Here is a 57,671-nt window from a genome sequence, read left to right as displayed (position 1 = left end):
CCGAAGAAATGATGGCCTTTGCCGAGAAGATTCGCCCGGCGCATATCTGCCTGGTACCGGAAACCCGCCAGGAGCTGACCACTGAAGGTGGCCTGGACGTGGCGGGCCAGGAGGCACGGATCAAGGCGGCGGTGGAGCGCCTGGCGCGTACCGGTGCCGAAGTGTCGCTGTTCATCGATGCCGACGAGCGGCAGATCGAGGCCTCGCGCCGAGTGGGGGCGCCAGCCATCGAGCTGCACACCGGGCGTTATGCCGACGCCCAGACCCCGACCGAAGTGGCCGAAGAGCTCAAGCGTATTGTCGATGGCGTGGCGTTTGGCGTGGGCCAGGGGCTGATCGTCAATGCCGGCCACGGGCTGCATTACCACAATGTCGAGGCGGTGGCGGCGATCAAGGGTATCAATGAACTCAACATCGGCCATGCGCTGGTGGCGCACGCCCTGTTCGTTGGGTTCAAGGCCGCGGTCGCCGAGATGAAGGCGCTGATCGTGGCCGCTTCGCGCTGAGCCCCGGGTAGCCTGTAAAGGCCTCTTCGCCGGCAAGCCGGCTAAGAGGCCAGCTCGGCCAGCCGATCATTCGGCAGGAAACACCAAGGTAAAGCGGGTAGGCCCCAAGGGGCTGCTGCTGACCTCGACCCGCCCGCCATGCAGCTGCATGATCGACTTCACGATCGCCAGCCCCAACCCTGTTCCGCCTTCCAGCCGCGAGCGCCCCGAGCCAACCCGGTAAAACCGCTCGAACAGGCGCGGCAGGTGTGCTGCGGCAATGCCAGGCCCCTGGTTTTCCACCGCCAGCCGAACTTCCTTAGCCAGCCGCTCGATGCGGATTGCCACGGGCGTGCCATCGGGGCAGTGACGAATGGCATTGCTCAACAGGTTCGACAATGCCCGTTGAAACATCAGCCGATCGGTCATCGCCGTGCCCCAGCCCTGCACGCGCAATTCAACCTCTTTCAGCTCGGCGCTGAAGGCGAACAGTTCGACTACCCGCGCTGTTTCGTCGGCCAGGGCCATGGGCTTGAGCGCGACCTGGGCCTGGGGCTGGCTGACCTGGGCGAGAAACAGCATGTCGTTGATGATGCGGTTGAGCCGGGTCAGTTCTTCGACGCTGTCTTCCAGCACTTCGCGGTAATTGGCGTTGTCCCGTTCCCGCGCCAGGGTCACTTGCGCCTTGCCCATCAGGTTGCCTATCGGGGTGCGCAGTTCATGGGCCAGGTCGTCGGAAAACTGCGACAGCTGGCTCACGCCCTGGTCGAGACGGTCGAGCATCACGTTGATGCTGCCGGCCAGTTCTGCCAGTTCCAGCGGCAGACCGCTGGCAGGCAGGCGATGCTGTAGGTCCTGGGCCGACACTTGCCCGGCAATCTGCCGAAAGTGCCGCAACGGCTTCAGGCCACGCTGCATGAGCCACCAGGCACCCGCGCCGATCAGCAACAGCAACAGCGGCAGCACGAACAAGGTGGAGTGCAGGTAGGCTTGCAGCAGGGCGTTATCGTCGGCACGGTTGAGCGTCATCATCACCTTGACCGGGGTGTCGTCGCGCAGGCGCATCAGGCGGGTTGCGCTGAGCAGCTGGTTGCCGTTGCTGTCGTGCCAGGTGTGGAAGGCCAGGCGGGTGCCGGTACGCAGCTCGCCCATGCGCGATTCCAGAGCCGGGCCGAGGCTCAGCAGGTGCGGGTGGCGCCCCTCGATGGCCAGCACGCTGAGGCTGAGGTTGTCATGCCCCATCACCAAATCGAGCAGCGGATGGGCGCGCGTGCCCAGGTCTTGGTTGCGCAGGTCGACGCGCAAATTGTGCTCGACCTGCAGCATCTTGCGCGTCAGGTCCTTGCGCGCGCGGCTGTCCAGCTCGTGATCCAGGGCGAACACCGCCAGGCAGGCCAGCAGCAATACCAGCGCGGCGCCCATCAGCGTCACGCCCAGGCCCAGGCGCAATGACAGGCTGGCGTTGTTCAAAAGCGCGCCTCGAGCACGTAGCCGACACTCCGCAGGGTATGGATCAGCTTGTTGTCGAACGGGTCGTCGATCTTCGCTCGCAGGCGGCGGATGGAAACCTCGACCACGTTGGTGTCGCAATCGAAGTTCATGTCCCACACCAACGAGATGATCTGGGTGCGCGAAAGCACCTCGCCGGTCTGGCGCATCAGCAGGTGCAGCAGGGCGAACTCCTTGGCGGTCAGGTCGATACGCTGCCCGGCGCGGTAGGCGCGGTGGCGGCCGGGGTCCAGCTCCAGGTCGGCGACGCGCAGGGTGCTGGGCTGCAGTTGCTGGTCGTTGCGCCGTAGCAGGCTGCGAATACGCGCCAGCAGTTCGGGGAACTCGAAGGGTTTGAGCAGGTAATCGTCAGCGCCGAGGTCGAGGCCCTTGACCCGGTCTGCCAAGCGACCGTGGGCCGTCAGCATCATGATCCGTGTGGCCGATTCGGCACGCAGCCGCTGCAACACGGTCCAGCCATCGAGTTCGGGCAGGTTGACGTCGAGGATGACCAGGTCGTAAGGCTGCTGGCGGGCCAGGTGCAGGCCGTCAGTGCCGGTGTGGGCGCAGTCGACCACGTAGCCGTTTTCGCGCAGGCCCTGTTGCAGATAGTCGGCAGTACGCAGTTCGTCCTCGATGATCAGTAAGCGCATGGGAGGCTCGATTGGATGAAAGGGGGGCGATTCTCGACCCTGTAGTGACATCAGGGTCAAGGCGCAGGATGTTACGGCATGCTTAGGGAAACGCGGCGCAGATAACGGATTTGTAATGCGGGTGTTATCTGCCTGTCTGTTTCGGCCTGCTCGCCGACAAGCCAGCGCCTACACGTGCTGCACAGGGCTTGAGGTCGACGCGATGGGGTGGGAACTGGCTTGCCCGCGGAGCAGGCACTGGAAGCCACATTGCAAGACTGTAATCTCAGCCTCACCTTGCCGTTAGCTCCCCCTCGCTACGATGGCCCCTGTCTGATCGGTTATCACGAGGCAACCACGATGAACCTGACCAAGTACCTACTGTTGGCCATCCTTGCCCTGGGCAGTGCGAGTGTCTACGCCGAAGGCGGTGCGGAGCGCTCCATGCAGTTCTGGCAAGCGTTTCGCGAGGACCAGCAGCGCTTGCAGGGTGACAAGCAGCAGGCTGTTGTCGAACGCGAGCGCAAGGAGCAAGAGCAGGCCCGCGAACTGGCCAAGGACTGAGGCAATGGCACCCGCGACGTGAAAGCTCCCCGCCGCAGGGTATTCAGGCGCCAACCAGGCGCCTTTTTTATTTACGCGCCAGCAGGGTAGCGCGGCGAGGGGCTGGTAGCCCTTCGATGGTCTTGCCGTGGTCGCTCGGGTCGAGGAAGTCGCTGAGGGATTGATAGCGCATCCACTCGGTGCTGCGCTGTTCCTCGACACTGGTCACGCTGACATCGACGCAGCGCACATCGTTGAAGCCGGCCCGGCGCAGCCACCGCTCCAGGGCCGGTACCGACGGCAGGAACCAGACGTTGCGCATCTGTGCGTAGCGGTCCTCCGGTACCAGCACCTGGTTTTCGTCGCCCTCGATCACCAAGGTTTCCAGCACCAGCTCTCCGCCCTTGACCAGGCAATCCTTGAGCGCCAGCAGGTGCTCGATGGGCGAGCGACGGTGGTAGAACACACCCATCGAGAACACTGTGTCGAAGCCTTCGAGGTTGGCCGGCAGGTCTTCCAGGGCGAACGGCAGGTGCCAGGCGGGCAACTCCGGCAGGTATTGCTGGACGGCCTGGAACTGGCAGAAGAACAACCAGTTGGGGTCGACACCAATGACCATGTCGGCGCCGGCACCGAGCATGCGCCACTGGTAGTAGCCATTGCCGCAGCCCACGTCGAGCACGCGCTTGCCCTTGAGGTCCAGGTGCGGGCCGACCCGGGACCATTTCCAGTCGGAACGCCATTCGGTATCCACATGCACGCCGAACAGGTCGAACGGCCCCTTGCGCCAGGGCGACAGCCCCATCAGCGCCTGGCGCATCTGCGCGCGGGTCGCGTCGTCGCACTCGCAGTCCAGGCGCAGCCCATTGACCAGGTCGATTTCACTTGGCTGCAAGGTGGGCAAGGCATCGAGTGCACCGCGCCAGCGGTCGAGGTCACCGTGGCCCTTCTCCAGCTTGGCTTCCAGTTGTGCTTGCAGGCCTTGCGACCAGGAAGCCAGGGGCGTGCCCGCCAGGCGGCGGACGAGGGGGGACAGATCGATCATGGCAGGGCTATCAACGAGGCGAAGTTAAGGCATTGGAACCAGGGCACGACTTTCGAGAAACCGGCGGCGCGCAGACGTTGTCGATGGGCTTCGAGGGTGTCGGGGCGCATCACGTTCTCAATGGCGCTGCGTTTCTGGGCGATTTCCAGTTCGCTGTAGCCATTGGCGCGCTTGAAGTCCAGGTGCAGTTCATTGAGCAGGTGCTGCTCTTGCTCATCGGCGAAGCGCAGCTTCTCCGAAAGGATCAGCGCGCCGCCAGGCAGCAGCGCCTGGCGGATGCGGCCCAGCAACTCCAGGCGCTGGTCGGGGGCGATGAATTGCAGGGTGAAGTTCATCGCCACCACCGAGGCAGGTTCGAACGGCAGGGCCAGGATATCGGCCTCCAGCACTTGCACCGGCAGCAGCTCCTGAAACATCGAGTCCTGGGCGGTGAGGTACTGGCGGCAGCGTTCGACCATGGCGGCGGAGTTGTCCACCGCAATCACCCGGCAGCCGTCGCTGCGCACGTGGCGGCGCAGGGACTGGGTGACGGCACCCAGCGATGCGCCCAGGTCGTACAGGGCGGTGTGCGGTTGGGCGAAGCGCGCGGCCAGCACGCCGAGGTTCTCGACAATGGTCGGGTAGCCCGGCACCGAGCGCTTGATCATGTCCGGGAACACCCGCACCACGTCTTCGTTGAAGACGAAATCGGGCACTTGCTCCAGGGGCTGTGCGAAAAGGCGGTCGGGTTGTTTGCTCACGGCGGGCTCGATACAGGGTGAAACGGAGGCGCATTTTAGCCAAAGGCCGCGATTCTTGCTATGGCAGCGCTTCATAGGTAGCGCCTCTGTGGCGTTTGCAGTGAACTTTCCCACAATATCAAGCTATCTCGGCTAATGTGTTTGCTTCAATAAATTCCGAGACTGGCAGGGACTTCAAATGGGAAGTTTTTAATCACTGTCGTGAGGAACTAATGAATATTGAAGCTCAGGTGGAACAAACTGCCATAGAGGAAATGGATCTGGTTGCCAAAGTGAAAAAGTTACCAGAGCGCTATTTCCAGTTTCTTGAAAGCAGGGCGGGTGCCGGTCAGCAAGTCGGTAGTCTGCTGACAGCGGAAAACCTCAAGGTCATAAAGCGATATGCCAATATCGTGAACCAGTTGCCGTATTCGCTGGAACAGGTCAGCGAGGAAGCGGATTACGACGCGCTGGGGTTGGATGCCACATTGGTGTATGCCCTCTACGAAGCTTTGCACAAGCATGTGAAAAAGTGGGATAAGCTGGAGCGCAGCATCAAGCAACTAGGGCCTGAAATCGAGCTGTTTGCTGAGAGCCTGGTAGAGCGTGGCCATGCCTTATTGGAAAATCTCGAACGCAGTGAAGTCTTCCTGGCCTTGCAGGGCCGCAAAGATGAGCAGGGCGACGATCCCTATACACTTGAACTTAGCCGCGACGAGCAAGCACAGATCGTCAGTATCGTGACGCCCAGCATCAGTGGCCTGGTCAGGGAAATCGAAGCTACCCAGCGCAGGATTGACGACGTCGACAAACTTGCCCACTCGTTCAATGTTGAGATCAAGCGTGAACTCAAGCCGCGCATGGGACGGCTGTTGAAACACTTCTCCGAGAAGATTTCTGATGCCGTCGTGACGGAAAAGCGCAAGCAGATCGACTTGTGGGATCAACAGATCGATCAACTGCAAGGCGAATATGACGCAAATGTGGGCTATGCCTTCACCGGCCTGGTGCTGGGGCCAATCGGGCTGGTCATCACCGGTGGTGTGTTTGGCAGCAAGGCGGAAAAAATCCGGGCTGAAAAAAACGAACTGATCGGTAAGCGTGAGGAGCTGGCCTACCTCGTAGGCAAGATCGTGCCTGCACTGAAGGACTGCGAGCGAGTCTCGACCCTTGTCAGGGATTTGCATTTCAGATGCACGGACCTGTCATCAGCGACCAGGCGCCTGGCAGACGTCTGGTTGTTCCTGGCTTCCTATGCCAACAATTCGGTGGACGAAGCCAAAGAGCTGAACTCTATCCAACAGCTTGATACGTTTGTTCATGATTTTTCCGAAGTTATAAAGCCATGGACCAAGATAGGCAATATTTGCCATAAATTATCTGATCTGTTCGAAGAATTGATTGAAGAGTATGGAGAGGTTTGACATGGATGTTACAAATGTTCGCGCGGTGACCCCGGATTTTATAAAGATGCAACAGCTGCAGGATGAGATATTCCAGCTGATCGACACCTGGGATATGAAAGTGCTCGCTGGTGTTCGCGAGCAACTGGGTCAGCTTCGTACATTGATGCTGACGGTCGAGCGCGCTTTCAACGAAGCTCTGATTGGCGCGATCGTATTATTGGAGGACCGCGACTTTATCCCGCACCAGCAAGCTGCAGATTCCCATTACAGGCTATCCAGCGTGCTGAGTCGCTTGTCTCAGCTCTATACGGAATTGACCAGGCAAAACCAGCGGCTGGAACTGTTCCCGCTGTCGTCGTTCGAGGAGGCACTGCCGGAGTTGCGAAGCCGAGCCGCCAGCAAGCAGCAACAGGCAATGGTATTCAGCCAGCGGCTGACGCAGCTTCGGCAACAGAAGGCAGATATTGTGCAGGCCATCGAAGTATTCGATCGACCTTCCATCGCCAATGTGCTGAAAGGCCTGATACCAAGCGAAGAGGAAATCGACCAGATAATGGGTTTGGTGTCGGACCCCAGGATCGACGCTGGGCTGGTAAAACTGGTGACGCAGAAACTCGGCAAACATGCGGATGCGTTGCAAGGGGCAAAGACCTTCAGCGACCTGAGCGCAGCCCGTGTCAGGCTCGACACCAAAATCGAAGAAGCGCTTGCTGATCAGCAGCAGGCGCAGCACATGTTGCAAGCTGCTCAGATGGAACTGGACGCCACGACAGCGTTGTGCACCATCGGGCCGCGGCGCAATGCGTGGCTGGCGGAAATGCGCAAAGTCGAGCAGGAATGCCATGTTCAAACGTCGAAGCTCAGTGCGACCATGAACCTGGAGGTTGCCAAGGTTGCGCTGCAAGAGCTCTGTGCGTACTTGAAATCGATTCAGATGGCGTACGATCACAGTTGATTTTTCAGCGGACAATGACCTTGCAATCGAAGCTCTGTACCGGGGCGACATCGGCAGCCCAAGGCTGCTGGTAGACCAATACCAGTTGGGCCTCTCCGGCACGGTTGGCCTGGTAGCGCCAGGTGGAGACGCCGGCGCTGCCGACCACATCCTCTTCTTCAGGGGCGCTGTACACTTCCGGGCCGAGGCTGCGCAGCACGTTGGCGGCAGGGTTTTCGATGCGCCAGCGATAGCCGGTGGATGGGTTGCTGGGCAGGGTCAGGGTCAGGGTCTGGCCCACCTGCAGGCGTGTCGGGCATTCGCTTTCGGCGCCCAGTTCGATGGGTTGCGTGGGTTGTTGGGCACAGGCGCAAAGCAGGGCGAAGCTCATGGGAACGAGCAGACGAGGGGCGGTCATGTTGGCTCCGGAGGTTGGCGATGGCCCGAGGATAACCTAACCGGGCGGTTTTTGTGTTGCCTGTACCACCGCACTTCTTGTCTTGTCGTAACGCATTACAGGTGCAGTCCATTACCCATTGCCGCGAAGGAAACAATGCCTGCTGTTGTGCCGGATGGACGAGTCCTAAATTCGCGCTTGGGATTGACCCACACTATTGTGAGAAGCGAAGTTATGAACGCAGCAATTGATTATGAAAAACTTCAGGCTGAAGCCTCAACTTTGCCAATTGCCCTTGTCGAGGCGATGGCAACACAAGATGGGCCTCAAGCAGGCGGCCTGACCCTTACGCGTGAGCATATAATTACCATTAATGAATATGTGAACTTCGTTCTCAGTCTTCCACAAACACGTGACAACCTTGTGCGCTGGTTGGGTTATACGAAGATCGATGAGCCCGAGTTGACACCTGAAAGCTGGGAGACGTTGTTCGTGCGTTTGCGCAAGCATGCGCGCGACTGGATTCCACTGTCGGACAGCAGCAAGAAGCTCTCCAGTGAATTGGCCAGCACGGCCAATTCAATCAATGCCAGCGGACAAGTCATTGTCGACGAGTGCCGGCGTGTCAGGGCACTGGGTAACAATGTGCAGAATTGGCAACAGGTTGCCCTGTCCACGCCGATACCGTTGACACGTGAGGACCGGGCTGTGGTCTCGCTGATCGCAGAATATATGGACGTGCTGAGGGACTGCGTGAAAGCCTATGCTGAGCGCGTGGAGCAAGTGAAGGCTAAGACGACGGCTTGGCGGGACGTGATAAAGCTCGAACTGATTCCAGCGGTGGCGGGCAAGGGCGAAGCGATAGGCAGAAAAGGACAAGACGGCGAACTTGAACGTTTGCGAAAAGAACTGAGTTACCTGGATGACGAAATCGCTGGACTGAAAAAGGAATATGACCAGTACATCAAAGGCGTGATGGGCAGCGCGGCGGCAGGCCCTCTGGGGCTTCTTGTCGGTGGCGCTATTTATGGTTCGAAAGCAGAGAAAGTTCGCAAGCGGCGTAGGGAGGCCGAGGATAAGCGTCGGCTAATTGCCAAACAATTGCAGGCCAGGGAAAGACTTGAAGGGGCGCTCGCAACGCTTGGCCAGTTTGTGGACGATCTGGACTTCAGGCTGGCCAGTGTGTTGACCGCTGCCGCTCACTTGCAGACCGCCTGGGAGACCGTGGATACCTATGTCGGTGCTTCCATGAAAAGGCTGGACAGTGCATACGACAGTAAAAAACTAGCCTTATTCATTATTCACTTTGCTCAATTCCTGGGGCAGTGGAGCAAGATTGAAGGCACTGCATTGCAGCTCACCGCAGTATTTGATGAGGCGGCTGCCGCCAAGGCAAGGGTTAATTAATATGAATAGTAACGTGTCCTACATCACTGAAGTTCCGGTCGTTGAGCTGGACGCCATGGTCGTGGCGGCGAACGCGTTTCTTGGCGTCTGGCAGAAAAGGCAGCTGGCCTTTCGAACGCTGCTCCACGATCTGGTAAAGCGCCACGTGGATGCATTGGATAACTATAAAAAGGTACTCAAGGCCAGGGCCCTGCGTTCTGTCGCCAGTCTTGAGCAGTCGCCATTCGAGCTGATGATCGAGGCGCTGGCTGAAGATGCCGATCCAGAGATACTGGAACTCGCCAGGGAACAAGCTGATGACCTTAAACGAGAGCTGGCCAGTCTGATTGTTGAGCTGGACAAGGGCAGCAAGGCCTTTGCGTCTGTTCCTGAACTTGATGAGCGCAATGACAAGGCGCGCTTGGGCAGCCAACGAGCAAGTCTCGAAAACCGGTGCGCTCAGCAGACAGCGCAGCGCGAGGCCGACAAGGAGAAGCTGGACAAGATCAATGCAGCCGTGGCGGCGCTGGAAAGCAGGGAGTTGCAACTGGACCTCAGCAACTTGCTGCCATCTGCGGAACAGTTAAGTCAGCTCGCTGTCCCGGGGGGAAAAGCTAAGCTTGCCCTTGATGCAGCCATGCAAGCCATGCAAGACCTGGAAAAGCTAGACGGCCTGATTCAGGAAGGTATGCGCTATGCGGAATTGAAGCAGCAGCACCGCGACCTGGCTCGAGCGTTGCTCGAGCAGGAGAAGGCGTTGACTTCAATGCAGCGGGAGATGGCTGAAATCGATACTCAGCTGGAGGCGCTGGCCCAGGTGCCTGTACTGATGCAGCATCGCAGCGCGTGGCTTTCAGATGCGCAAAAATTGCGGCTTGTGCTGCAGGGTTTTTTAACGCGATTGCAGCGTATGCCTTTGCACAATGTGCCTGATATCAAGGCTGTCGCCCAAGTGTTCAACCAGTTGCTGTCGGTCAAGCAGCGCACGCTCGAGCACGTTGACCGGATAATCTGAAACCATGAGTTGGCCACTCTGGCCCGCCAGGGTGGCTGTATGTATCAAGGGGTAGGCATATGCATATACAGCCCTTACCAATGGCTGAGTCGATAGACTTGGAAAACCATGAAAAATGCGGAATGTTGGTCAAGTGCCTGCATGACATTGGACTGCATACTACGGATGCTTCAGCGCTGCCGTTTGCTCATGAAACGGTGTCACGGCTGGACCGTTACCTGGCGGTCGCTTTAGCACTACCAAGGACGCTGGAACAAACCACCAAATACCTGGATTATGGATTCTCGCCTGAGCCTGAATTGCACCCGTCACGGATGCTTGAGTTATTCATTATGCTCAGGTTGCATTCGATGGGCTGGCCAACCTTGCGAACCAAGTGCAAAGCCCTTGCCGGCGCTCTGGTTGTTCAGGCCGAGACTATTCGGGCCCATGGCATTGAAGTTGAAAGACTGGCCAGGACGATGCGTGGGCTTGGAGATGCTTCGCTGACATGGGAAGCCTTGAGTCAATTGCCACCGCTTGGCTTGAGCAAGGAGGACAAGCTGATCCTGACCTCAATGGCGTCGATGCTGGAGCAATTCCGCCTCGAGATCAGCCGTTTCGAGACGGCAACTGAGGCCGTTTACACAGGCTTTGAACGGTTTCGCGACGACGCCAGATTGAAGCTTATTCCCGTCGTGCAGGAAAAGGCCCGGGCGGTGCAGCGTCAATCCAGGCCGCGCTCCAAAATTGGATACGTTACAGACCATCCGCTCGGCGTCGCCAGTTATCAGGATGTCAAGCAATTGCTGGTGCAAATAGAGCAGCTGGACCAGGCCCTTTCCACCACCGTGGTGTCTTCGGGGAAGATGCATTCAGTCTGGCAAGCGATCGGTACTTATCTGGAGAGTTCGGCTAACCGTCTGAGAACTATCGACACTCAGCAGAGGCTGGCAATGTTCATGTTGTACTTCAAGTTGTTCATGTCGCAATGGGAAGGTATCCAGCGGCATGCAAACGCTACATTGACTGCATTTCGCTGACGAAGCCTGGCGGGCCTCCCGGCCCGCCAGCCGCCTCAGGCAAACAGCACTTTCGCCACATCGGCAAAGCGCTTGGCAAAATGCACGGTCAGGCCTTCGCGCAAGTAGTCTGGCAGCTCTTCGAAGTCTCCCCGGTTAGGCTCCGGCAAGATCAGCTCGAAAATCTTCTGCCGCCGCGCCGCGATCACTTTCTCGCGCACACCACCAATTGGTAGCACCTGCCCGGTCAGCGTCAGCTCGCCGGTCATTGCCACGCCTTTCTTTGGCGCCTGGTCACGGGCTAGCGACAGCAGGGCGCTGGCCATGGTTATGCCGGCGCTGGGACCATCCTTGGGGGTAGCCCCTTCGGGGACGTGCAGGTGGATGAACGCTTCGTTGAAGAAACCCGGGTCACCGCCGAACTGCTTGAGGTTGGAGCTGATGTAGCTGTAGGCGATTTCGGCAGACTCCTTCATCACGTCACCCAGTTTACCGGTGAGCTTGAAGCCGCGGTTGAGGGTGTGGATACGGGTGGCTTCGATCGGCAGCGTGGCGCCGCCCATGCTGGTCCAGGCCAGGCCGGTGATCACGCCTTTGCCGGCCAGCACCTGTTCGCTGCGGAATACCGGCATACCAAGCGCGGCTTCCAGGTCCTTGGTGCCGATCTTCAGCTTGGCCTCGGGGTTTTCCAGCAGCTTGACCACCGCCTTGCGCACCAGCTTGCCCAGTTGCTTTTCCAGCTGGCGTACACCAGCTTCGCGGGCATAGCCTTCGATGACCGCGCGCAAGGCGCTGTCGCTGATGGCGAGGCTGGTCTTGGCCACGCCCGCCTTGTCCAGTTGCTTGGGCCACAGGTGGCGCTTGGCAATCGCCAGCTTCTCCTCGGTGATATAGCCGGACAGGCGAATCACCTCCATGCGGTCGAGCAACGGCCCCGGAATCGAGTCGAGGGTGTTGGCGGTGCACACGAACAGCACCTTGGACAGGTCCAGGCGCAGGTCGAGGTAGTGATCGAGGAAGTCGACGTTCTGCTCCGGGTCGAGGGTTTCCAGCAGTGCCGACGCCGGGTCGCCCTGGTAGCTCTGGCCCATCTTGTCGATTTCATCGAGCATGATCACCGGGTTCATCACTTCGACGTCTTTCAGCGCCTGCACCAGCTTGCCAGGCTGTGCACCGATATAGGTGCGGCGATGGCCCTTGATCTCGGCTTCGTCGCGCATACCGCCCACGCTGAAGCGGTAGAATGGCCGGCCGAGCGATTCGGCGATGGACTTGCCGATACTGGTCTTGCCCACCCCGGGCGGGCCCACCAGCAGCACGATCGAGCCGCTGATCTCGCCTTTCCAGGCACCTACGGCAAGGAATTCGAGGATGCGTTCCTTGATGTCGTCGAGGCCGGCGTGGTGCTGGTCAAGGACTTTGCGCGCGTGCTTGAGGTCGAGCTTGTCGTTGCCGTATACGCCCCAGGGCAAGGCGGTTGCCCAGTCCAGATAATTGCGGGTGACGGCGTATTCGGGCGAGCCGGTTTCGAGGATGGCCAGCTTGCCCATTTCTTCATCGATGCGCCGGCGAGCCTGGTCCGGCAAGGTCTTGCCTTCCAGGCGCTGTTCGAACTGCTCGAGGTCGGCGCTACGGTCGTCCTTGGTCAGGCCCAGCTCCTGCTGAATGACCTTGAGTTGCTCCTTGAGGAAGAACTCGCGCTGGTGCTCGCCGATCTGGCGGTTGACCTCGGCCGAGATCTCGTTCTGCAGGCGCGCGACCTCGACTTCCTTGCGCAGCATCGGCAAGACCTTTTCCATGCGTTTGAGCATCGGCACGCAGTCGAGCACTTCCTGCAGCTGGCTGCCGGTGGCCGAGGTGAGCGCGGCGGCGAAGTCGGTAAGCGGCGATGGGTCGTTGGGGCTGAAGCGGTTGAGGTAGTTCTTCAGCTCTTCGCTGTACAGCGGGTTGAGCGGCAGCAGCTCCTTGATCGCATTGATCAGTGCCATGCCGTAGGCCTTGACCTCGTCGGTCGGCTCGGCCGGCTGGCGTGGGTATTCGACCTCGACCAGGTAGGGTGGCCGGTGGTGCTTGAGCCAGGTGCGGATGCGGACCCGGCTCAAGCCCTGGGCGACGAACTGCAGCTTGCCGTTCTCGCGGCTGGCATGGTGCACCTTCACCAGCGTGCCGTACTGCGGCAGGGCCGAGGTATCGAAGTGGCGGTGGTCTTCTGGCGGGGTGTCCATGAAGAACAGGGCCAGGCAATGGTCTGGCGACTTGGCCACCAGGTCGAGGGTTTCTGCCCAGGGTTCTTCATTGACGATGACCGGCAATACCTGGGCCGGGAAGAACGGGCGATTGTGGATCGGGATCACGTAGACCTTGTCCGGCAGCTGCTGGCCGGGCAGGGCGAGGGCGTGGCCGGTTTCGGCCTGGTGAGTGGTGTGTTCGACTTCGCTGTGTTCGTCGGGATGTTCCGGGAAATCCTGCTGGTCGCTCATGGGGCACCTGCGTGAATGACTATGGTGCTTAGATGGGGCGGGAAAGATGGGGTTTCAAGCTTCAAGCGTCACGCTTGCCGAGGCAAGAAAAAAGCGGGACCGTACAGGCCCCGCTTTCGTTCGTCGCTTGCCGCCTTGAAGCTTAGTCGGCGAGTTTGTAAGCGATGATGTAATCGCCCATGCGGGTGCCCAGCGAGCCATGCCCGCCGGCAGTCACCAGCACGTACTGCTTGCCATCCTTGCCGGTGTAGGTCATCGGCGTGGCCTGGCCACCCGCTGGCAGGCGGGCTTTCCACAGTTCCTTGCCGTTGTTCAGGTCATAGGCGCGCAGGTACTGGTCGAGGGTACCGCTGAGGAAGCCGACGCCACCGGCGGTGACGATCGAGCCGCCCATGCTCGGCACGCCAACCGGCAGGCCGATCGGTACCGGAGTGCTGTCGCGAGTGGTGCCGTTCTTGTGCTTCCACACCACCTTGTTGGTGAACAGGTCGATCGCGGCGACATAGCCCCAGGCCGGGGCCTGGCACGGTACGCCCAGCGGCGACATGAACGGGTGCATGATCACCGCGTAGGGAGCACCGGTGTTCGGCTGCACGCCGCTGGTCTCGCTTTCGCGCTTGCTGCCGGCGGCCACTTGCTCACGCGGGACCATCTTCGACACGAAGGCCATGTAGTTGGGCGAGGTGAACAGCAGCTGGCGTACCGGGTCGACCGACACGCTGCCCCAGTTGAAGACGCCGACGTTACCGGGATAGACCAGCGACCCTTGCTCGGACGGCGGGGTGTACTGGCCCTCGTAACGCAGCTCGCGGAACTGGATGCGGCACAGCATCTGGTCGAACGGCGTGGCGCCCCACATCGCCTGCTCGGTCAGCTCAGGGCCGAGCAGGTTGAGGTCGGAGCGGGCCTGGGTGGGCGAGGTGTGGTCGCCCTTGACCGCGCCTTGCGGGGTGGGGATTTCGCGGATCGGCACGATCGGCGTGCCGTCGCGACGGTCGAGCACGTACAGGCTGCCTTGCTTGGTCGGCACGATGATTGCCGGTTTCACGCCGTCATCGGTCTTCAGGTGAACCAGGGTCGGCTGGCTGCCGACGTCCATGTCCCACAGGTCGTGATGGGTGAACTGGTAGTTCCAGCGGGCCTTGCCGGTGGCCAGGTCCAGGGCGACCACGCCGGCGCTGTACTTCTCGGCGCCCGGGGTGCGGTTGGCGCCCCACTGGTCCGGGGTCTGGTTGCCCAGCGGCAGGTAGATCATGCCGAGGTCTTCGTCGACGCTGGCAATCGACCACATGTTCGCCGAATTGCGGCTGTACAGCTTGCCGGGGGCCAGCGGCTGGGTGTCGTCCGGGTTGTTGCTGTCCCAGTTCCACACCAGGTGGCCATCGTGTACGTCATAGGCGCGGATCACGCCGGATGGCTCGTTGGTCGACTCGTTGTCGGTGACGTGGCCACCGATGATCACCAGGTCGCGGGTGACTGCGGCCGGTGAAGTGGAGTAGTAGCCGCCAGCGGTGAACGGGCCGATGCCGGTGGTCAGGTCGATCGCGCCCTGGTTGGCGAAGCCTTCGCAGACCTTGCCGTTGTCGGCGTTGATGGCAATCAGGCGGGCGTCGGCGGTGGGCAGGTACAGGCGGCGTGGGCAGGCCTGGGCCACGGCCTGGCCGGCGTCGGTGATTTTCGGCGCAGGGCTGCCGTCGCGGCTGACATAGCGGTTCTCGTCATAGTACGACACGCCACGGCAGGTCATGTGGGCAAAGCCCTTGAAGGTGCCGACCGGGCTCTTCACCTGCGGGTCGTAGCGCCAGATTTCTGCGCCGGTGTCCGGGTCCAGCGCCAGCAGGCGGCTGTGCGCGGTGCAGGCATAGAGCATGCCGTTGACCTTCAACGGGGTGTTCTGGTTGGTCAGCTCCACCGGGTCGTTGTCGGTTGGCAAGTCCCCAGTGCGGATGCGCCAGGCCTCTTCCAGGCGGTAGGCGTTCTGCGGGGTGATCTGGCGCAGTGGCGAATAGCGGTCGCCATGTTCGGTGCGGCCATAGGCCTGCCAGTCGCCGTCGGGCATGGCCGGTGCGGCGCTGGCCATTTCGCTGCTGTCGCGCCCCAGTTCGCCGAACACCTCACCCGGGTGGGTGAACTGGCTGGCCAGCGCGCAAGCGCCGGAAGCGACCACCGCAACGCTGAGCAGCGCGGTGTTGGCCTTGCTGGCCGGGCCGATCAGCGGGCGTCGTGCCCATGGCAGCAGCAGCACCACGCCGATGGCAAACCAGATGGCCAGGCGCGGCACCAGCTGCCACCAGTCCAGGCCCACTTCGAGCAGGGCCCACACGGTGCTGCCCAGCAGTACCAGGCCGTACAGGCCCAGGGCAATGCGGCGTTGGGCCAGCAGCAGGATGCCCGCCAAGGCAAAGCCGATACCGGCGATCAGGTAGTACAGCGAGCCGCCCAGCTGGCTCAGCTTGATGCCGCCGGCCAGCAGGGCCAGGCCCATCAGCAACAGCAACGCACCAATCAGGCGCGGTAGCCAGCGGCTTCCAGTGTTGGCACCTTCAGTGCTCATCGTAGGTTCTCCGTCAGGTCAAAAAGGGGGTTAGAAACTGCTCTGGATCTTCAGGCCGCCGACCAGTGCGTCATCGACCTGCGACACCCCGCCCGGGTGGCGGATGTACTGCAGGTTGGGGCGTACCGTGAGCCAGTCGGCCAGATGGATGCCGTAGTAAAGTTCGGCGCTGTACTCGGTGTCCTGTACCGGCAGGAAACCGGGGTTGTCGTAGTCATCGAGGCCGGCGGCCTGGTTGGCCAGGCGGGCGTTCTTGCGGTAGGCAGGGTTGACGTGCACGCGCGCGAGGGCGAAACCGATGTCGTCCTTGGCGCGGGCGTCGAAGGGCCCTTTGAATACCAGTCCAGCCTGCACATAGTTGTCGATGGCATTGGTCTTCTTGTCGTGAACCGTGGCATTGGCGAACAGGCTCAGGCCACGCGACTGGTCGGACGCCAGCGAAGTCACCTGCTGCTGCGCACCGAGCCACACGCCGTGCTTGCTCGAGCTGCTGCGGTAGGCGGCGCCGCTGAGCGCTGCCGGCTGGCCGTTGTTGTCCTTGAGAACATCCTGTGCCTTGGCATTACTGTAGTAGTAGCCGGCGCGATATTCCCCTTTAAGGCCATTGACCCGTGGGCTCCACACCAGTTCGATCGGCATGACCGCACCCTGGGTACCGCTGCCGCTGAGCTTGAAGCCGTTGCCCGACTCGAGGTTGGAGGGGTTCTGCTCGAACACCCCGACCTGGGCATAAAGGGCGTCGTTGAGGTTGTAGCGCACGCGTAGCGCCCACTGGCTGACCGGCCAGTTGTACCAGATGCCACCGACCCAGTTGCCCACCTGCGAGCCGCAGAAGGCCAGGTTCTGGAAGTCGCAGGGGAAGCTGTTGAAGTCCTCGCCTTCGCCGAAACGGCCGAATTTCACGTCCAGCGCGCCGTCGAAGTATTTCTGCTTGATCCACATCTGGGTCAGCCGCCAGGTTTCGCCACGGCCCCAGACCTCCTGGGCCGAGGTGAAACCGCCGACGCGCGGGTCGTTGATGCGGTCGTTGCTGATGTTGTCGCCGTGGCGCTCGGTGATGGTCAGCTGGAATTCGCTGTCGTGCCAGCCAAGGATCTTCTCCAGGTCCAGGTGGCTGCCGAAGGTGAACTGGTCGCTATAGCGTGCGGTGCGATCATGGTCGTAGCCGCCGTGCAGGTTGCTGCCCATCTCGCCGGTGTAGCCGAGGGTGAAGTCGTAGCCTTTGTCCAGCAGTTCGCTGCGGGTGCCACCCCAATCGCCGAGCATCCATGGGGAGTCGCTGGCGAACATTTCACTGGCGCTGGCGGGGATCGCCAGGGCGCTGAGGGCAAGGCTGATGTAACAGGTTTTGGGCAGTTGGAACATGAGATAGCGCTATCTTCTGATTATTGAATAAACGGCAAGCGCATCGAAGGGCAGGGGCCCTCGATGGAAATGGCGACAGGATTGGTTGAATGAAGCGTTTCAGCTTGCGGCGCGGAGGATATAGGGGAAGTTGCAAGAAAAAAAGACAAATTGTCGCAGTGAATTATTCCCCAACAGGTAATAATCAGCTGCTCAGGCGCCTGCTCTACGGCCAATCGCCGGCAAGCCAGCTCCCACCGGGACTGCGCAGAGCTTGAGGCCGATGCGGTCGGGGTGGGAGCCTGGCTTGCTGGCGATCGGGGCGCAACGCGCCCCCGCTATTTCAGAAGCTGGTACGCAGCCCGACTTCCACGCTACGCCCAGGTGCCGGTGCGATATCGCGCAGGATCGAGCTGGCATAGCGCACGCTCTGGTCGGTCAGGTTCTCGCCGCGTACGAACGCCAGCCACTGGCTCTGGCCCATGTCGAAGCGGTAACCGACACTCGCCCCCAACGTGGTGTAGCCATCGGTGCTGGTTTCGTTGGCCGGCTTGCGGTGCTGCGCGGCAGCGTGCTGCACATCGACCCGCGCCTGCCAGCGGTCCAGCTCCCAGACCAGGCCGCTGTTCAGGCGCAGCGGGGCGATGCGTGGCAGCGGCTCGCCACTGTCGAGGTTTTTCGCCCGTGTGTAGTCGCCCGACAGTTCCAGGGCGAAGCTGCCGTAACGGTTTTCTACCAGTTGCCAGCGGTCCTGGGCTTCGATGCCGTAGAAGCGTGCGCGTACGCCCTGGTACTGGTATTCCGGGAAACCGTCGTGGTCATGATCGTGGTCGTGCCCATCCTCGTCATGATCGTGGTCATGCCCGCCCTCGCGAAGGTTGCCGGTGCCGATCAGGCCGATATAGTTGCGGAAGTGGCTGTAGAACACCCCGACGCTACCCTTGTGGGTACCGTTGTCGAAGCGCAGTGCCAGGTCTGTGGAGATGGCCTTTTCCTTGTTCAGGCCGGCATCGCCGACTTCAAAGGCACCGGTGGCCACGTGGGCGCCATTGGCATACAGCTCGTAGAAGGTCGGGGCACGCTCGGTGTAGCCAAGGCTGGCGGCCAGCGACCAGACCGGGTCGAGCTGGTACACCGCCCCTGAAGACAGGCTGAACGCGTTGAAGCTGCTGGCGCTGTCGGCCTCGGCGAAGTTTTCGCTGCCCTTGCCGTCCGGGTCCACGCGGGTGTGTTCCAGGCGTGCACCCAGGCTCAGGTTCAGGCGCTCGGTAGCTTGCCACTGCTCCAGCATGAACAGCGCCAGGCTGTCGGTGTCGGTGTGCGGGACGAAGGCTTCCTCGCCCAGGGCGGAGAACTGGTTGCGGCTGAGCTGCGCGCCAACCACGCCTTCCACGGGCCCGAGCGGCTGGTGACGGGCTTCGACGCGGGCCTCATAGCCCTTGTTCCTGAAGGTGGTATGAACCTCGCCTTGTTCAATTTCCCGGTGCTCGTAATCGGTGTAGCCAGCATCGACCTTGACCGAAGTAAACGGGCCGTCCAGGTCACGCAATTCGGAAGCGAAGGCGTAATGGTCCTGCTTCATGTCCAGGCGCACGCCGGGCTCGGCCACGGAGCCATAGTTGCTGTCGTAGCGGCTATACGACAGGCCGGTGTAACCGTGCTCCCAATGGTAGGCCCCTCCCAGCGCACCACCCTCCTGGCGGCCGTCGCTGTTGTCCAGGCGGTGCTTGCTGCCCGGCTCGTCGGCGTCGCGGACCTTGGCACTGCGGGCATAACCAGGGATTCGCAGGTCATTGAACTGGCGGCTGTTGGCATCCAGGTGCAGGGCGAAGGCACCGTTGCCAGCCTCCAGTTTGCCGGCGCTGCTGCGGGTGGTGTCGGCGCCGCCGTAGCGCAGTTCACCGGCACCGTGGATGCCGTCGATGGGAGCGTCCGGAATGCGATTGTCGAGCGTGTTGACCACGCCACCGATTGCGTTACCTCCGTAGAGCAGGGCGGCCGGACCGCGAACGATCTCGACCCGGTCGACGGTGACCGGGTCCAGCGGCACGGCATGGTCGTAGGACAGCGACGAAGCATCCAGGGCGCCGACACCATTGCGCAGGATGCGAATGCGGTCGCCATCCAGGCCACGGATGACCGGGCGGCTGGCGCCTGGGCCAAACCAGGTAGAGGCGACACCGGGCTGTTTGTTCAGGGTTTCGCCGAGGCTGCCGTGCTGCTGTTGCAGCAGGTCGTCGCCTTCCAGCACGGTACTGGGAGTCGCCAGCTGGCGGTTGCCCAGTGGATTGGCGGTGATGACCTGAGGTTCGAGTTCCACGGCCTGGCTGGGCGAGGCGCTCAGCCAGAGTGCGACGGCGAGGGGCGAGAGGCGCAGCGGTGTGTACAGCATGGGGATGGGGCGTTCCTTGGCAGGTGCTTATGTAATGTTACAACATAACATGTTCATTTCAGCACAAAGTTTTCCTGCCTGGCCAGCGGTTTCTCTGTTGATACGGCTGATCCCACCCACCGCTACACTCGTGTAAGGTGCGCATCTTTCCTACGGAGCACTGGCATGAGCACGGCCCAACACAACGCGCTGCACGGCAAGACCCTTGAGCAGATCCTCACTGAACTGGTGGCGCACTACCAATGGCAGGGCCTGGCCGAGCGCGTCGATGTGCGTTGTTTCAAGAGCAACCCGAGCATCAAGTCGAGCCTGACCTTCCTGCGCAAGACGCCATGGGCGCGGGAAAAGGTGGAGCAGCTGTACGTGAAACTGCAGCGCAACGCCTGACATGCCCCGCCGTCCCTGGTTGACCGGCATCGCCGTGCTGGGCTGGTTCGGCCTGACGGTGCAGGTGTACCTGGTACTGCTGGCGCGTTGGCAGGAACAGGCCAGCCTGATTGGCGGCCTGATCAACGTATTCGGCTACTTCACCGTGTTGACCAACACCCTGGCGGCGACAGTGCTGAGTTATGCGGCGTTTGGTCGGGACGGGGCTGGCAAGCGCTTCTTTCTCTCGCCGTCAGTAAGTTCGGCGGTGGCCACCAGCATCGTGCTGGTGGCGCTGGCCTACAGTGTGTTACTGCGCCATCTGTGGCAACCGCAGGGCTGGCAGTGGCTGGCGGACGAGTTGCTGCACGATGTTATGCCGGTGCTGTTTGCCTTGTACTGGTGGGTCGAAACACCCAAGGGCATGCTGCGGTTATGGCACCTGGCGGCATGGGCGCTGTACCCGATGGTGTATTTCGCCTATGCGCTATGGCGGGGCAGCGAGATAGGCGTGTATGCCTACCCGTTCATCGACGTAGCAAGCCTGGGATATGCGCAAGTGTTACGCAATGCCCTGGGGATGCTGGCGGGATTCTGGGGGATCGGGCTGGTGCTGCTGGGGCTGGATAGGTGGGCTATGAGACGTTTACGCGTTCAATTGTAGGAGCGGCCTCGTGTCGCGATGGGGCGCATAGCGGCCCCTGTCTCCAACTTCGCCGTTGATGTTGCCGGGGCCGCTTTGCGACCCCTTTCGCGACACACGGCCGCTCCTACAAGTCCGCAGTCCCATCGGCACGCCAGTAGGCTGCGGCTTTCAGCGCATTTTCCGGCAGCCCCTTTTCCAGCAACAGCGCCTTGGCCTGGCGGGTGAGGGCCTTTTCCAGTGCCACCCAGCCGTACAAGCGGCCTTGCGGCAAGCTCAGGTTGTTCACCAAGGCCAGCAGGTCTTCCTGGTGCCGACGTACCCAGATCACCTCCACCTGTGCCTTGCTCGGCAGCGGCTGGCGTTCCTGTTCATCTTCGATCTGGATGATCGCCAGCACCTGGCGGCCTGCGGGTAATTCCTCCAACCGGCGGCCAATGGCCGGGATGGCGGTTTCGTCGCCGATCAGCACGTAGCTGTCGAAGATATCCGGCACCACCGTCGACGCCCGCGGCCCGGCGATGTACAGGGTTTGCCCTGGTGTGGCCTGGGCAGCCCAGGTGGAGGCAGGGCCATCGCCGTGCAATACGAAATCGATGTCCAGTTCGTTGGCCACCAGGTCGACGCGCCGTGGCGTGTACTCGCGCATGGTCGGCCGTGCGCCACCGTCTTTGCCCAGGTTACCGGCCTCGAGGGTCTGCTGCTGCTCGGGCGTTTCAGCGAATAACAGCTTGATATGGTCGTCGCTGCCCACACTGGTGAAACCTTGCAGCTCGACCCCGCCCAAGGTGATGCGGCGCATGCGCGGGGTCAGCTCGGAGACCCGTACCACCTGCAGGCGGCGTTGGCGGATCTCATGGTTGACGCGGTGGATGGTGTCATTCATGGGGTGTCTCCCTGACGGGCTCGCTCGGCCCGGAAGCGATGGCCTTGGCGGCATGATTGAGCAGATCGCGAACCCGCTCGATTTCTTCCGCGGTCCAGCGGCCACTGTGCATGTGCAGTGCGTGGCGCAAGTTGCCGACCGCTTCATGGATTTCTGGCGGGCGGTCGTGGCCGCGCAGGGCCCGTTTGCTGACCTCGATGCGCATGCGCACGCCGTCCAGGGCGACGGCCTGTTTGGCCAGGGCGGTGCGGCCGGCATCGGTGATGACATAGAGGCGTTTGCTGCCCTGCGCTTGGCCGCTGATCAGTTCGGCCTCCTCGAGGAAGTTCAACGTGGGGTAGATAACCCCGGGGCTGGGGCTGTAGCTGCCATCGAACAGGTTCTCGATCTGGCGGATCAGGTCGTAGCCATGGCCGGGTTGTTCGGCGAGCAAAGCCAGCATCAGCAGCTTGAGGTCGCCGGGGGCGAATACGCGTGGGCCGCGTTCGCCGCGGCCAGGGCGCCGCTCGAAGGGGTCGTGGGAAGGATGTTCGCGCATGGGGACAAGTCTCCGTCGTTGGCGATATATCGTAAGATATTACTCAAGATATATCTAAAGACAAGCCCACAATTGCGGGTGATTATCATCTAGTTTTTCGATGCGTCCTCTGTCGGTTTGCCGGCCTGCGCCGCCATCTGTGGCGGTTTGCACTCATTCGAATTGCCCGGCTGCAGGTAGGGCATGAGGATCGGGGCCATGCCCTTGAGCACTTGCACCGGTAGCGCCGAGGTGAACGTGAAGGCTTCCGCCGAGCGCCCAGGTACGAACGCGGTCAAGGTGCCGAAGTGGTTGTCACCCAGGAAGAACACGAAGGTAGCGGTACGGTTCAACGAGCGTGAGCCGATCAGGCGGCCACCGGCGCCGAAGCTTTCGATGCGGTTGTCGCCGGTACCGGTCTTGCCGCCCATGACCAGTGGCGTGCCGTCCTGCAGCTTGAAACTGCCGGAAATACGCCGCGCAGTGCCCGCATCCACCACTTGCGACATGGCGCCCTTGAGTGCGCGTGCCACCTCGACCGGCAGAATCCGCACGCCGCGGTCCGGGTCGCTGACCAGTTTGGTCTCGTACGGCGTGTTGGCGGCAAAATGCAGGGTGTCGATGCGCAAGGTCGGCAGGCGCACGCCGTCGTTCTGGATGATCCCAACCAGTTCCGAGAGGGCGGCGGGGCGGTCGCCCGAGCTACCGATGGCGGTGGCCAGCGAGGGCACCAGGTGGTCGAATGGATAGCCCACACGCTTCCAGCGCTGGTGAATGTCGAGGAACGCTTCGATCTCGACCATGGTACGAATGCGGCTGTCACGCGCGCCCTGGTGGCGGCTCTTGAACAACCAGCCGTATACCTCCTGGCGTTCGAAGCGGCTGGCGTTGACCATTTCGCTCAACGTCGAGCCAGGGTTCTTCAGCAGGTAACCGAGCAGCCACAGGTCCAGCGGGTGGACCTTGGCAATGTAGCCCTGGTCCGGCAGGTCATACTTGCCGGGCCCGTAGGCGTCGTACATCTCCGACAGCCGGCCGTCGGTCAGTTTGCCCAGGGCAACCTTGTCACCCTTGAGGTGGGCGCGGACGAAGGCGTTGAAGGTTTCCTGCCCGGCCTCGGGGAACAGGTAGCGGTGCACCGCTGCCAGCCGTTGCGGGGTCACGCGCATGCTGTCGAGGAAGGTGTCCAGGCGCTGCTGCGAGGTCTTGCGCTGGTATTTCTTCCAGAAGCGCATCAGGTAGTTGGTGCCTTCCTTGTCGGCGAAGCGGGCCAGGTATTCCTGGCGGCGCGGGTCGCTGTCGTCCTTGAGCAACGGCAGGCGGTTGTACGGCTGCTGGTAGGTGACGTAGCGCACCAGGTCGCGCATCAGGCGGATGAACGGCAGGTTGATCGACTCACGCAAGGCGTCCTTGAGGGTCGGGTTGCGGTTGTTGTCCTCCTTGCGGAAGTTGTTGAACACATGCATGCCGCCGCCGGTGAAGAAGGCCTCGCCGGTGTTGGCCGAATACTTGCGCTCCAGCGCGGCATCGAGCATGGCGTCAAGGCTCTGGTTCTTGCTGTTCTGCGCCAGCCATTCCAGCGACCATTGGGTGATGCGGTCGAGTTCGGCGACTTCGACTTTCTTCAGCTCGGCGGCAGGCTTGCCGGCGTATTTGTCGTGCAGCTCGGCGATGATTTCCAGGTAGGTGGTGAGCACCCGCAGTTTGGCGGTGGAGCCCAGCTCCAGCTTGCTGCCTTCGTTGATGTCGAAGGGCTGGTCGGTGCTGTCGGTTTGCACGCGTACCCGCGAGCCATCGGCGGTGCGCTCGAACAAGGTAAAGCTGTAGCTCACCTGGTCGGTGGTCTTGGCCGTCAGCAGGCGCTCGCCGATCAGGCCGATCTGCGCGGCGAACGCTGGGTCGGCAAGGTTTTTCAGGTACTGGCTGACTTGCACCTGGAGGTCGGCCTGCAGGGTGCTGGTGGCCGACAGGTCGAGGCGGTCGAGGTCGTACAGCGGGCGGTTGAGCATCGCCGCCAGGCGGTTGCGCGCCAGGCTGATGCCCTTGTTGGTGACGATCGGCACGATGGTCGGTTGCGCCACCCAGTCGCGGTACACCGCTTTGCTGGCCAGCGCGGCGTTGGCCAGCGGCTGGTCGATGACCTTGTTGGCGGCCAGCACGCGAATGTGCGCATCGGTCAGTTCCGCCAGTTCGACCCGCCCCTTGGACAGGTAGTGCGAGGGGCGGCGCTGGGCAATCATCAGTGACAGCACCTGGCGCAGGGCCAGGCCGCGCGTGGCCATGCTTTCGGGGTCGCTGGCGGTGGCGGTCAGGGCCTGGTTGACCTGGTCGAAATCGGCGCCGTACCAAACCCGCAGGCCTTCGGCCATGCCATGCACCTCGCCATGCCCAGGCACGGCCGACAGCGGCACGCTGTTGAGGTAGTCACGCACGATACGCTGGCGTGCCTCGGTGGTGTCGGGGCCGCCCTGGTAGGCGCGCACGCTGGCAGAAATCATCTGGCGGATCTTTTCGGCGCCCGATACCGTCAGGCCGTCCGGTGAGTGCCGGTACTTTTCCAGCTGCGTGGCCAGGGTACTGCCGCCCGCAGACTGGCCGGGCAGGGCCAGGTATTTGGCCACCTGGCTGTAGGCCGCCTTGGCGAAGCGCGGCCAGTCCACGGCCGGGTTGTTGCGTGGGTCCTTGGTGTCGAGCAGGTCGCGGTTCTCGATGAACAGCAGGCTGTTGACCATCACTGGCGGGATCGATGCGAAGTCCGGATACAGGTGTTGCGGGTACTTGTACTGGTACAACATGTCGCCGCGGCAGTCGGTAATCGACAGCCCCGCCTGGATTTTCTCGATGTAGGGGGCAAACAGCCCATGCTCGACATAATTCATCAGCGCCGGCGAGAAGCGCACCTGCTCGCTGATCAGGTAGTCGCGCTTGAGCAGGCGCGGCAGGAATTCACCCAGGGCGCTGTAGCCCAGGCGTTTGTCGAACGGACCCTCACCGGGGTAGATGATGGCATCGCTGGGGCCTGGCTGCAGCGAGTAGGTGAGGGTGGTGGCCAGCTTGCTGAATTCCCGCGATTGCAGGTTGGAAGTGCGGAACTCGTCATACGCAGCGAAGCCGATGGCCACCAGCGCCACCAGCAGGATGAGCATGATCAGCCGCCACCACAGCCGACGTTGGCGGGGTGATTTGGGTTGTGGCGTCTCGGCCGGAGGTAGGTCGGGTGCTTCCGTTCTGGTTGGTTCCGATTGCCACAGTGCGCCCATAATCTTCTATCCGGCCAGGTATTTTCGTCTTGCTTGTCTGAAGCTTAGACGTTGAGCGGGGCAGGTGAAAAATTTGTAAGAAGCCGAGAGGGCTATGCGGCTTTGGTGTGGGTTTCTTCGCCCGGCGATGTTGCTATGGTGCCGCTGCGGTTTTCAGGGCCGCTGCGTGCGCCCGGAAATCTCGCTGATTATTCCGCTATATACAGCGACAATCCCTGCAACGGTGTTCCTATACTGCTTGCCCCTTCGCCCAGCCGGACGCTCTATTCCGGCGCTCGGACCGGCCCACGAGGCCAGTTCGGCAAGCCGACGCCAGGTCTATCGGCCTGGCCGGTGCTGCACGAAGGTCAAATCCAATAACAAAACGAGGTTGTATTGCTATGCCAGTCGGCAACCATCCTGCCCACGGCCAGGCCATTGAAGGCGGCCCGCTCAAGCGTGAACTGGGCGAACGACATATCCGCCTGATGGCGCTGGGCGCCTGTATCGGTGTCGGTCTTTTCCTCGGTTCGGCCAAGGCCATCGAAATGGCCGGCCCGGCCATCATGCTGTCCTACATCATCGGTGGCCTGGCCATCCTGGTGATCATGCGCGCCCTTGGCGAAATGGCCGTGCACAATCCTGTCGCCGGCTCGTTCAGCCGCTACGCCCAGGACTACCTCGGCCCGCTGGCGGGTTTCCTTACTGGCTGGAACTACTGGTTCCTGTGGCTGGTGACCTGTGTTGCGGAGATTACCGCGGTAGCCATCTACATGGGTATCTGGTTCCCCGACGTACCGCGCTGGATCTGGGCCCTGGCGGCGCTGGGCAGCATGGGCGCGGTCAACCTGGTGGCGGTGAAGGCGTTCGGTGAATTCGAATTCTGGTTCGCCCTGATCAAGATCGTCACCATCATCGCCATGGTCCTGGGTGGCATTGGCATCATTGCCTTCGGCCTGGGCAATGACGGCGTAGCGGTGGGTATCTCCAACCTGTGGAGCAACGGCGGCTTCATGCCCAACGGCGTCACCGGCGTGCTGATGTCGCTGCAGATGGTGATGTTCGCCTACCTGGGCGTGGAAATGATCGGCTTGACCGCAGGTGAAGCACGCAACCCGCAGAAGACCATTCCGCACGCCATCGGCTCGGTGTTCTGGCGCATCCTGCTGTTCTACGTCGGTGCGCTGTTCGTGATCCTGTCGATCTACCCGTGGAACGAAATCGGCAGCCAGGGCAGCCCGTTCGTCATGACCTTCGAACGCCTCGGTATCAAGACCGCCGCCGGCATCATCAACTTCGTGGTGATTACCGCCGCGCTGTCCTCGTGCAACGGCGGCATCTTCAGCACCGGGCGCATGCTCTACAGCCTGGCGCAGAACGGCCAGGCCCCGGCGGCCTTCGCCCGTACCTCGAAGAACGGCGTGCCGCGCAATGCACTGCTGCTGTCGATCGGCGCGCTGCTGCTGGGCGTGCTGGCCAACTATCTGGTGCCGGAGAAGGTCTTTGTCTGGGTCACTTCGATTGCCACCTTCGGCGCGATCTGGACCTGGGTGATGATCCTCCTCGCGCAGCTGAAGTTCCGCGCCGGCCTCAGCAGCGCCGAGCGCAAGGCACTGAAGTACCGCATGTGGCTGTGGCCGCTGAGCTCCTACCTGGCGCTGGCCTTCCTGGTGCTGGTGGTCGGCCTGATGGCGTACTTCGAAGATACCCGCGTGGCGCTGTATATCGGCCCGGCGTTCCTGGTTCTGCTGACGGTGCTGTATTACACGTTGCGCCTGGCTCCGCGTGACAAGCAAGCAGCAGCCACTGCGGCCTGACAACGACGTCCCGCTCACACAACATCGCCTGGCACGAGGGTTTGCACGCGTGCCAGGCATGTTGATCACCCGTCTGTCCGGCGGCTTGAGCGTGCGTTGACCCGCTGCGTCAACTGGTATTTTTGTCAGTAGTGCGCCGTCCTGGCTTCATCTAAGTTGGCCTTCAGTCCAAACGTGAAGGCCTGAGCCATGGCTGCGTTTTTCAAGTACCTGCTTGTGGGCGTGTGCAACACCGCCATCCATGCAGCAGTGTTCATCAGCATGCTGGCGCTTGGCGGCGATCAGGCCGTGAGCAACCTGGTCGCCTTCACCGTGGCGCTGTCATTTTCGTTTCTGGCCAATGCCAGGTTCACCTTCCGGGTACCCCTGTCACTGTCGCGCTACCTGTGGTTCGTGGCAGGGATGGGCAGCCTCAGCGTGTCGCTGGGCTATCTCGGCGATCGTCTCGGCTGGCAGCCAATGGTTACGGTAACGCTGTTCTCTTTGCTCAGCCTGGTGCTGGGCTTCCTGTTCTCGCGGTGGGTCTTCAGGGAGAAGCGCGGATGGATATTTCGCTGATCGTACCGGTATTCAATGAGGAAAAGACGATCAGGCCGTTTTATGACGCCGTTCGCCAGGCGCTGGCCAATGAGGCCGATCAGGTCGAACTGGTTTTCATCAATGATGGCAGCCAGGATGGAACCGAACGGCAGATTCGCCAACTGATCGCGGGTGACCCTGATGTTTCACTGATCGACCTGTCACGCAACTTCGGCAAGGAAGCCGCGCTGTTCGCCGGGCTGGATCAAGCCAATGGCGATGCCGTCATTCCAATCGACGTCGACTTGCAGGACCCGATCGAGGTCATTCCACAGCTGATCGAACAATGGCGGGCAGGCTTCGATGTGGTACTTGCCAAACGCCGTGACCGCTCGTGTGACAGCTACTTGAAGCGTTTTACCGCAGCGATTTTCTACTTCCTGCTGAACCGCATATCGCAGATTCGCATCGAGGAAAATGTCGGTGACTTTCGCTTGCTCGACCGTAAAGTCGTGGACGTGATCCGGTCCATGCCCGAACAGCAACTGTTCATGAAGGGCGTGTTGTCCTGGCCAGGGTTCAGCACCGCAGTGGTCGAGTACGAACGTTCTTCGCGAACGCAAGGAAAGAGCCGTTTCAATGGTTGGAAACTGTGGAATCTGGCGCTGGACGGGATTACCTCGTTCAGTACCGTACCATTGCGACTGTGGACTTATGTCGGGGGGCTAGTTGCGTTACTTGCGCTGGCCTCGGCGGCATACCAGGTGCTGGAAAAATGGCTGTTTGGCAGCCCGGTGCCGGGATACCCATCATCGATGACTGCCATTCTTTTCCTCGGCGGCGTACAACTGATCGGCATCGGCGTGTTGGGTGAGTACATCGGGCGCATCTACATGGAGTCCAAGCATCGACCGCGCTATGTCATCCGCGCCGTGGCGGGTCGCCGTAGAACGCAACAGGAGCGGCCGGTCTGCAAGGGGAATTGATATACCATTGCTTCACAGGTCCAGGGTTAGTGCAGCGCTTACCTGACATCTGGACGCTGAAAGAACAGCTCATGGGTGGACAGGCTCGAGCCACATTGTTCGTCCAGGCAATACCGCAGGGGGCTTTCTCGCCCATGTGCTGGCTGCAGTGGCCTATCGCTGGCAAGCTACCAGGGCGGTACAGCAAAAGGCGCTCACAACTTGTCTCGCAGCAATATCTGCCGCCAGCCTTGCTGTTCCTGGGCCGGCGCCTCGACCAGGAACGAATAGCGTCCGGCCACCCGCACCGCCACCGGCACCCCATCGCGATACAATAGGCGGTTGCCAGTGACCGCCGGTACCTTCGCTCCCGGCAACAACGACCCGATCAGGTTCAATGGGTCACTGGCACTCACTGCCACCAGCGCCCCGTCTCGCTCACGCCGCCGTACCTGTCGCAGCAGGCCCACCGCTTCCGGCAAGGCGAATTGTTCACCCGCCAGCCCGGCAATGAAGCGCCCGCCACGAATCTCGCCGCGCGCCTCCAGCCGGTGGTAGCAGCGCAGCAGTTCGCGCCACGGCGGCAGCACGTCACTTTCGCGCTCAAGCAGCCGCCAGCACACCACGCCATAGCGTCTCAGCAGGGCCCGGGCGATGTGCTCCAGGCGCTGGCTGTCGTCCACCGCCCCCCGGCGCAACAAGGCCCAGCGCCCGGCATGGGCCATGCTGCTGAGCAGCGGCGGGTGGCCACGGCGGCTGTTGCGGGAGGTACGTTTCGCCGCCGGGGTGATCAGGCTGCGCAGGCCGGCGAAACTGTCGGCCCCCACGAGGCCGGCGCCTACCAGCTCTTGCAAGGCCGTTTCCAGTTCGCTGGGCAGCAGGTGGGCGTCGTGGGCCAGTTCGTCGAAGAACAGCGCGCCCTGTGCCTGCAGCACCTCGTGTACGCGCTGCGCCCGCGGGCCAAGGCTGTCGAGCGCGGGCACCGGGGCAAGGCTGCGCCACACATTCAGGTACTCGCGCGGTAGCAGCACCAGCGGGGTGCTGGACAAGGTACTGCTCGACACCGTGGTGGCCAGGCGGCTCCAGGCAAACTGCCCACTGCGACAGGCATCGTCGAGCCAGTGCGGGCTGTAGTCCTGGATGCGTGCCGGCAGCAGCTCGGCTTCCCAGGCGCCGGCAGCACTCGGAAAGCCTTGTAACTGGCCCAGTACCTCGGCCACGGCTTGCGGCCCGCGCAGGCGCTGCTCAGCGGCCAGGTGCTGCCAGTCGAACAGGAAGCGCATGAAGTCCTGCAGGCTGACCGGCTCGATTTCCCGGCGCAGGCGTTTGACCGTGTAGCGGTGGATGCGCGCCAGCAAATGGCGCTCGCACCATTGCAGTTCGCCCGCGCCAGGGCTGAAATGCCCGCGCAGTACATAGCCTTCGGCTTCCAGGCGGGCCAGCGCCTGTTCGATCGCCGCTAGCGGCTTGCCCAGCGGTGCGGCTATCTGTGCCTGGGTCAGCGGGCCATGGCCACTGAGGCGGGCGCGCAGCAGCTCGACCAGCGCAGTATCCGGCTCGCTGGCCTGATCGAAGCCTGGCAAGACCGGCAGCGCAGGGCGCAGACGGGCGCCGGGGTACAGCAACTGAAACAGGCTCAAGCGCTCACGCGCCAGCCACAGCCCTTCATCCACCAGGCACATGGCGCGCCCGGCGTTGGCCAACTGGCGCAGCAGCATGTCCCAGCTGACATTGCCTTGCACTTCCGCCTGGCTGATGGCCCCCAGCCCCATCAACGCTTCATGCATTTCGTCGGCATTACCTGGTTGCGGCCAGGCTTCAGCAGCGACAGCAGCAATGGCATCGGCATCCAGCGCGCCGAGGTCGTCGCCGTTGTGCACGTCGCTCCAGCGCCGGTTGAGTACCGCCTGGGTGCGCCGTTCTTCCAGTGGCGCGTCATCCAGGAAGGCATACGGGCGGGCGTTGAGAATGGCTGCAGCCAGCGGTGAAGGGGCTGGCAGGTCACGGCACAGCAGGCGCACCGCACCGCTTTCCATGCGCCGCAGCAGCGCCAGCCAGCCTTCGCTGTCCATCGCTTCGTGCAGGCAGTCGTCCAGGGTTTGTTCGACCAGTGGGTGATCGGGAATCTGCCGCTCGCCGACGAGGTTTTCCAGGCAGGCGATCTGGTCGGGGAACACCGCCGCCACCAGGTCTTCGCTTTTTATCCGCTGGACCTGTGGCGCCACCTTGCGCCCGCCGATGAAGCGCGGCAAGGCCATGGCCACGCTGGCGTTCCAGCGCCAGCGCACGCCGAACAACGGCGCATCGAGCAAGGCCTGGACGAGGATCGGCTCGGCGCTGCGGCTGTTCAGGTAGCGCCACACCTCGTCCAGTTCGAAACTGTGGCTGGTGGACAGCGACAGCACGATGGCGTCCTCGCTGGCCGCTGCCTGCAACTCGAAATTGAAGGTACGGCAGAAGCGCTTGCGCAGGGCCAGGCCCCAGGCGCGGTTGATGCGGCTGCCGTAGGGTGAATGGATGATCAGCTGGGTGCCGCCGGACTCATCGAAGAAGCGCTCCATCACCAGGGTTTCCTGCGAGGGCAGGGCGCCGAGCACTTCACGGGTGCGGGCCAGGTAGTCCAGCAATTGGCTGGCGCTGTCCTGGCCCAGTTCGAAGGTTTCCTGCAACCACGCCAGCACCTCGGCCAGGTTGCCGCCGGCCTGCGCCAGGTGCTGATCGATCTGCGCCTGTAGCCGCGCCACTGCGGCAGACAGCTCGTCGCTGCGCCCTGGCGCCTCGCCCAACCAGAACGGAATGGTCGGCGGCAGGCCATGTGCATCTTCCACCCGCACCCGGCCCGGTTCCACGCGCAGGATGCGATAGGAGGCGTTACCCAGCTGGAAGATATCGCCGGCGATGCTCTCCACGGCAAAGTCTTCGTTGACGCTGCCGATGTTCAGCGCCTGTGGCTCGAGCAACACGGTGTAGTCGGCGTTGTCGGGAATGGTGCCGCCACTGGTCAGCGCGGTCAGCTGGCTGCCCCGGCGGCCACGCAAGGTACCGCTGACCGCGTCGCGGTGCAGGTAGGCACTGCGCACGCCCTGGCGGCCGTTATAGCCTTCGGCGAGCATGCGTAGCAGGGCCTGGTAGTGTTGCAGGTCGAGTTCGGCGTAGGGCGTGGCCTGGCGCAGGCAGTCGTACAGGGCCTGTTCGGGCCACGCCTGGTTGCTGGCCTCGGCAACGATCTGCTGGGCCAGGACGTCCAGTGGCGCCCTGGGAATGTGCAGTTCATCCAGCTCGCCGCGGCGGACGCAATCGAGCAGGGCTACGCATTCGATCAGGTCGTCGCGCGAGGTCGGGAACAGGCGCCCCTTGGGCACGCCGTCGACCTGGTGGCCGGCGCGGCCAACCCGCTGCAGGAAGGCGGCGATCGAACCTGGCGAGGCTATCTGGCAGACCAGGTCGATATCGCCGATGTCGATGCCCAGCTCCAGTGATGCGGTGGCTACCAGCACCTGCAACTGGCCATTTTTCAGGCGTTGCTCGGCATCCAGGCGCAGTTCCTTGGCCAGGCTGCCATGGTGCGCGGCCACCGCCTCCTTGCCCAGGCGATCGCTGAGGTGGCGAGTGATGCGCTCGGCCAGGCGCCGGGTGTTGACGAACACCAGGGTGGTACGGTGTGCCCTTGCCAATTCGGCCAGGCGGTCGTAGACCAGGCCCCAGACATCGGTGGCCATCACTGCGCCAAGCGGTACCGGCGGCACTTCGATGGCCAGGTCGCGCTGCCGTGCATGGCCGACGTCGACGATCGCGCAGGGGCGCCCGCTGCCTACCAGAAATTGCGCCACCCGCTCGACCGGGCGCTGTGTGGCCGACAGGCCGATACGCCGCAGCGGCTGGTTGCACAGGGCCTGCAGGCGTTCCAGGGTCAATGCCAGATGGGCGCCGCGCTTGTTGCCGGCCAGGGCATGGATTTCATCGACGATCACCGTGTGCACACTGGCCAGGCCTTCACGGCCCGAAGCCGAACCCATCAGCACATAGAGCGATTCGGGTGTGGTTACCAGGATGTGCGGTGCCAGCTTGCGCATGGCGGCGCGTTCCTTTTGTGGCGTGTCGCCGGTGCGCACGGCCGTGGTGATGCGTGGCGCGCTCAGGCCCTGTTCGGCCAACGCCTGGCTGATGCCTTCAAGCGGCGCCTGCAGGTTCAGGCGAATATCGTTGGACAGCGCCTTGAGCGGCGAAACGTAGATCACCTGGGTTTGTGCAGGCGGCTCGCCCTGCTGCTCCAGGCCTTGGCGGAACAGTTCGTCGAGCACGGCCAGAAAGGCGCTGAGGGTCTTGCCCGAGCCGGTCGGTGCCGCCAGCAACAGCGACTGGCCAGCGTGAATCAGCGGCCAGGCACGGGCCTGGGCGTCGGTCACCGTGGCGAAGTGGCGACGGAACCAGGTGCGCACGGCGGGGTGGAACAGCTCGAGCACCGGGTGCTGTTTGGCGGGCAGGTTCATGGGATGGTTATGGCGGGTGTGGGGCGGCTTGGCAAGGGGCCGTTCGTCTGGCGGTTGCCACCTGTGCCGGCCCTTTGGCGTACAGGAAGGACTGGCCTTGTCAGGCCAATGAGCCCATGGGATCCTGCCCGGCTATTGATTCAAGGGAGCCGAACCCATGCCCAACACCATCCGCATCGCCGCCGCCCTGCTGATCGACGCCCAGGGCCGTACCCTACTGGTGCGCAAGCGTGGTACCCAGGCGTTCATGCAGCCCGGTGGCAAGATCGATGCCGGTGAGTCGCCGGTCGAGGCGTTGGTGCGCGAGCTGCATGAGGAACTCGGCCTGCGTGTCGACCCGGCCCAGGCACTGCACCTGGGCCAATTCAGCGCCCCGGCCGCCAATGAGCCGGGCTTTCAGGTGCAGGCCCAACTGTTCCGTGTCGACTGCGTTGCAGCCGTGGCCCCGGCTGCGGAAATCGAAGAGGTGGTATGGCTGAGCGCCGAGCAGACGCCCGCCATGCACTTGGCACCCTTGACCCGCGACCTGATCCTGCCGTTGTACTACCAGGCGCTCAGCGCACCGCGCTGACCCCATCGAGGGTGGCGAACGAGGTGTCCTTGGCCGTCAACAGGAAGTCGCGCATGTACGGCGCATCCAGCATATCGGTGCGCACTGCGGCATAAAGCGTGGCGAACAGGCCTTTCTCGCCCAGGCGCTTGCCCTTGACGTAGCCGCGCGAGCTGTATTCATGCAGCGCCCAGTGTGGCATGCCGCACACACCACGGCCGCTGGCCACCAGTTGCATCATCATCACCGTCAGCTCCGAAGTGCGTACGGCGGCCGGCTCGATGTCGGCGGGCTCCAGGAAACGGGTAAAGATATCCAGGCGGTCACGTTCTACCGGGTAGGTGATCAGTGTCTGGTCGAGCAGGTCCTGCGGCACGATGTAGGGCTTGCTGGCCAACGGGTGCTGGTTGGCCACCGCCAGCATCGCCTCATAGGTGAACAGCGGCACGTAGGTGATGCCCGCCAGGTCCACCGGGTCGGAGGTCACCACCAGGTCGAGGTCGCCACGGGCCAGGGCTGGCAGCGGGGCAAAGGCAAAGCCGGAGGCGAGGTCCAGTTCCACTTCCGGCCAGGCATCCCGGAACTGGTCGATGGTCGGCATCAGCCACTGGAAGCAGCTGTGGCATTCGATGGCCATGTGCAGGCGCCCGGCGGTGCCACCGGCCAGGCGGGCGATGTCACGTTCGGCGCTGCGCAGCAGCGGCAGGGTGGCATCGGCCAGTTGCAGCAGGCGCAGCCCGGCGCTGGTGAAGCGGATCGGCTTGGTCTTGCGCACGAACAGCGGCATGCCCAGGCGCTCTTCCAGTTCCTTGAACTGATGCGAAAGCGCGGACTGGGTCAGGTGCAGCCGCTCGGCGGCCTCCACCAGGCTATCGGCTTCGCGCAGGGCATGAAGGGTTTTCAGGTGGCGGATCTCCAGCACAGCTGACTCCGGGGGATCAATTTGGGAAAATAGCGAATGAGTTGAGTTTCCCTCATGTTGCAGCGCCTGTCGACAGGGCGTTTGGTCACACCGTCTGGCGGGCGTCATCAAACTGTAACCGGACTGTGGCAGCGCGCCCGAACAGAATTCATCAGAATCGCGCTCTACTGGGGATCTGCATTCTGGTGTTTCTTTCATGCGGGCATTTTGGCTATTTGTTTTCTTGGTACTCAGCGCTCCTGCGAGTTTCGCCGAGCAGCGCTGTGACGCCCAGGCGGCGGTACAGCGCGCCGAACTGGGTGCGGTGAGCCTGGTCTACCAGAGCGTCGGAGCGCCGCGCGACCCTGTGCTGTTGCTGGTCATGGGCCTGGGCGGGCAGCTTATCCATTGGCCGGACGACGTGGTCGAGGCGCTATGCCGCCAGGGCTTTCGGGTGATTCGCTACGACAACCGCGATGTCGGCCTGTCGCGCTGGAACCAGCTGCCACCGTCGGCCAACCTGACGGTCGAACTGCTGCGCTACAAGTTGGGGCTGCCGGTGGCTGCGCCCTATACCCTGACCGACATGGCGGGCGACGGCCTGCGCCTGATGGACGCGCTGGGGGTGCGCCAGTTCCATGTGCTGGGGGTGAGCATGGGCGGCATGATCGCCCAGCACCTGGCGGCCATGGCGCCAGGGCGTGTGCGCAGCCTGACGCTGGTCATGTCCAGTTCAGGGGCGGCGGGTTTGCCGGCGCCGGCCCCGGCGCTGGTGCAGCTGCTGGCCCGGCGCAGCGCAGCGAACCGCGAAGTGGCCATCGAGCAACAGGCCGACCTGCTGGCCGCGCTGGGCAGCCCCGAGGTGCCGGACGACCGTGCCGCCTTGCTGCAGCAGGCGGCGGTGGCCTACGACCGCGCGTTCAACCCCGACGGGGCCAAGCGCCAGATCATGGCGATACTGGCCGAGCCGAGCCGGGTCGAGCTGCTTGACCAGTTGCGGGTGCCGGCCCTGGTGGTGCATGGCACGGCCGACCCGTTGCTGCCGGTGATGCACGGCGTGCACCTGGCGGCGCATATCCAGGGCAGCCAGCTGCGCTTGATACCAGGGTTGGCGCATCGCTTCCAGGAGCCGTTCAAGGCGCCGCTGCTGGGGGCGGTGTTGCCGTACCTGGAGGCGCACCGGCAGGACGTCACGCATATCGCCGGGCTGTGAATTTCCATCCTTCAAGGCTGTGCGATCCCAGTAGGAGCGGCCTTGTGTCGCGAAAGTGCCGCAAAGCGGCCCCGGCAATATTCGCGGCGAAGCTGAAACCGGGGGCCGCTACGCGCCCCATCGCGACACAAGGCCGCTCCTACAAGGGCCGCGTCAGCCGACCTGCCTCGGTGCGCAGCACTCCCACACCCGCACCGAGGGCGGCCTTGAAGAGCAGATCCACGTTGTCTTTCCAATTGCGGGTCGAGGTCAGCCGAGGCCGTATTTCTTTACCTTGTCGAACAGCGTGGTCTTGGCCATGCCCAGCTCCTGGCTGGCCTGGCTGAGGTTGCCGCCAGTTCGCTGCAGCGCATCGCTGAGCAGGTTGCGCTCGAACGCTTCCACCGCCTCGGCAAAGCCCAGCCCCTGGCTGGCGCCACCGCTGGGGCCTTTCTTGAAGGCTGGCAGGCCAAGGGCGTAGCGTTCGGCCACGTTGCGCAATTCGCGCACGTTGCCCGGCCAGTCATGCGCCATCAAGCGCGACAGGGTCTGGCTATCCAGCGTTGGTGTTTCACGGTCGAAGCGCAGGGCCGACTGCTGCAGGAAGTGTTCGAACAGTTGCAGGATGTCTTCGCGGCGCTCACGCAACGGCGGCAATTCCAGGGTGACCACGTTCAGCCGGTAGTACAAGTCGCTGCGGAACTGGCCGCTCTGGCCCATGGCATCCAGGTCGGACTTGGTTGCAGCGATCACCCGGCAGTCCACCGGAATGCTCTGGTTCGAGCCCAGCCGTTCCAGGGTGCGCTCCTGCAATACGCGCAGCAGCTTGATCTGCAGGTTGATCGGCATGCTTTCCACTTCGTCGAGGAACAGCGTGCCACCGTTGGCATGTTCGATCTTGCCGATGCGGCGTTTGCCGGCACCGGTGAAAGCATTGGCCTCGTGGCCGAAAATCTCGCTTTCGAACAGGTTTTCCGGCAGGCCGCCACAGTTCAAGGCCACGAACGGCTGGCCGTGGCGGCGACTGAAGTCGTGCAGGCAACGGGCAACCAGCTCCTTGCCGGTACCGGTCTCGCCTTCGATCAGGACGTTGGCCGAGGTATCGGCCACGTTGGCAATCAGCTCACGCAGCTGCTCCATCGCCGGCGAGCGGCCAATGATGCGACCCTCCAGGCTGCTTTGCTCCGCCAGCTGGCGGCGCAGGGCGACCACTTCGCGCGATAACCCACGCTGTTCCAAGGCGCGGCGCACCACATCGACCAGGCGTTCGGGGGAGAACGGTTTCTCCATGAAGTCGTAGGCGCCATTGCGCATGGCGCCGACCGCCATGTCGATATCGCCATGGCCGGTGATCAGCACCACCGGCAGGCTGCGGTCGCGGGCCTTGAGGCGGTTGAGCAGCTCCAGGCCATCGATGCCCGGCAGGCGGATATCACTGACGACGATGCCGGCGAAGTCGTCGCCGATGCGTTCCAGCGCCTGCTCGGCGCTGCCCACGCCTTCACAGGCGATGTCTTCCAGGGCCAGTGCCTGTTGGCAGCCGAGCAGCACATGCGGGTCGTCTTCGACGATCAGGACGGTAAGAGGCGCTTGGTTCATGGATGCTCTGCCGATTCGCTAGGGGGGGAAACCAGCGGCAGGGCCAGGACGAAGGCCGTACCGCCGCTGGCGGGATGCTCGACGTTGAGGCTGCCCTTGGCAGCGGCGGCAAGGCTCGCCGACAGGGTCAGGCCCAGGCCCAGGCCGTGTTCGCCCGGTTTGGTGGTGAAGAAGGGTTCGAACAGGTGCTTGCGCGCCTCGCTGTCGATGCCGTGGCCATTGTCGCGCACCTGCAAACGGTACTTGTCACCCTGCAGTTCGCCTTCGAGCCACAGTTGCGGCAGTGGCTGCGCCGCCATGGCATCCAGGGCGTTACCGATCAGGTTGACCAGGATCTGCTCCAGGCGGGTCTGATCGATGGCCAGCTGCTGGTCATCGAACTGGTTGTGCACCTGCAGCTGGCAGGCGCTGATGCGGTTGGCCAGCACCTGCAGGGTGGCTTCGACCGCCTTGGCCAGCGAGGCTTGGCCGCTGTCGTCGCCGCGCCGGGCGAACGAGCGCAGGCTGGCGGTGATGCGGCCCATGCGGTCGATCAGGTCGTTCATGGTGCGCAGGTTGGTGCTGGCGGTTTCCAGCGCCCCGCGTTCGAGGAAGCGCACGGTGTTGCCGGACAAGGTGCGCAGCGCCGCCAGCGGCTGGTTCAGTTCATGGGCAATGCTGGTGGACATCTGCCCGATGGCGGCCAGCTTGCCGGCCTGCACCAGCTCATCCTGGGCGTGGCGCAGGGTCTGCTCGGCATGCCGGCGTTCCCGAATCTGGCCTTTCAGGCGTTCGTTGCTGGCACGCAGGTCGGCGGTGCGCTCGGCAATCCGCCGTTCCAGCTGGCTGTTGGCTTCCTGCAGCGCCTCGCGGGCTGCCAGGCGCGTGGCGATCACCTTGCGCCGCTCGTTCCAGGCGATGCCCAGGATCGCCAGCAAGGCGAAGGCCACGCCCACCAGGATACCCTGCACCAGGGATTCGCGGCGCAGGTCCTGCAGCGGGGTCAGCAGGGTGAAGTGCCAGGGCGTATCGGCCAGGCGCCGGGTCTGCGCCAGGTAGGTCATTTCGCGGGGCTTGCCCTGGGCGGTTTCGCTGTTGGCCGGGAAGGTCAGTTTTTCCACGCCGTCGGCCAGGATTTCCCGGGCCAGCGGCTGCAGCTCGTTCAGTGGCCACCAGTAGTATTGCAGGCTGCGCGCCAGGCGCTCCTTGATCTGTGGTGTCAGCGGGCGCACCGACTTCAGGCGTCGTGCCGGGTCGCTGGAAAGGATGATGATGCCATTCTCGTCGCTGACGAACGCCTCCAGGCGGGCCCGTTGCCAGCGCTCCTCGAGGGTGTCCAGGCGCACCTTGATCACCGCCACGCCAATGATCTTGCCGTGCTCCTCAAGGCCATGGGCGAGGTAGTAGCCGGCCTCACCGGTGGTACTGCCGATGCCATAGAAGCGCCCGGGCTCGCCGCGCACGGCAGTCTGGAAGTAGGCGCGGAACGACAGGTCTTCGCCGAGGAACGAGTCGGCATCGCGCCAGTTGCTGGTGGCCTGCACCCGACCATTGGTATCGAGCACGAAAATGGCCCGGCTGCGGCTGCGCCGGTTCAGGCCTTCGAGGTATTCGTTGACGGTCTGACGCGAACCGCCATCAGGGTCGGTGAGCAGCTGCGAGACGCTGTCTTCCAGCTCAAGCAGGCTCGGCAGGTAGGTGTACTTGCTGATTTCGCTTTCCACCGTGCGCGCGTGCAGCTCCAGCTGGCGTTCGCCGTTTTCGCTGAGAATGCGGATGCCGTTGCTTTCGCTGACCAGGTAGCCAGCCAGCCCGAGCCCGACCATCAGCAGGATGATCAAGGGTGGCAGCAGCAATTGGCGGAGCAGGCGGGATTTCACGGCAGGCTTGGCAGGGAGAAGAAGCGAAGGATCGCATTTCATCACAGTGGCCTTGTCACGACCAGCGCTGCGGCCCGAAAGGGCAGCAGCGCCGACCGGTTCAGTGAGGCAACATCAGTGTTGCAGGATCTTGCTGAGGAAGTGCTGGGTGCGCTCGTGGCGGGCGCCCGGGTTGCCGAAGAAGTCTTCCTTCTGGCAGTCCTCGATGATGTGGCCCTTGTCCATGAAGATCACGCGGTTGGCCACTTTGCGGGCGAAGCCCATTTCGTGGGTCACGCACATCATGGTCATGCCTTCATTGGCCAACTCGACCATCACGTCCAGTACTTCGTTGACCATTTCCGGGTCCAGCGCCGAGGTTGGCTCGTCGAACAGCATGACGATCGGGTCCATCGACAGGGCGCGGGCGATCGCCACGCGCTGCTGCTGGCCGCCGGACAGCTGGCCGGGGTGCTTCTTGGCGTGGGCACCGAGGCCGACGCGGTCGAGCAGGGCCAGGCCTTTCTTGGTCGCTTCCGCTTCGCTGCGGCCAAGCACCTTGCGCTGGGCGATGGTCAGGTTCTCGGTGATGGACAGGTGCGGGAACAGCTCGAAGTGCTGGAACACCATGCCAACGCGCGAGCGCAGCTTGGGCAGGTTGGTCTTGGGGTCGGCGATCGAAGTGCCATCGACCACGATGTCACCTTTCTGGAACGGCTCCAGGGCGTTGACGCATTTGATCAGGGTAGATTTGCCCGAGCCCGACGGGCCACAGACCACCACCACTTCACCCTTCTTGACCTCGGTGCTGCAATCGGTCAGTACCTGGAAGTCCCCGTACCACTTGTTGACGTTCTTGATGGAAATCATACGGCGATCCTTTTTTGCAGGCGCTTGACCAGCCACGAAGCGGAGAAGCTGATGAGGAAATACACGACACCGGCGAAGATCAGGAACTCATGGGAGCGCCCGATGATGTCGCCGTTGGAGCGTGCCGAGTTGAGGAAGTCCACCAGGCCCACGGTATATACCAGCGAGGTGTCCTGGAACAGGATGATGCTCTGCTGCAGCAGCAGCGGGGTCATCTTGCGGAAGGCCTGGGGCAGGATGATCAGGCGCATGGTCTGGCCGTAGGTCATGCCCAGCGCCTGGGCGGCGCCCATCTGGCCCTTGGAGATCGACTGCACGCCGGCGCGGACGATTTCGCAGAAGTACGCGGCCTCGAACATCATGAACGCCACCACGCACGAGGTGAAGGCACCGACCGGGGTGTCCTCGCCGGTGATCCAGCGCAGCACGAACGGTACCGCCAGGTAGAACCAGGTGATCACCAGCAGCAACGGGATCGAGCGGAAATAGTTGACGTAGGCACCGGCCAGGTTCGACAGCAGCTTGCTCGACGACAGGCGCATCAGGGCCAGGATGGTACCCAGCACGATGCCGCCGACCACGCCCATGATCATCAACTGCAAGGTCATGACCATGCCTTCCCACAGGGCTGGCAGGGCCGGGATGATTTCGCTGAAATCCATGTCCATTTATTTGCCCCCTACGGAAATCAGGCCGGGCACCGAGACTTTCTTCTCGACCATGCGCATCAGCAGCATCAGGCCCATGTTCAGGGTGAAGTAGATCAGCGTGGCCAGGGTGAAGGCCTCGAACAGGTTGGCCGAGAATTCGGCGGTCTGCTTGGTCTGCGCCAGCAGCTCCATCAGGCCGATCAGGGACGCCACCGAGGAGTTCTTGAACACGTTCAGGAATTCCGAGGTCAGCGGCGGAATGATGATCCGGTAGGCTTGCGGCAGCAGCACGTTGGTGTAGATCTGCGACAGGCTGAAGCCCATGGCACGGGCAGCGGCTTCCTGGCCGCGGGGCAGCGCCTGGATACCGGTACGCACCTGCTCGCAGACACGCGCGGCGGTGAACAGGCCCAGGCAGATGACCACGCTGATCAACGCCGAGGTGGTCGGGTTGAGGTCCTGCTTGAACCATTCCTGCAGGCCCTCGGGCAGCAGGTCGGGCACCAGGAAGTACCAGATGAACAGCTGCACCAGCAGCGGCACGTTGCGGAACAGCTCCACGTAGACGGTGGCGATGCCGGACACCAGACGGTTCGGCACGGTACGCATGACGCCGAGGACCGACCCCAGCAGCAAGGCGATGATCCAGGCGGAGATGGCGATGGCGATGGTCCAGCCCAGACCGGTGATGTACCAGTCCAGATAGGTCTCGCTGCCCACGCCGGTGGACTTGAAGAACACGCCCCAGTCCCAGTTGTAATTCATCGGGATTTCCCCTCAGACGGTTGTTTCACGGGCACCTTCCAACATCCGGGGGCACACGGCCCTCGGATGAAAGGTTAGACACTAACGGGTGGCCTGCCGGTTTAATTGGCGCTTTGCAGCGCAACAGGCCACGGGCTGGGGGTCAGGACTTCTTCTCGTCGGCGGCCTTGTCGGTCGGCTCGGCGATCAGTTTCTTCAGCTCTTCGCTCATCGGGAACTGCAGGTTCAGGCCCTTTGGCGGGATCGGCTGCTGGAACCACTTGTCGTAGCTCTTGTTGACATCGCCCGACTTGAAGTAGGCGATGATGGCGTCATCAACCGCTTTCTTGAAGGCAGCGTCATCCTTGCGCACCATGCAGCCATAGATTTCGTATGACTGTGGGGTGCCGGTGATGACCCAGTCCGACGGCTTGCGGGCCTTGGCCATTTCGCCGGCGAGCAGGGCGTCGTCCATCATGAAGGCCACGGCGCGGCCGCTTTCGAGCATGTTGAAGGCTTCACCGTGGTCCTTGGCGGAAATCACGTTCATCTTCATCTGCTTGTCGGCGTTCATCGCCTTGAGGATGCGCTCGGAAGTGGTACCGGCGGTGGTCACCACGTTCTTGCCAGCCAGGTCCGGGAAGTCCTTGTAGGCCGGTTGACCGTCCTTGACCTTGGTCAGCAGGCGAGTGCCGACTTCGAAGATGCCGACCGTGAAGCCGACCTGCTGCTGGCGTTCGACGTTGTTGGTGGTGGAGCCGCACTCCAGGTCGACGGTGCCGTTCTGCACCAGCGGGATGCGGGTCTGCGAGGTGACGAGGTTGTAGCGGACCTTGATGTCCGTGCCCAGCTGCTTCTTCAGGGCCTCAACGACAGCCAGCTGGATGTCATGCGAGTAGCCCACGGGCTCGGGCTTGCCGGCCAGGTAGGAAAACGGGATGGAGGAGTCGCGGTGGCCCAGGGTGATGGTGCCCGAGTCCTTGATCTTCTTCAGGGTGCCTGTCAGTTCTTCGGCCATGGCCGGCGAAGCGATCACAGCGGCCGCGATGGCGGCGCCCAGCAATTGACGAACGATGCGCATCAAATTTTCCTCGACGTGTTTGTTTTTTTTATGGAGCCGTTGGCGGACTCTTTCGTTCAACGAATACAGCATGAAGCGGGGTGCATTCGGCTACCAAGTGTAGAGCATGAGTCGTGCCAAGCTCTGATAGCGATCATAAACCCGCGAAAACTCGGGGTATGAACCTTTCTTGACGATTTCTGCGTAACTGGAAGTTTCCGGATTTCCGAACGAATACATTTATCCTGTTCGGAAATCCGAATAGATGGGCGAGTGCCATAGTCCTGCTATAAGTACCGCGTTTATCAATATTGCGTGTGGTGTCCTGCGTCTTTTCAGACCAGGAGAAACAACCATGCCATCTGCCGATATTCTTCCGTCCGGGTCGGTTGATCAGTTGATCGCCCGCCAGCTCCCTCCTTGGTTGGCCGCTGCCGAGACGCGACATGTCGAGCCCTATCGACAGGCTTTGATCGCGCAGCAGCAGGTTGCCGACCAGCTGCAGCATCTGTTGAGTCGCATCCCGGCGGTTGACGACTTCGCAGCGCCGTTGCTGGAAAGGGCCTTGGCGGAAGCAGGGCTTGGGCATGTCGACCCTCGCCGCGCGTTCGTAGTGGTCAGCGAGGAGTTTCCACTGCCTTCGGCTGCAGAGAAGATCCACAAGCCGATGATCACCTACACCAGCCGCCAATCCCTGCTCGCGGCCGCGCTGCACAATTTCGATGTGGAAGAGAGCGTGCCCTGGCTGTTGCGCAAGGCGTACCTGGTCGACGGCGAAGGCGGGCGGCTGGGCATGAGGTTCGAGCACTTTGTCAGCCTGTGCCGCACGCTGGATGTCGGTGGCCGTTACCAGGCGCTGTTGAAGACGATACTACAGCCCAAGGCAGGCCGGGGCCAGCCTGCCGATCAGGCGCGCCATGCCATCGAACAGCTGTTTCAGGACAGTTTGCGTACCCGGATGAAGGCAGAACTGTATGAAGGCAGAATCAAGGGCGCGCTGGACGAGCGCGACCTGCGCCGTTTGTTGCCGATACTTGAGCGGCCAGCGCTACCCGCATACGCAGGCGGTACGCTGACGCCGCGGCAATTGTACCTGTTGGGCAAATGCATGGTGGGTATTGTCACGCTGGAATGGCGGCCAGCGCCGGGGGCTGCGCTCGATGAAATCATCGTCTGGATACCTGGCGACCCCGAAAAAAGCCTGCGGCACTACGATGCGTGGGATGACCTGTATGGCGATCTGGCGCTACGGCTCAGGCACGAGCCTTTCCTCGCGTTCATGCGGCGCTTTCTCAAGGCCGAGGACCGTAAAGGTTTCGAAATGGCCCTTGCACGCGCCCTGGCGTCCGCAGGTTCCAGCCGACCGGCGGAACTGGACGGGCGCAACCTGCCGGTCGAGGCTTCGCTGTTCAGCCATGTGCGTACCCAGGTCGTGGCGAAGATCCATGATGATGCCCGCTTCATTGCCGTTCCGACCGATGAAGAGGATCGGTTGAGCAGGCACAAGCGTTTGCAGGGGCTGCTGTATGCCGGGCTGGACCTGCTGGGCTTGGCCGCGTTTGTCGTGCCTGTCCTCGGTGACTTGTTGTTGGTAGTGAGCGCCGCGCAGCTGCTGGACGAAGTATATGAAGGTTATCAGGACTGGCGGTTGGGCGATCGCCAGGGCGCGCTGGAGCATTTGTTTTCCGTTGCCCAGGGGGTGGCGTTGACGGGGGCCAGCGCCGCAGCGCTTCATCTGCTCAAGCGGGTACCATGGGTGGACGCGCTGGAGCCCCAGGTAGTGACGGGTGGCAAGGTCAGGTTGCTGCGAAATGCGCATTACCCCGCTGCGGAGAACAACCCGCTGGTATTGCTGCAAGGCTTGCCCGGCGAGCATTTTGCCGACCTTCTGGCGCCCAGGGCCAAGGTGCTGCTTGATGCGTCGGGCCTGCAACTGGACCAGTTGCGGCGTTTGCACGTGGAGCGCGGAGCGCCGCCAGCACGGCTGGTCGACCTGTATCAGCGCCTGGAGCTGTGCGCAAGGCGCCCTGGGCTGCGTGGCGTGGCATTGGAGCGTGCGCTGCAGGACTTGCATCCGCCTGCGACCCCTGAGCAAACCTGGCTGATGAATGCTTTCAATGGATTATCGTCCCGAGGTGCACAGGAAATCATCGATCAGAGCAGTTCTTCACAGTTGCCGTCGCCATTGGCCGGCGGGCGAGTGCCGCTGGGTATGGCAGAGCGTGCCCGTTGGTACCTGCGTGACAGCCGCGTAGATGTCGCCTGCCTGGGTATTCGCTTGCCACAGCTGCTCAATGCCGATGGTGAAAAGCTGCTATTGGGGCTGGTCGAGCGCAAGGCCCCCTGGCCTGCTTCGGTGCGGGTCGAATTACGTGCAGGCAACCATGAGGGCCGAGTGCTGTTCGCCAGCCAAAACCACGAGGCCAGCGAAGTCCGGGTCATTATCAAAGGGGCGCAGGGGTATGCGTTGGACGGCGAGGCTGCTGGCCGCGATGCTTCTTTGCTACATGCCGTGCTGCAGTGCCTGGACGACAAGCAGAAGCTGGCCTTGGGCAATGTCGGCCAGCAAGTGACACAACTACGGGACAAGGTGCTCGAAATCGCTGCGCAGGAGCGCGAACAGGCCGCCAGGCTGATCGGCCTGGCCCCTAAGGGGACTGGCGTACGGCCACCCAGACGCTTTGGCGACGGCCGCCTGGCTTACCGTCTGAGCGGCGGCGGGGAGAGCAGCCGGCAAGCGATCCGGCGCGGCATCCACCAGATATTCCCGACGCTCAGTGAAATGCAGCTTGAAGCTTATATGGACGCGGTCCGCCAGCGTGGCGAAAACCTGTGGGACCATTACCAGATGCTGCAGCGCCAGCTTGCCGGGCTACGCGACGTGCTGCGCCAGTGGCAGGCCGACTGGCAGAACCCCATCGACGCCATCCGCCGCCGTCGCGTCGCCGATACGCTACGCCGGAGCTGGCGGCGCAAGCTGGTAGACAGTAACGACCAGTATGAGCTGACCATCGACGGTGAGCCGGTCAGTGCGCTGCCTGTCCTGCCCCGCGGGGTCGACTATGTGCATGTGCGCAGGCTGACGTTGCGTAACATGCATTTACAAGACATCGATGCTTCGTTTCTCAGGCTGTTCCCGAATGTTGTCGATCTCGATCTCAGCGGCAACCGGCTAAGCCGTGTGCCAGAGGGTATCGAGGGCCTTACCCAGCTAAGACGGGTCAATCTGGGTAATAACCAGATTGCCCTGGATGAAACCGGGAGCCGCCGTCTGGCGGGTTTGCAGCGGCTCAGTACTTTGATTCTGAGCTACAACCCGCTCAACGGCGTGCCTGATCTCTCTGCCTTGCCGCATGTGCGTGACGTGCGCCTGCGTGCAACCGGGCAGGTTGATATGAATCTGCTCCATGAGCGGGTTGCGTTGCGCGCGCACGTCGACCTGCGTGACAACCGGATCAGCGAGCTGCAGAGGGATATGCGCGGCCTGCGCCTGCGGCTGCGAAGGCTCAATCTGCATGAGAATCCGCTGAACGAAGCCAGCGTCCAGTTGCTTGACGAGGCCCGCGGCGTCAGCGACTCCCGGGCCAGGGGCGGTGCATCCCACGCCCATGCGGCAGTGAACGACCAGACCCGCGCCGAATGGGTAGCCAGCCGAAACGAAGCGCTGCGTACCAGCCGCGAAGCCAGCTGGGACCGTTTGCAGGAGGAGCCCGGCTCGGCAGGCTTGTTTCGTTTCCTCGCAGACTTCGCCGAAAGCGAAGATTTTGAAACACACCCCCGTCATTATCGTCGCCGTATCTGGCATATCCTCGATGCCTGCGAACACGACGAAGCATTGCGCGAGCGATTGTTCCGCGAGGCTGACGCCCCGTAGTTGCGAAGACCGCTTGCTGTTGATACTCAACCAGATGGAAGTGGCCATCCTCGCCTACCAAGGTATCGAAGATGTCCCCATGGCGGTACGGGAGGCCCGTTTTCTGCGTCTGGGCCGGCAATTGCACCGTCTGGACCTGCTGGATGCCATTGCTGCACGGCATGTGCAAAGAATGCGCGCAGAGGCAGTGGTCGAGGTCGACGAGATTGAAACGCGGCTGTACTACCGCTCACGTCTGGCAAGTGCCCTGGATCTGCCGGTAACACCAGACCAGATGCATTACCCTTCGTTTGCCCACGTGAGCAATGCCGACCTGAGCCATGCGCAACTGGAAGTACTGGCGGCCAACACCTCGGTGGCCATCCTCGATACGTTGGCTGAGCGCCCTTTTTGGCAGAATTACCTGCGTGAAACCTATCCAGAGCGTTTCGATACGTTGGCTGCGCCGTTCCATCAACGCCTGGAATCACTTGAACAGCAGGCCAGGAACGGCCAGGAAAGCGACTACGGCGGGCGTGCCCGGGCATTGATGCGCGAGCACGAGGTTGACGAGCGGGTACTGATGCGCACCTTGACCACCGAGGCCTGGGCGCGTTCTGTCAGCGACGACCGATCGCCGCGAACCTGAGCGACACCAGGCGAGGCATGCAGGGTCAGGCTGCCTGGACGCGGGCCTGCTTCTGCGCCCGCTGTTGCAGGTAATCCTTCAGCAATTGCTGTTCACTGGCGCTGGTGAACAGCCCCAGCTTGGTGCGGCGCCAGAGGATATCGTCGGCGTCGCACGCCCATTCCTGATCGCACAGGTATTCCACCTCGCGGCCGAACAGCCCACCGCCGAGTGGCTGGCCCAGGTCTTCCGGCCCATGCACGCCGTCGAGCAACTGCCACACGCGGTAGCCATAGGTGAGCGCCCAGCGTTTGGCGATGTCCACCGGCAACCAGCCGCAGCGCGCCAGTACGGCATCCACCAGCGCTTGTACGCTCGTCATGTTCTCGCCACCTGGCAGCGGCGCACTGGCCGTCCAGCTACCCCGCATCTGCGGGAAATGTGGCTTGAGTTCGGCCATGGCCGATTCGGCCAACTTGCGGTAGGTGGTCAGCTTGCCGCCGAACACCGACAGCAGCGGTGCCTGGCCTTCGCTGGCGGACAAGGCCAGGGTGTAGTCACGGGTCACCGCCGAAGGGTTGTCCGATTCGTCATTGCACAGCGGGCGAACCCCGGAGTAGGTGTGCACGATATCGCTGCGGCCAAGCTGGTGGTTGAAGTGCTCGTTGACCACTTTCAGCAGGTAGTCGGTCTCTTGTTCGGTAATTGCCACCTTGGCCGGGTCGCCGCTGTATTCACGGTCGGTAGTGCCAATCAGGGTGAAGCGCTCCAGGTACGGAATGCAGAACACGATCCGCTGGTCTTCGTTCTGCAGGATATAGGCGTGTTCGCCTTCGTACAGGCGCGGCACGATGATGTGGCTGCCCTGGATCAGGCGGATGCCGTAAGGGGCATCGAGCTTCAGGTCGTCCTTGATGAAGCTGGCCACCCATGGGCCAGCGGCGTTGACCAGGGCCCGGGCGCGGATGCTCTGCAGGCTGCCGTCGGCGTGTTGCAGCTGCACCTGCCACAGGCCGTCCACACGCTCGGCGCGCAGGCAGCGGGTGCGGGTGTGGACATGCGCGCCGTGCTCGCGCGCAGCCATGGCGTTGAGCACTACCAGGCGGGCGTCATCGACGGCGCAATCGGCATATTCGAAGCCGCGGGTGATGGCCGGTTTGAGCGGATAGCCCGGGCCGAAGCGCAGGCTGCGCGAGGCCCCCAGGCGCTTGCGCTTGCCCAGGTGGTCGTAGAGGAACAGGCCGGCGCGGATCATCCAGGCTGGGCGCAGGTGAGGGCGGTGCGGGAGCACGAAGCGCATCGGCTTGACGATGTGCGGGGCTTTGGCCAGCAGCACTTCGCGCTCGGCCAGCGCTTCACGCACCAGGCGGAATTCATAGTGCTCCAGGTAGCGCAGGCCGCCATGGATCAATTTACTGCTGGCCGAGGAGGTGTGCCGGGCCAGGTCGTCCTTTTCGCAGAGGAATACCTTGAGGCCGCGCCCGGCGGCGTCGGCAGCGATGCCCACGCCATTGATGCCGCCACCGATCACGGCGAGGTCATAGCAGTCGGCAAGTGGGAGCTGAGACGAAACGGGCTGGGACACGGGCAAGGCCTCCTGGGCGCTGTTCACATCGAATATGAACATTGATGTTCGTTTTCGAAAATACTAGCGCAATGGAAAGCCGGTCGCCAGTCAGTCTTTATAGAAAAAACTGATCAGATGACAATAAAGTGAACATTTACGAAGATGTGGGTGATCGGTTTGGGTTTGGTAGCGCCTGTGAGATCGAGCGCCGCCCGCGCGGCGCATCGCGGATGAATCCGCTCCTACATTTGTTGCAACGTGCCGAACCTGTAACGCCATGGTTGCCAGCTTTGGTGCATGTCTTGAGTCTTGCAAACCGGCTGACAACCATGGCCTGTCAGGCATGGCCACGTTGCAACCAATGTAGGAGCGGATTCATCCGCGATGCGCCGCGCGGGCGGCGCTCGATCTCACAGGCGGCATAAGGCTCATGGCATGCGCCCAGTGGCCTTCACACCACCTCGAGGCGGATCTTGTACTGGTTCAGCAGTTGGGTGAGGGCAGGCGTCGGTGCCTGGTCGGTCACCAGGCAGTCGACCAGGCTGATCGAGCCCAGGCGTACCATGGCGTTGCGCCCGAACTTGCTGGAGTCGGCGGCGAGGACCACCTGGCGGGCATTGGCGATGATTGCCTGGGAGACCCGCACCTCCTGGTAGTCGAAGTCGAGCAGGCTGCCATCTTCGTCGATGCCGCTGATGCCCACCAGGGCAAAATCGACCTTGAACTGGTTGATGAAGTCGACACTGGCCTGGCCGACCACGCCACCGTCGCGACGTACCGTGCCCCCGGCCACCAGCACTTCGAAATCATCCTTGGCGGCAAGGATGGCGGCGACATGCAGGTTGTTGGTGATGACTTTCAGATGGTTGTGGTTGAGCAGCGCCCGGGCGATGGATTCGGTGGTGGTGCCGATGTTGATGAACAGCGAGGCATGGTCGGGGATCTGCCGGGCCACGGCTTCGGCGATGCGTTGTTTCTCGTCGCGCATCTGGTCGGCACGCATCGCGTAGGCGGTGTTCTCGATGCTCGAATCATAGGCCGCGCCGCCATGGTAACGGCGTAGCAGGTTGAGCTCGGCAAGCTGGTTGATATCACGGCGGATAGTCTGCGGAGTGACGACGAACAGCTGCGCCATTTCTTCGATACTGACGTAACCACGCTCGCGCACCAGTTCGAGAATTTGTTGTTGGCGGGGGGGCAGATTCATGGGCGGTCCTTTGGGGCTGCCGGACAAATGCTGCAATGATGCCGTAGGACGCGAACTACGGCCAGTGGCCTATCGGGCTTGCTGGCGAGCCCAGCCGCCTGGCATCGACTTTCTGGCCTGCGCGGTTTTTGCAGGAGCGGCCTTGTGTCGCGACAGGGCCGCGAAGCGGCCCCGTCCTTTTCAGCTTCGCCGTGGATACTGCAGGGGCCGCTTTGCGGCCCTGTCGCGACACAAGGCCGCTCCTACACAGTCCGCGAACGCGTCACCATCTTGATGGGTAATCAAGCCTCGTGGTCTTCCCAGTCGCGAGTGCGCTCCACCGCCTTTTTCCAGCCGGCATACAGCTTCTCTTTGCGCACTTCATCCAGTTGCGGGCTGAACTCGCGTTCGATGATCGCCTTGTCGCGCAACTCGTCCAGGCCGCTCCAGAAACCACAAGCCAGGCCCGCCAGGTAGGCGGCGCCCAACGCAGTGGTTTCGCGCATTTTCGGGCGTTCCACGCAAGTACCAAGGATGTCCGCCTGGAACTGCATGAGGAAGTTGTTGGCCACCGCGCCACCGTCCACGCGCAGCTCGGAAAGGCGCTGGCCGCAGTCCTGCTGCATGGCATCAAGCACGTCGCGGGTCTGATAGGCGATCGATTCCAGCGCGGCGCGGATGATGTGGTCCACCTTCACGCCACGGGTCAGGCCGAACAGCGCGCCCCGCGCATACGGGTCCCAGTACGGTGCGCCCAGGCCGGTGAAGGCTGGCACCAGATACACGCCGTTGCTGTCCTTGACCTTGCTGGCGAAGTACTCGGTATCCAGTGCGTCGTTGACGATTTTCAGCTCGTCACGCAGCCACTGCACGGTGGAACCACCGTTGAACACCGCGCCCTCCAGGGCATAGGCCACTTCGCCGCGCGGGCCGCAGGCGATGGTGGTGAGCAAGCCATGGGACGACTTCACTGCCTGGCTGCCAGTATTCATCAGCAGGAAACAGCCGGTGCCATAGGTATTCTTGGCCTGGCCCGGCTCCACGCACATCTGGCCAAACAGTGCCGATTGCTGGTCGCCGGCGATACCGGCAATCGCGATGCCGCTCTTGGTGTGGCCGTACACTTCGGAAGACGGGCGTACCTCGGGCAGCATCTGCCGCGGGATACCGAGGATCTCCAGCAGGCGGTCGTCCCATTGCAGGCTGTGGATGTTGAACATCAGCGTGCGCGAGGCGTTGGTGTAGTCGGTGACATGCACCTTGCCGCCCGAGAACTTCCAGATCAGCCAGGTATCGACGGTGCCGAACAGCAACTCGCCGCGCTCGGCGCGTTCGCGGGCACCCTCGACATTGTCGAGGATCCATTTCAACTTGGTGCCGGAGAAATACGGGTCGGTGACCAGGCCTGTGGTTTGGCGGATGTAGTCTTCATGGCCGTCGCGCTTGAGCTGGGCGCAGATCTCGGTGCTGCGGCGGCACTGCCAGACGATGGCGTTGTACACCGGGCGGCCGGTTTCCTTGTCCCACACAACAGTGGTTTCGCGCTGGTTGGTGATGCCCAGCGCAGCCACCTGGGCATGGCTGATGCCGGCCTGGGCCAGCGCCTCGACCATGGTCGCACTCTGCGTGGCGAAGATTTCCATCGGGTCGTGTTCGACCCAGCCTGCCTGTGGGTAGTGCTGGGCGAACTCGCGTTGGGAGGTACCCACCACGTTGGCATCGCGGTCGAAAATGATGGCCCGCGAGCTGGTGGTACCCTGGTCCAGGGCGATGATGTAGTTCTTATCCTGGGTGTCTGTCATGGTCGTAGGCCTTGCGCAATTAGGGGTTCAGGGCGGGGCGTGATGCCGCCATCAATTGACTTGAGTATCGCCCTGGCGATTGTCGTTTGTCTCAGGGTTCACGGCGGCTGCCGTTGGCAGGTTGCGGGCGATCAGGCCACGGTAGGCCGCGGCACCCGCGCAGGCGCCAAGTACGGGGGCGAACACTGGAACCAGGAAATAAGGCATGTCCCGACCGCCAGTGAAGGCGATTTCGCCCCAACCGGCCAGGAAGGTCATGAGTTTTGGCCCGAAATCGCGCGCCGGGTTCATCGCAAAGCCGGTCAGCGGGCCCATGGCACTGCCGATCACGGCGATCAGCAGGCCGATCAGCAGCGGGGCCATGGCGCCACGTGGCAGGCCGTTGTTGTCGTCGGTCAGGGCCATGATCACGCTCATCAGGATGGCGGTGATGATCACTTCGACGAGGAACGCCTGGCCGGTGGACAGCGACGGGTGCGGGTAGGTGGAGAACACTGCGGCCAGTTCGAGGCTGGCTTCGCTGCCGCGCAACATCGCGTGGGCCTGTTCGAAATCGAAGAACAGGTTGCTGTACAGGCTATAGACCAGCGCCGCGCCACAGAATGCGCCGCACACCTGGGCCAGCATGTAGAAGGGCAGCTTGCGCTTGTCGAAACCGGCGAACAGGGTGAGGGCAATGCTCACTGCCGGGTTCAGGTGCGCGCCGGAAATACCGGCGGTGAGGTAGATCGCCATGCTGACGCCTACGCCCCAGATGATACTGATTTCCCACAGGCCGAAGCTGGCACCCGCGACCTTGAGCGCGGCGACGCAGCCGGTACCGAAGAAGATGAGCAGGGCGGTGCCGAGGAATTCGGCCAGGCATTGGCTGGACAGCGTGGGTTGGCGTAGAGCAGTCGTCATGTATGACCTCGTTTTTGTTTTGTTGTGAGGCGCTTGGCGCTCGACAGCAAAGCCTGGAATCGATCCCCATTGATCCCGGGCTGATGTAGGAAACGCACCTTAAAAGGGCATCATTTATTCAGAAACGAAAAAATATAGACAAGAAACGCTGATGTCAAAGGTCGAAAGTGAACGGTCAGTCACGATTTGAGCGCTCGCTTGCGGTGCGACTGCCGCGCTAGAGCGGCGCGCTGGCTCTACGCTGGCTGCGATGCGGGAATTGCCCTAAAGTAGCCGCCGAGAGCCGTCTCGACCGGAGCCCCTGCATGACCCCCGCCCTAGACCTGTTGAAGAAACACCGCGCGGAACACCGTGTGCACAGTTACGAACATGACCCCAAGTCCGCGTCCTACGGCCTGGAGGCAGCGGAAAAGCTCGGGCTCGACCCGCAGCAGGTGTTCAAGACCTTGTTGGCGAGCAGCGAGAAGGGCGAATTGCTGGTGGCGGTGGTGCCCGTGGTCGGCACGCTGGACCTCAAGGCCCTGGCCCATGCCGCCGGGGTGAAGAAGTGCGAGATGGCCGACCCGGCGGTGGCACAGCGTGCCACCGGGTACCTGGTGGGCGGCATCAGCCCGCTGGGGCAGAAGAAGCGCCTGCGCACCTTTATCGACGACTCGGCGCAGCAGTTCGCGACCATCCATGTCAGTGCTGGACGGCGTGGGCTGGAGGTGGAATTGGCGGCGGCGGTATTGGCCGAATATACCCAGGGCAAGTTTGCCGGTATTGGTCGGGGCTGAGCGTCTTGGGGCTGCTGCGCAGCCCATCGCGACGCAAGTCCGCTCCTGCAGCGTAAGCTGAGCGGACACGATCACCTGTAGCAGCGGCCTTGCGTCGCGATGGGCCGCAATGCGGCCCAAAACGCTGTATCAGGTCGCCGAACTGTAGCGACGAACACCATTCTCCAGCTGCGGCAACTGCGCCGCCACACTGCCCGGCACCGGGAACAGCACCAGGTGGTCGGCTTTCACCGCAATCCCCACATCGTCACCGACCTGGTGGTCACTGTGGCTGGGGAATATCGCTTCCAGTTGGCTGCCGGTGGGCAGTTGCAGGCGGTAGAGCGTCGATGCCCCGAGGAAACTCTTGCCGACGATATTGGCCTGCAGCGGGCTGCCCGGTGCATGCACGATATCGTCGGGGCGCAGCAGAACATCCACCGAGCTGCCTGGGGCCATGATGTAGGCTCGGTTGCCGCGCAGTTCACCCAGTTCGGTGTTGACCGCCTCGTGGCTGCTCATCTGCCCACGGATGAAATACCCCTGGCCGATGAAACTGGCGACGAACGGCGTCTGCGGCTCGTGGTAAAGGTTGTAGGGGGTATCCCATTGCTCCAGGCGGCCTTCCTTGAACACGCCGACCTGGTCGCTGACGGCAAAGGCTTCCTCCTGGTCATGGGTAACCAGGATGGCGCTGGTGCCACGGCTCTTGAGGATGTCGCGAACTTCATGGCTCAGGCGCCGGCGCAATTCCACATCGAGGTTGGAGAACGGCTCGTCGAGCAGTAGCAACTGTGGCTCGGGCGCCAACGCACGGGCCAGTGCGACCCGTTGCTGTTGCCCACCGGACAGTTCATGCGGATAGCGCCCGCCCAGGCCGCCCAGCTTGACCAGTTCGAGCATCTCTTCGATGACTTCGGCCTGGCGCGGGTGCTTGGCGATGCCGAAGGCAATGTTCTGCGCCACGGTCAGGTGCGGGAACAGCGCGTAGTCCTGGAACACCATGCCGATGCGGCGTTTTTCCGGGGCCAGGGTGAACCCGGCCCGGGAAATGACCTCGCCGGCCAGCTGGATCTCGCCTTCGTGCACCGGCTCGAAACCGGCGATCGCGCGCAGGGTGGTGGTCTTGCCACAACCGGAGGAACCCAGCAGGCAACCGATGTCGCCTGCGTTGAGGTGCAGGTTGAGGTTCTGGACGATGCGCTGGTCGCCATAGCCGCAGGCGAGGTTGCGCAGGTTGAGCAGTAAGGGTTGACTCATGCGTGGTGGTAAGCCGGTTCGACAAGGAATTCGAGAAGGGCCTTCTGTGCATGCAGGCGGTTTTCAGCCTGGTCCCAGGCGACCGAACGTGGGTCGTCGAGCAGGTCATGGCTGATTTCCTCACCACGGTGGGCTGGCAGGCAGTGCATGAACAGGGCGTCTGGTGCCGCCAGGTCGAGCAGTTCGCGGGTGACCTGGTAAGGCGCGAAATGCGCCAGGCGCCGTGCAGTTTCCTCCTCCTGGCCCATCGAAGTCCAGACGTCCGTGGTCACCAGGTGGGCGCCGCGCACGGCTTCCTTCGGGTCGCGGACGATCTGCACGCGGTCGCCGCCGATGGCCATGAAGCGTGGGTCCGGTTCGTAACCTTGCGGGCAGGCGATACGCAGCTGGAAGTCGAACTGCCTGGCTGCCTCGATATACGAGTTGCACATGTTGAAGCCGTCGCCGATCCAGGCCACGGTCTTGCCCTGGATCGACCCGCGCTGTTCGAGGAACGTCTGCATGTCGGCCAGCAGTTGGCACGGGTGCGATTCGTCGGACAGCGCGTTGATCACCGGCACCCGCGAATTGGCGGCGAATTCGGTGAGGGTGCTGTGGGCATGGGTACGGATCATCACCACATCGAGCATGCTCGACAGCACGATGGCACTGTCGGCGATCGGCTCGCCCCGGCCCAGCTGGGTGTCACGTGGGGACAGGAAGATGGCCTGGCCGCCGAGCTGGATCATGCCGGCCTCGAACGACACCCGGGTACGCGTCGAGGATTTCTCGAAGATCATGCCCAGTACGCGGTTCTTCAGGGGCTCGAACAGCACGCCTCGCTTGCGCAGGTCCTTCAGCTCGATGCCGCGGCGGATCACACCGAGCAATTCGTCGGTGGTGAAGTCCAGCAGGGAGAGAAAGTGCCTAGCGCTCATGATTGACTACCTTATCTGCAACGGTATGCAGGTCGACCGTATGGTTTTTTTTGACAACGGGAGTGACCTGCGGCGTAAGCCGCACGGAGGCGGACGAAATAGGGAAAGGCGCAATACTATAAGTAAATGTCGCCTGAAGCCAAGAGGGGAAACAGCAGCTCGGTGCCAAAGGGTGTTGCAAGGGGTGTATCGAGCGACCGGCAGTGCTGTTTTTTATTTGCTACAGAGGGTTGTACACGGCTTGCTGGCAAGTTGGCAAATGGCTGTCGCAAATCGTGTGCCTGATGTCGGTGGATTCATGCCGCGAAGTGCGCTGGTCGAGGGGCTGCGCCCAGGCGCATAGTCGCGTTGGTCCATTACCACGAGGCAGAGGCGGCCATGACCAAGACCCTGCACCACCGTGCCTGTCACCTGTGCGAGGCGATCTGCGGGCTGAACATCGAAGTCAGCCATGAACAAGGCGGACGGGCGCTGATCCATTCGATCAAGGGCGACCCGCAGGATCCGTTCAGCCGCGGCCATGTCTGCCCCAAGGCAGTTGCCCTGCAGGATATCCAGAACGACCCCGACCGCCTGCGCCAGCCGCACAAGCGGGTAGGTGAGCGTTGGCAGGCCATTGGTTGGGACGAAGCCTTCGCCCTGGCCGCCGACCGGCTGTGGGCGATCCAGCAGGCCCATGGGCGCAATGCCGTTGCGGTCTACCAGGGCAACCCCAGCGTGCACAACTACGGTTTGATGACCCACAGCAACTACTTCCTCGGCTTGCTGAAAACCCGCAACCGCTTTTCTGCCACCTCGGTTGACCAGTTGCCGCAACACCTGGTCAGCCATCTGCTGTATGGCCATGGCCTGCTGTTGCCGATCCCGGACATCGACCACACCGGCTTCATGCTGATCCTCGGCGGCAACCCGCTGGCCTCGAATGGCAGCATCATGACGGTGCCGGACGTGGAAAAGCGCCTGAAGGCGCTGCGAGCCCGGGGCGGGCGCCTGGTGGTGGTGGACCCGCGCCGCAGCGAAACAGCGGCAATCGCCGACAGCCACTTGTTCATCCGCCCTGGCACAGATGCGGCGCTATTGTGCGGCTTGCTCAACACCCTGTTCGAAGAAGGCTTGGGGCGCGGCTCGCATTTGCCGGTTGCAGGCCTGCAGCAGGTGCGCGAAGCGATCGCGCCGTTCAATGCCGAGGCGATGAGTGCCCACTGTGGCATTGCTGCAGCAGACATTCGCCAGCTGGCGCGGGATTTCGCGGCGGCCGACAAAGCCGTGTGCTACGGCCGTATGGGCGTCTCGACCCAGGCGTTCGGCACCCTCTGCCATTGGCTGGTGCAACTGATCAACCTGGTGACTGGCAACCTCGACCGGGAAGGCGGCGCGTTGTGCACCGTACCTGCCGTCGACCTGGTGGCGACCACCTCCGGAGGCCATTTCAATGCCTGGCAAAGCCGCGTGTCGGGCTTGCCCGAATATGGTGGCGAGCTGCCCGTGGCGGCCCTGGCCGAAGAGATACTGACCCCCGGCGACGGGCAGGTACGGGCACTGGTGACGGTAGCCGGCAACCCGGTGCTGTCCACGCCTAACGGCCGCCAGCTGGACGCCGCGCTTGAAGGGCTGGAATTCATGCTCTGCATCGACTTGTACATCAATGAGACAACCCGCCATGCCGACCTGATCCTGCCCTCCACCTCGGCGCTGGAAAACGACCATTACGACACCACGTTCAATCTGCTGGCAGTGCGCAACGTGACCCGTTTCAACCGGGCGATCCTGGCCAAACCGGAGGGGGCGCTGCACGACTGGGAGATCTTCGTCGGCCTGGCCCAGGCGTTTGCCAGGCGCGCCGCGCTTGAATTGAAACCGACCCTGGCGCCGGCACAGATGATTGACCTGGCGTTGCGCAAGGGGCCTTATGGCGAAGCGACGCCCTGGCAGCTTTCGCTGGCAACACTTGAGCAGCACCCGCATGGCCTTGACCTCGGGCCGTTGCGTGCCAACCTCGCCGCGCGCCTGGCGACCGCCAGCAAGGCGGTCGAGGCCGCGCCGCCGGTGCTGCTGGATGACCTGCGTCGGCTGGCGCAACAGCCTGCACCAGCAGCGGGCGAACTGTTGCTCATCGGCCGCCGCCACGTGCGC

The 57,671-nt window shown here is 62.7% G+C and carries 42 protein-coding genes and 1 pseudogene (2 of these 43 cut by a window edge); 17 read left to right on the top strand and 26 right to left on the bottom strand.

Features of this window, described 5'->3' with window-relative positions:
- A protein-coding gene (gene pdxJ / locus HG549_RS20265) for a pyridoxine 5'-phosphate synthase (protein WP_189665547.1) crosses the window boundary here: on the top strand, window positions 1-506 show its 3' portion. Its footprint begins 217 nt before the window's first position; only the last 506 of its 723 coding nucleotides appear in the window; the start codon falls outside the window, past its left edge; the stop codon is at window positions 504-506.
- Between the two features lie 66 nt (window positions 507-572).
- Here pdxJ and HG549_RS20260 read toward each other — a convergent pair whose 3' ends face one another.
- Together HG549_RS20260 and HG549_RS20255 are read right to left on the bottom strand one after the other, a co-directional pair.
- Complete coding sequence (locus HG549_RS20260) at window positions 573-1,955, bottom strand: heavy metal sensor histidine kinase (RefSeq protein WP_170032038.1); 1,383 nt, start codon at window positions 1,953-1,955, stop codon at window positions 573-575.
- Entirely contained in the window at window positions 1,952-2,626 is a 675-nt protein-coding gene (locus tag HG549_RS20255; RefSeq protein WP_170032035.1) for a heavy metal response regulator transcription factor, read from the bottom strand. The genes HG549_RS20260 and HG549_RS20255 overlap by 4 nt, the downstream gene beginning before the upstream one ends.
- A 339-nt stretch (window positions 2,627-2,965) precedes the next feature.
- Between HG549_RS20255 and HG549_RS20250 the strand changes: the two genes are divergently transcribed.
- Entirely contained in the window at window positions 2,966-3,169 is a 204-nt protein-coding gene (locus HG549_RS20250) for a hypothetical protein (protein ID WP_170032033.1), read from the top strand.
- Between the two features lie 67 nt (window positions 3,170-3,236).
- Here the strand turns inward: HG549_RS20250 and cmoB are convergent, their stop codons facing one another.
- Both cmoB and cmoA read right to left on the bottom strand, forming a co-directional pair.
- The gene (gene cmoB / locus HG549_RS20245; protein ID WP_170032030.1) at window positions 3,237-4,193 is read right to left on the bottom strand and encodes a tRNA 5-methoxyuridine(34)/uridine 5-oxyacetic acid(34) synthase CmoB; all 957 of its coding nucleotides are present in this window, start codon (window positions 4,191-4,193) and stop codon (window positions 3,237-3,239) included.
- Window positions 4,190-4,933 carry a carboxy-S-adenosyl-L-methionine synthase CmoA gene (gene cmoA, locus HG549_RS20240; RefSeq protein ID WP_170032027.1) on the bottom strand — a complete coding sequence of 248 codons (744 nt, stop codon included), beginning with the start codon at window positions 4,931-4,933 and terminating at the stop codon, window positions 4,190-4,192. The genes cmoB and cmoA overlap by 4 nt, the downstream gene beginning before the upstream one ends.
- Before the next feature lie 212 nt (window positions 4,934-5,145).
- Between cmoA and HG549_RS20235 the strand changes: the two genes are divergently transcribed.
- Together HG549_RS20235 and HG549_RS20230 are read left to right on the top strand one after the other, a co-directional pair.
- Window positions 5,146-6,336, top strand: coding sequence for an alpha-xenorhabdolysin family binary toxin subunit A (locus HG549_RS20235; protein ID WP_170032024.1), 1,191 nt, complete (start codon window positions 5,146-5,148; stop codon window positions 6,334-6,336).
- A 1-nt stretch (window position 6,337) separates the two neighbouring features.
- The gene (locus HG549_RS20230; protein WP_170032022.1) at window positions 6,338-7,273 is read left to right on the top strand and encodes an alpha-xenorhabdolysin family binary toxin subunit B; all 936 of its coding nucleotides are present in this window, start codon (window positions 6,338-6,340) and stop codon (window positions 7,271-7,273) included.
- A gap of 4 nt (window positions 7,274-7,277) precedes the next feature.
- On the opposite strand, the gene HG549_RS20225 is transcribed toward HG549_RS20230, so the two are convergent.
- On the bottom strand, window positions 7,278-7,670 hold the full coding sequence (locus HG549_RS20225; protein ID WP_170032019.1) for a protease inhibitor I42 family protein: 393 nt from the start codon (window positions 7,668-7,670) through the stop codon (window positions 7,278-7,280).
- A 213-nt stretch (window positions 7,671-7,883) separates the two neighbouring features.
- On the opposite strand from HG549_RS20225, the gene HG549_RS20220 reads away from it, so the two are divergent.
- The 3 genes from HG549_RS20220 to HG549_RS20210 are packed head-to-tail and all read left to right on the top strand — an operon-like array spanning window position 7,884 to window position 11,072.
- Entirely contained in the window at window positions 7,884-9,056 is a 1,173-nt protein-coding gene (locus tag HG549_RS20220) for an alpha-xenorhabdolysin family binary toxin subunit A (RefSeq protein WP_170032017.1), read from the top strand.
- A gap of 13 nt (window positions 9,057-9,069) precedes the next feature.
- Window positions 9,070-10,050, top strand: coding sequence for an alpha-xenorhabdolysin family binary toxin subunit B (locus HG549_RS20215; RefSeq protein WP_170032015.1), 981 nt, complete (start codon window positions 9,070-9,072; stop codon window positions 10,048-10,050).
- Window positions 10,051-10,109: 59 nt separating this feature from the next.
- Complete coding sequence (locus tag HG549_RS20210; protein ID WP_170032013.1) at window positions 10,110-11,072, top strand: hypothetical protein; 963 nt, start codon at window positions 10,110-10,112, stop codon at window positions 11,070-11,072.
- A 35-nt stretch (window positions 11,073-11,107) separates the two neighbouring features.
- Here the strand turns inward: HG549_RS20210 and lon are convergent, their stop codons facing one another.
- The 4 genes from lon to HG549_RS20190 form a co-directional block, all read right to left on the bottom strand.
- On the bottom strand, window positions 11,108-13,531 hold the full coding sequence (gene lon / locus HG549_RS20205; protein WP_170032011.1) for an endopeptidase La: 2,424 nt from the start codon (window positions 13,529-13,531) through the stop codon (window positions 11,108-11,110).
- Window positions 13,532-13,673: 142 nt separating this feature from the next.
- The gene (locus HG549_RS20200) at window positions 13,674-16,085 is read right to left on the bottom strand and encodes a glucose/quinate/shikimate family membrane-bound PQQ-dependent dehydrogenase (RefSeq protein ID WP_170032009.1); all 2,412 of its coding nucleotides are present in this window, start codon (window positions 16,083-16,085) and stop codon (window positions 13,674-13,676) included.
- A gap of 30 nt (window positions 16,086-16,115) precedes the next feature.
- Window positions 16,116-17,450, bottom strand: coding sequence for a carbohydrate porin (locus tag HG549_RS20195; RefSeq protein ID WP_170032007.1), 1,335 nt, complete (start codon window positions 17,448-17,450; stop codon window positions 16,116-16,118).
- A gap of 322 nt (window positions 17,451-17,772) precedes the next feature.
- Window positions 17,773-19,821: a TonB-dependent receptor gene (locus HG549_RS20190; RefSeq protein WP_170032005.1), complete on the bottom strand. Its 2,049-nt coding sequence runs from the start codon at window positions 19,819-19,821 to the stop codon at window positions 17,773-17,775.
- A 165-nt stretch (window positions 19,822-19,986) separates the two neighbouring features.
- Here HG549_RS20190 and HG549_RS20185 point away from each other — a divergent pair, with 165 nt between their 5' ends.
- Both HG549_RS20185 and HG549_RS20180 read left to right on the top strand, forming a co-directional pair.
- On the top strand, window positions 19,987-20,208 hold the full coding sequence (locus tag HG549_RS20185) for a VF530 family DNA-binding protein (RefSeq protein WP_133332077.1): 222 nt from the start codon (window positions 19,987-19,989) through the stop codon (window positions 20,206-20,208).
- Window position 20,209: 1 nt separating this feature from the next.
- Window positions 20,210-20,851 carry a Pr6Pr family membrane protein gene (locus tag HG549_RS20180; protein ID WP_170032002.1) on the top strand — a complete coding sequence of 214 codons (642 nt, stop codon included), beginning with the start codon at window positions 20,210-20,212 and terminating at the stop codon, window positions 20,849-20,851.
- A 106-nt stretch (window positions 20,852-20,957) separates the two neighbouring features.
- On the opposite strand, the gene HG549_RS20175 is transcribed toward HG549_RS20180, so the two are convergent.
- The 3 genes from HG549_RS20175 to HG549_RS20165 all read right to left on the bottom strand — a co-directional run bounded on the left by HG549_RS20175 (window position 20,958) and on the right by HG549_RS20165 (window position 25,493).
- Window positions 20,958-21,716: a siderophore-interacting protein gene (locus HG549_RS20175; RefSeq protein ID WP_170031999.1), complete on the bottom strand. Its 759-nt coding sequence runs from the start codon at window positions 21,714-21,716 to the stop codon at window positions 20,958-20,960.
- Window positions 21,709-22,254 carry a PadR family transcriptional regulator gene (locus tag HG549_RS20170; RefSeq protein ID WP_170031996.1) on the bottom strand — a complete coding sequence of 182 codons (546 nt, stop codon included), beginning with the start codon at window positions 22,252-22,254 and terminating at the stop codon, window positions 21,709-21,711. Before HG549_RS20170 ends, HG549_RS20175 begins: the two co-directional genes overlap by 8 nt.
- A gap of 89 nt (window positions 22,255-22,343) precedes the next feature.
- Entirely contained in the window at window positions 22,344-25,493 is a 3,150-nt protein-coding gene (locus tag HG549_RS20165) for a transglycosylase domain-containing protein (RefSeq protein ID WP_170031992.1), read from the bottom strand.
- A gap of 380 nt (window positions 25,494-25,873) precedes the next feature.
- Here HG549_RS20165 and HG549_RS20160 point away from each other — a divergent pair, with 380 nt between their 5' ends.
- The 3 genes from HG549_RS20160 (at window position 25,874) to HG549_RS20150 (ending at window position 28,794) form a co-directional block, all read left to right on the top strand.
- On the top strand, window positions 25,874-27,289 hold the full coding sequence (locus HG549_RS20160) for an amino acid permease (RefSeq protein ID WP_170031989.1): 1,416 nt from the start codon (window positions 25,874-25,876) through the stop codon (window positions 27,287-27,289).
- A 189-nt stretch (window positions 27,290-27,478) separates the two neighbouring features.
- Window positions 27,479-27,847 carry a GtrA family protein gene (locus HG549_RS20155; RefSeq protein ID WP_170031986.1) on the top strand — a complete coding sequence of 123 codons (369 nt, stop codon included), beginning with the start codon at window positions 27,479-27,481 and terminating at the stop codon, window positions 27,845-27,847.
- Complete coding sequence (locus tag HG549_RS20150; protein WP_170031983.1) at window positions 27,832-28,794, top strand: glycosyltransferase family 2 protein; 963 nt, start codon at window positions 27,832-27,834, stop codon at window positions 28,792-28,794. The genes HG549_RS20155 and HG549_RS20150 overlap by 16 nt, the downstream gene beginning before the upstream one ends.
- A 194-nt stretch (window positions 28,795-28,988) precedes the next feature.
- Here HG549_RS20150 and HG549_RS20145 read toward each other — a convergent pair whose 3' ends face one another.
- Window positions 28,989-33,263 (bottom strand): DEAD/DEAH box helicase, encoded by a 4,275-nt coding sequence (locus HG549_RS20145; RefSeq protein WP_170031981.1) that lies wholly within the window; start codon window positions 33,261-33,263, stop codon window positions 28,989-28,991.
- 157 nt (window positions 33,264-33,420) lie between these two features.
- On the opposite strand from HG549_RS20145, the gene HG549_RS20140 reads away from it, so the two are divergent.
- Window positions 33,421-33,834 (top strand): NUDIX domain-containing protein, encoded by a 414-nt coding sequence (locus tag HG549_RS20140; RefSeq protein ID WP_170031977.1) that lies wholly within the window; start codon window positions 33,421-33,423, stop codon window positions 33,832-33,834.
- Here the strand turns inward: HG549_RS20140 and metR are convergent.
- The gene (gene metR, locus HG549_RS20135) at window positions 33,818-34,735 is read right to left on the bottom strand and encodes a transcriptional regulator MetR (RefSeq protein ID WP_170031974.1); all 918 of its coding nucleotides are present in this window, start codon (window positions 34,733-34,735) and stop codon (window positions 33,818-33,820) included. The genes HG549_RS20140 and metR overlap by 17 nt on opposite strands.
- A 196-nt stretch (window positions 34,736-34,931) precedes the next feature.
- Between metR and HG549_RS20130 the strand changes: the two genes are divergently transcribed.
- On the top strand, window positions 34,932-35,927 hold the full coding sequence (locus tag HG549_RS20130; protein ID WP_170031971.1) for an alpha/beta fold hydrolase: 996 nt from the start codon (window positions 34,932-34,934) through the stop codon (window positions 35,925-35,927).
- 249 nt (window positions 35,928-36,176) lie between these two features.
- On the opposite strand, the gene HG549_RS20125 is transcribed toward HG549_RS20130, so the two are convergent.
- The 6 genes from HG549_RS20125 to HG549_RS20100 all read right to left on the bottom strand — a co-directional run bounded on the left by HG549_RS20125 (window position 36,177) and on the right by HG549_RS20100 (window position 42,688).
- Complete coding sequence (locus tag HG549_RS20125) at window positions 36,177-37,454, bottom strand: sigma-54 dependent transcriptional regulator (RefSeq protein ID WP_234454621.1); 1,278 nt, start codon at window positions 37,452-37,454, stop codon at window positions 36,177-36,179.
- A 47-nt stretch (window positions 37,455-37,501) separates the two neighbouring features.
- Window positions 37,502-39,406, bottom strand: coding sequence for an ATP-binding protein (locus HG549_RS20120; protein ID WP_170031965.1), 1,905 nt, complete (start codon window positions 39,404-39,406; stop codon window positions 37,502-37,504).
- Between the two features lie 72 nt (window positions 39,407-39,478).
- Window positions 39,479-40,213 carry an amino acid ABC transporter ATP-binding protein gene (locus HG549_RS20115; RefSeq protein ID WP_170031962.1) on the bottom strand — a complete coding sequence of 245 codons (735 nt, stop codon included), beginning with the start codon at window positions 40,211-40,213 and terminating at the stop codon, window positions 39,479-39,481.
- Window positions 40,210-40,881: an amino acid ABC transporter permease gene (locus tag HG549_RS20110; protein ID WP_170031959.1), complete on the bottom strand. Its 672-nt coding sequence runs from the start codon at window positions 40,879-40,881 to the stop codon at window positions 40,210-40,212. The genes HG549_RS20115 and HG549_RS20110 overlap by 4 nt, the downstream gene beginning before the upstream one ends.
- On the bottom strand, window positions 40,882-41,628 hold the full coding sequence (locus HG549_RS20105) for an amino acid ABC transporter permease (protein WP_170031956.1): 747 nt from the start codon (window positions 41,626-41,628) through the stop codon (window positions 40,882-40,884).
- A 142-nt stretch (window positions 41,629-41,770) separates the two neighbouring features.
- Entirely contained in the window at window positions 41,771-42,688 is a 918-nt protein-coding gene (locus tag HG549_RS20100; protein ID WP_170031953.1) for a glutamate/aspartate ABC transporter substrate-binding protein, read from the bottom strand.
- A gap of 244 nt (window positions 42,689-42,932) precedes the next feature.
- Between HG549_RS20100 and HG549_RS20095 the strand changes: the two are divergent.
- Window positions 42,933-47,169 (top strand): annotated as a pseudogene (locus tag HG549_RS20095) (NEL-type E3 ubiquitin ligase domain-containing protein).
- Window positions 47,170-47,194: 25 nt separating this feature from the next.
- Here the strand turns inward: HG549_RS20095 and glpD are convergent.
- The 4 genes from glpD to HG549_RS20075 form a co-directional block, all read right to left on the bottom strand.
- A complete protein-coding gene (gene glpD, locus HG549_RS20090) occupies window positions 47,195-48,733 on the bottom strand; it encodes a glycerol-3-phosphate dehydrogenase (RefSeq protein WP_170031950.1) in 1,539 nt (512 codons plus the stop codon).
- A gap of 433 nt (window positions 48,734-49,166) precedes the next feature.
- The gene (glpR, locus tag HG549_RS20085) at window positions 49,167-49,922 is read right to left on the bottom strand and encodes a DNA-binding transcriptional repressor GlpR (RefSeq protein WP_170031947.1); all 756 of its coding nucleotides are present in this window, start codon (window positions 49,920-49,922) and stop codon (window positions 49,167-49,169) included.
- 281 nt (window positions 49,923-50,203) lie between these two features.
- Window positions 50,204-51,703 carry a glycerol kinase GlpK gene (glpK, locus tag HG549_RS20080; protein ID WP_170031944.1) on the bottom strand — a complete coding sequence of 500 codons (1,500 nt, stop codon included), beginning with the start codon at window positions 51,701-51,703 and terminating at the stop codon, window positions 50,204-50,206.
- A gap of 51 nt (window positions 51,704-51,754) precedes the next feature.
- Window positions 51,755-52,606 carry an MIP/aquaporin family protein gene (locus HG549_RS20075; protein WP_170031941.1) on the bottom strand — a complete coding sequence of 284 codons (852 nt, stop codon included), beginning with the start codon at window positions 52,604-52,606 and terminating at the stop codon, window positions 51,755-51,757.
- 305 nt (window positions 52,607-52,911) lie between these two features.
- Between HG549_RS20075 and ybaK the strand changes: the two genes are divergently transcribed.
- Window positions 52,912-53,382 (top strand): Cys-tRNA(Pro) deacylase, encoded by a 471-nt coding sequence (gene ybaK, locus HG549_RS20070; protein ID WP_170031938.1) that lies wholly within the window; start codon window positions 52,912-52,914, stop codon window positions 53,380-53,382.
- 129 nt (window positions 53,383-53,511) lie between these two features.
- On the opposite strand, the gene HG549_RS20065 is transcribed toward ybaK, so the two are convergent.
- Window positions 53,512-54,621 (bottom strand): ABC transporter ATP-binding protein, encoded by a 1,110-nt coding sequence (locus HG549_RS20065; protein WP_170031935.1) that lies wholly within the window; start codon window positions 54,619-54,621, stop codon window positions 53,512-53,514.
- Window positions 54,618-55,538, bottom strand: coding sequence for an ornithine carbamoyltransferase (gene argF, locus HG549_RS20060; protein WP_170031932.1), 921 nt, complete (start codon window positions 55,536-55,538; stop codon window positions 54,618-54,620). The genes HG549_RS20065 and argF overlap by 4 nt, the downstream gene beginning before the upstream one ends.
- A 378-nt stretch (window positions 55,539-55,916) precedes the next feature.
- Here argF and HG549_RS20055 point away from each other — a divergent pair, with 378 nt between their 5' ends.
- Window positions 55,917-57,671, top strand: partial view of a molybdopterin-dependent oxidoreductase gene (locus tag HG549_RS20055; protein WP_170031929.1) — the 5' portion only. 354 nt of this gene lie beyond the right edge of the window; only the first 1,755 of its 2,109 coding nucleotides appear in the window; the start codon lies at window positions 55,917-55,919; the stop codon falls past the right edge of the window.

Source organism: Pseudomonas sp. SK (assembly GCF_012975065.1).
Classification (GTDB): Bacteria; Pseudomonadota; Gammaproteobacteria; order Pseudomonadales; family Pseudomonadaceae; genus Aquipseudomonas; species Aquipseudomonas anuradhapurensis.
This window is presented reverse-complemented; position numbering and strand designations above follow the sequence as displayed.

What these genes read in the sequence shown, in the direction of transcription:
- HG549_RS20255 (WP_170032035.1), bottom strand. Translation starts at nt 2,626, where the DNA reads ATGCGCTTACTGATCATCGAGGACGAACTGCGTACTGCCGACTATCTG.
- HG549_RS20250 (WP_170032033.1), top strand. Translation starts at nt 2,966, where the DNA reads ATGAACCTGACCAAGTACCTACTGTTGGCCATCCTTGCCCTGGGCAGT.
- cmoB (WP_170032030.1), bottom strand. Translation starts at nt 4,193, where the DNA reads ATGATCGATCTGTCCCCCCTCGTCCGCCGCCTGGCGGGCACGCCCCTG.
- HG549_RS20235 (WP_170032024.1), top strand. Translation starts at nt 5,146, where the DNA reads ATGAATATTGAAGCTCAGGTGGAACAAACTGCCATAGAGGAAATGGAT.
- HG549_RS20230 (WP_170032022.1), top strand. Translation starts at nt 6,338, where the DNA reads ATGGATGTTACAAATGTTCGCGCGGTGACCCCGGATTTTATAAAGATG.
- HG549_RS20225 (WP_170032019.1), bottom strand. Translation starts at nt 7,670, where the DNA reads ATGACCGCCCCTCGTCTGCTCGTTCCCATGAGCTTCGCCCTGCTTTGC.
- HG549_RS20220 (WP_170032017.1), top strand. Translation starts at nt 7,884, where the DNA reads ATGAACGCAGCAATTGATTATGAAAAACTTCAGGCTGAAGCCTCAACT.
- HG549_RS20210 (WP_170032013.1), top strand. Translation starts at nt 10,110, where the DNA reads ATGCATATACAGCCCTTACCAATGGCTGAGTCGATAGACTTGGAAAAC.
- lon (WP_170032011.1), bottom strand. Translation starts at nt 13,531, where the DNA reads ATGAGCGACCAGCAGGATTTCCCGGAACATCCCGACGAACACAGCGAA.
- HG549_RS20200 (WP_170032009.1), bottom strand. Translation starts at nt 16,085, where the DNA reads ATGAGCACTGAAGGTGCCAACACTGGAAGCCGCTGGCTACCGCGCCTG.
- HG549_RS20195 (WP_170032007.1), bottom strand. Translation starts at nt 17,450, where the DNA reads ATGTTCCAACTGCCCAAAACCTGTTACATCAGCCTTGCCCTCAGCGCC.
- HG549_RS20190 (WP_170032005.1), bottom strand. Translation starts at nt 19,821, where the DNA reads ATGCTGTACACACCGCTGCGCCTCTCGCCCCTCGCCGTCGCACTCTGG.
- HG549_RS20185 (WP_133332077.1), top strand. Translation starts at nt 19,987, where the DNA reads ATGAGCACGGCCCAACACAACGCGCTGCACGGCAAGACCCTTGAGCAG.
- HG549_RS20180 (WP_170032002.1), top strand. Translation starts at nt 20,210, where the DNA reads ATGCCCCGCCGTCCCTGGTTGACCGGCATCGCCGTGCTGGGCTGGTTC.
- HG549_RS20175 (WP_170031999.1), bottom strand. Translation starts at nt 21,716, where the DNA reads ATGAATGACACCATCCACCGCGTCAACCATGAGATCCGCCAACGCCGC.
- HG549_RS20170 (WP_170031996.1), bottom strand. Translation starts at nt 22,254, where the DNA reads ATGCGCGAACATCCTTCCCACGACCCCTTCGAGCGGCGCCCTGGCCGC.
- HG549_RS20165 (WP_170031992.1), bottom strand. Translation starts at nt 25,493, where the DNA reads ATGGGCGCACTGTGGCAATCGGAACCAACCAGAACGGAAGCACCCGAC.
- HG549_RS20160 (WP_170031989.1), top strand. Translation starts at nt 25,874, where the DNA reads ATGCCAGTCGGCAACCATCCTGCCCACGGCCAGGCCATTGAAGGCGGC.
- HG549_RS20155 (WP_170031986.1), top strand. Translation starts at nt 27,479, where the DNA reads ATGGCTGCGTTTTTCAAGTACCTGCTTGTGGGCGTGTGCAACACCGCC.
- HG549_RS20150 (WP_170031983.1), top strand. Translation starts at nt 27,832, where the DNA reads ATGGATATTTCGCTGATCGTACCGGTATTCAATGAGGAAAAGACGATC.
- HG549_RS20145 (WP_170031981.1), bottom strand. Translation starts at nt 33,263, where the DNA reads ATGAACCTGCCCGCCAAACAGCACCCGGTGCTCGAGCTGTTCCACCCC.
- HG549_RS20140 (WP_170031977.1), top strand. Translation starts at nt 33,421, where the DNA reads ATGCCCAACACCATCCGCATCGCCGCCGCCCTGCTGATCGACGCCCAG.
- HG549_RS20130 (WP_170031971.1), top strand. Translation starts at nt 34,932, where the DNA reads ATGCGGGCATTTTGGCTATTTGTTTTCTTGGTACTCAGCGCTCCTGCG.
- HG549_RS20120 (WP_170031965.1), bottom strand. Translation starts at nt 39,406, where the DNA reads ATGAAATGCGATCCTTCGCTTCTTCTCCCTGCCAAGCCTGCCGTGAAA.
- HG549_RS20115 (WP_170031962.1), bottom strand. Translation starts at nt 40,213, where the DNA reads ATGATTTCCATCAAGAACGTCAACAAGTGGTACGGGGACTTCCAGGTA.
- HG549_RS20110 (WP_170031959.1), bottom strand. Translation starts at nt 40,881, where the DNA reads ATGGACATGGATTTCAGCGAAATCATCCCGGCCCTGCCAGCCCTGTGG.
- HG549_RS20105 (WP_170031956.1), bottom strand. Translation starts at nt 41,628, where the DNA reads ATGAATTACAACTGGGACTGGGGCGTGTTCTTCAAGTCCACCGGCGTG.
- HG549_RS20100 (WP_170031953.1), bottom strand. Translation starts at nt 42,688, where the DNA reads ATGCGCATCGTTCGTCAATTGCTGGGCGCCGCCATCGCGGCCGCTGTG.
- glpR (WP_170031947.1), bottom strand. Translation starts at nt 49,922, where the DNA reads ATGAATCTGCCCCCCCGCCAACAACAAATTCTCGAACTGGTGCGCGAG.
- glpK (WP_170031944.1), bottom strand. Translation starts at nt 51,703, where the DNA reads ATGACAGACACCCAGGATAAGAACTACATCATCGCCCTGGACCAGGGT.
- HG549_RS20075 (WP_170031941.1), bottom strand. Translation starts at nt 52,606, where the DNA reads ATGACGACTGCTCTACGCCAACCCACGCTGTCCAGCCAATGCCTGGCC.
- ybaK (WP_170031938.1), top strand. Translation starts at nt 52,912, where the DNA reads ATGACCCCCGCCCTAGACCTGTTGAAGAAACACCGCGCGGAACACCGT.
- HG549_RS20065 (WP_170031935.1), bottom strand. Translation starts at nt 54,621, where the DNA reads ATGAGTCAACCCTTACTGCTCAACCTGCGCAACCTCGCCTGCGGCTAT.
- argF (WP_170031932.1), bottom strand. Translation starts at nt 55,538, where the DNA reads ATGAGCGCTAGGCACTTTCTCTCCCTGCTGGACTTCACCACCGACGAA.